At 52.6% G+C, this 57,671-nt stretch carries 54 protein-coding genes and 1 other annotated feature (1 of these 55 running past the window's edge); of the genes, 34 read left to right on the forward strand and 20 right to left on the reverse strand.

Annotated features, from left to right (window positions below; all coding sequences use genetic code 11):
• The first annotated feature begins 303 nt into the window (after positions 1-303).
• The 5 genes from dnaA to yidA all read left to right on the forward strand — a co-directional run bounded on the left by dnaA (position 304) and on the right by yidA (position 7,271).
• Positions 304-1,707 carry a chromosomal replication initiator protein DnaA gene (gene dnaA, locus GPJ68_RS00005; protein WP_016155069.1) on the forward strand — a complete coding sequence of 468 codons (1,404 nt, stop codon included), beginning with the start codon at positions 304-306 and terminating at the stop codon, positions 1,705-1,707.
• Positions 1,708-1,711: 4 nt separating this feature from the next.
• Complete coding sequence (dnaN, locus tag GPJ68_RS00010; RefSeq protein ID WP_016155068.1) at positions 1,712-2,812, forward strand: DNA polymerase III subunit beta; 1,101 nt, start codon at positions 1,712-1,714, stop codon at positions 2,810-2,812.
• On the forward strand, positions 2,812-3,885 hold the full coding sequence (gene recF, locus GPJ68_RS00015) for a DNA replication/repair protein RecF (protein ID WP_016155067.1): 1,074 nt from the start codon (positions 2,812-2,814) through the stop codon (positions 3,883-3,885). Before dnaN ends, recF begins: the two co-directional genes overlap by 1 nt.
• Before the next feature lie 28 nt (positions 3,886-3,913).
• A complete protein-coding gene (gene gyrB, locus GPJ68_RS00020; RefSeq protein WP_180837057.1) occupies positions 3,914-6,328 on the forward strand; it encodes a DNA topoisomerase (ATP-hydrolyzing) subunit B in 2,415 nt (804 codons plus the stop codon).
• Positions 6,329-6,458: 130 nt separating this feature from the next.
• Complete coding sequence (gene yidA / locus GPJ68_RS00025; protein ID WP_016155065.1) at positions 6,459-7,271, forward strand: sugar-phosphatase; 813 nt, start codon at positions 6,459-6,461, stop codon at positions 7,269-7,271.
• 4 nt (positions 7,272-7,275) lie between these two features.
• Here yidA and cbrA read toward each other — a convergent pair whose 3' ends face one another.
• Positions 7,276-8,394, reverse strand: a complete 1,119-nt coding sequence (gene cbrA, locus GPJ68_RS00030; protein ID WP_049271669.1) for a colicin M resistance lipid reductase CbrA — start codon at positions 8,392-8,394, stop codon at positions 7,276-7,278.
• 99 nt (positions 8,395-8,493) lie between these two features.
• Here cbrA and GPJ68_RS00035 point away from each other — a divergent pair, with 99 nt between their 5' ends.
• Positions 8,494-9,720 (forward strand): DUF3748 domain-containing protein, encoded by a 1,227-nt coding sequence (locus GPJ68_RS00035; protein ID WP_016157814.1) that lies wholly within the window; start codon positions 8,494-8,496, stop codon positions 9,718-9,720.
• A 1-nt stretch (position 9,721) separates the two neighbouring features.
• On the opposite strand, the gene GPJ68_RS00040 is transcribed toward GPJ68_RS00035, so the two are convergent.
• Positions 9,722-10,057 (reverse strand): YceK/YidQ family lipoprotein, encoded by a 336-nt coding sequence (locus tag GPJ68_RS00040; RefSeq protein WP_016157813.1) that lies wholly within the window; start codon positions 10,055-10,057, stop codon positions 9,722-9,724.
• Between the two features lie 236 nt (positions 10,058-10,293).
• Positions 10,294-10,366, forward strand: a sequence feature (ROSE (Repression Of Heat Shock gene Expression) occurs in the 5'-region of heat shock genes and acts as an RNA thermometer to modulate expression.).
• Between GPJ68_RS00040 and ibpA the strand changes: the two genes are divergently transcribed.
• Positions 10,360-10,773, forward strand: a complete 414-nt coding sequence (gene ibpA, locus GPJ68_RS00045) for a small heat shock chaperone IbpA (protein ID WP_003023882.1) — start codon at positions 10,360-10,362, stop codon at positions 10,771-10,773. It overlaps the preceding feature by 7 nt.
• Before the next feature lie 92 nt (positions 10,774-10,865).
• Entirely contained in the window at positions 10,866-11,294 is a 429-nt protein-coding gene (gene ibpB / locus GPJ68_RS00050) for a small heat shock chaperone IbpB (protein ID WP_003827096.1), read from the forward strand.
• Here ibpB and GPJ68_RS00055 read toward each other — a convergent pair.
• Positions 11,283-11,504 carry a hypothetical protein gene (locus tag GPJ68_RS00055; RefSeq protein ID WP_139081527.1) on the reverse strand — a complete coding sequence of 74 codons (222 nt, stop codon included), beginning with the start codon at positions 11,502-11,504 and terminating at the stop codon, positions 11,283-11,285. The two genes, ibpB and GPJ68_RS00055, sit on opposite strands and share 12 nt — an antisense overlap.
• A 71-nt stretch (positions 11,505-11,575) precedes the next feature.
• Here GPJ68_RS00055 and GPJ68_RS00060 point away from each other — a divergent pair, with 71 nt between their 5' ends.
• Entirely contained in the window at positions 11,576-13,237 is a 1,662-nt protein-coding gene (locus GPJ68_RS00060) for a putative transporter (RefSeq protein WP_016155061.1), read from the forward strand.
• On the opposite strand, the gene GPJ68_RS00065 is transcribed toward GPJ68_RS00060, so the two are convergent.
• Entirely contained in the window at positions 13,238-13,954 is a 717-nt protein-coding gene (locus tag GPJ68_RS00065; RefSeq protein ID WP_046276201.1) for a GntR family transcriptional regulator, read from the reverse strand.
• 223 nt (positions 13,955-14,177) lie between these two features.
• On the opposite strand from GPJ68_RS00065, the gene GPJ68_RS00070 reads away from it, so the two are divergent.
• Positions 14,178-15,797 (forward strand): alpha-glucoside-specific PTS transporter subunit IIBC, encoded by a 1,620-nt coding sequence (locus GPJ68_RS00070; RefSeq protein WP_049271676.1) that lies wholly within the window; start codon positions 14,178-14,180, stop codon positions 15,795-15,797.
• Positions 15,794-17,116 carry a 6-phospho-alpha-glucosidase gene (locus GPJ68_RS00075; RefSeq protein ID WP_180837059.1) on the forward strand — a complete coding sequence of 441 codons (1,323 nt, stop codon included), beginning with the start codon at positions 15,794-15,796 and terminating at the stop codon, positions 17,114-17,116. The genes GPJ68_RS00070 and GPJ68_RS00075 overlap by 4 nt, the downstream gene beginning before the upstream one ends.
• Here the strand turns inward: GPJ68_RS00075 and GPJ68_RS00080 are convergent.
• Positions 17,113-18,006: an AraC family transcriptional regulator gene (locus GPJ68_RS00080; protein WP_049271679.1), complete on the reverse strand. Its 894-nt coding sequence runs from the start codon at positions 18,004-18,006 to the stop codon at positions 17,113-17,115. The genes GPJ68_RS00075 and GPJ68_RS00080 overlap by 4 nt on opposite strands.
• Positions 18,007-18,172: 166 nt before the next feature.
• Between GPJ68_RS00080 and GPJ68_RS00085 the strand changes: the two genes are divergently transcribed.
• From GPJ68_RS00085 to GPJ68_RS00105, 5 genes are all read left to right on the forward strand, one after another.
• On the forward strand, positions 18,173-19,888 hold the full coding sequence (locus GPJ68_RS00085) for a solute:sodium symporter family transporter (protein WP_046276207.1): 1,716 nt from the start codon (positions 18,173-18,175) through the stop codon (positions 19,886-19,888).
• Positions 19,885-21,378 (forward strand): sulfatase-like hydrolase/transferase, encoded by a 1,494-nt coding sequence (locus tag GPJ68_RS00090; protein ID WP_049042660.1) that lies wholly within the window; start codon positions 19,885-19,887, stop codon positions 21,376-21,378. The genes GPJ68_RS00085 and GPJ68_RS00090 overlap by 4 nt, the downstream gene beginning before the upstream one ends.
• 98 nt (positions 21,379-21,476) lie before the next feature.
• Positions 21,477-21,824, forward strand: a complete 348-nt coding sequence (locus GPJ68_RS00095; protein ID WP_016157812.1) for a YidH family protein — start codon at positions 21,477-21,479, stop codon at positions 21,822-21,824.
• Complete coding sequence (locus GPJ68_RS00100) at positions 21,814-22,176, forward strand: DUF202 domain-containing protein (RefSeq protein ID WP_016155058.1); 363 nt, start codon at positions 21,814-21,816, stop codon at positions 22,174-22,176. The genes GPJ68_RS00095 and GPJ68_RS00100 overlap by 11 nt, the downstream gene beginning before the upstream one ends.
• The gene (locus tag GPJ68_RS00105; protein ID WP_158655794.1) at positions 22,173-23,285 is read left to right on the forward strand and encodes an anaerobic sulfatase maturase; all 1,113 of its coding nucleotides are present in this window, start codon (positions 22,173-22,175) and stop codon (positions 23,283-23,285) included. Before GPJ68_RS00100 ends, GPJ68_RS00105 begins: the two co-directional genes overlap by 4 nt.
• A 12-nt stretch (positions 23,286-23,297) precedes the next feature.
• Here the strand turns inward: GPJ68_RS00105 and dsdA are convergent, their stop codons facing one another.
• Both dsdA and dsdX read right to left on the reverse strand, forming a co-directional pair.
• Entirely contained in the window at positions 23,298-24,620 is a 1,323-nt protein-coding gene (gene dsdA, locus GPJ68_RS00110; protein WP_104651918.1) for a D-serine ammonia-lyase, read from the reverse strand.
• 17 nt (positions 24,621-24,637) lie between these two features.
• The gene (gene dsdX / locus GPJ68_RS00115; protein ID WP_016157809.1) at positions 24,638-25,975 is read right to left on the reverse strand and encodes a D-serine transporter DsdX; all 1,338 of its coding nucleotides are present in this window, start codon (positions 25,973-25,975) and stop codon (positions 24,638-24,640) included.
• A 229-nt stretch (positions 25,976-26,204) separates the two neighbouring features.
• On the opposite strand from dsdX, the gene dsdC reads away from it, so the two are divergent.
• Positions 26,205-27,131, forward strand: a complete 927-nt coding sequence (gene dsdC, locus GPJ68_RS00120; RefSeq protein ID WP_016155054.1) for a DNA-binding transcriptional regulator DsdC — start codon at positions 26,205-26,207, stop codon at positions 27,129-27,131.
• A gap of 78 nt (positions 27,132-27,209) precedes the next feature.
• The gene (locus GPJ68_RS00125) at positions 27,210-28,292 is read left to right on the forward strand and encodes a cellulase family glycosylhydrolase (protein WP_085055756.1); all 1,083 of its coding nucleotides are present in this window, start codon (positions 27,210-27,212) and stop codon (positions 28,290-28,292) included.
• Here GPJ68_RS00125 and emrD read toward each other — a convergent pair.
• The 3 genes from emrD to tisB form a co-directional block, all read right to left on the reverse strand.
• A complete protein-coding gene (gene emrD, locus GPJ68_RS00130) occupies positions 28,219-29,403 on the reverse strand; it encodes a multidrug efflux MFS transporter EmrD (protein ID WP_075848952.1) in 1,185 nt (394 codons plus the stop codon). The two genes, GPJ68_RS00125 and emrD, sit on opposite strands and share 74 nt — an antisense overlap.
• Before the next feature lie 193 nt (positions 29,404-29,596).
• The gene (locus GPJ68_RS00135; RefSeq protein ID WP_016155051.1) at positions 29,597-30,430 is read right to left on the reverse strand and encodes a DMT family transporter; all 834 of its coding nucleotides are present in this window, start codon (positions 30,428-30,430) and stop codon (positions 29,597-29,599) included.
• 123 nt (positions 30,431-30,553) lie between these two features.
• On the reverse strand, positions 30,554-30,643 hold the full coding sequence (gene tisB / locus GPJ68_RS00140; RefSeq protein ID WP_003023909.1) for a type I toxin-antitoxin system toxin TisB: 90 nt from the start codon (positions 30,641-30,643) through the stop codon (positions 30,554-30,556).
• Between the two features lie 522 nt (positions 30,644-31,165).
• Between tisB and ivbL the strand changes: the two genes are divergently transcribed.
• The 3 genes from ivbL to ilvN all read left to right on the forward strand — a co-directional run bounded on the left by ivbL (position 31,166) and on the right by ilvN (position 33,354).
• Positions 31,166-31,264: an ilvB operon leader peptide IvbL gene (gene ivbL / locus GPJ68_RS00145; RefSeq protein ID WP_003827118.1), complete on the forward strand. Its 99-nt coding sequence runs from the start codon at positions 31,166-31,168 to the stop codon at positions 31,262-31,264.
• A 107-nt stretch (positions 31,265-31,371) separates the two neighbouring features.
• Complete coding sequence (gene ilvB / locus GPJ68_RS00150) at positions 31,372-33,060, forward strand: acetolactate synthase large subunit (protein WP_104651917.1); 1,689 nt, start codon at positions 31,372-31,374, stop codon at positions 33,058-33,060.
• A 3-nt stretch (positions 33,061-33,063) separates the two neighbouring features.
• Positions 33,064-33,354 carry an acetolactate synthase small subunit gene (gene ilvN / locus GPJ68_RS00155; RefSeq protein WP_003023914.1) on the forward strand — a complete coding sequence of 97 codons (291 nt, stop codon included), beginning with the start codon at positions 33,064-33,066 and terminating at the stop codon, positions 33,352-33,354.
• Between the two features lies 1 nt (position 33,355).
• On the opposite strand, the gene GPJ68_RS00160 is transcribed toward ilvN, so the two are convergent.
• Positions 33,356-34,141 (reverse strand): DeoR family transcriptional regulator, encoded by a 786-nt coding sequence (locus GPJ68_RS00160; RefSeq protein WP_019078017.1) that lies wholly within the window; start codon positions 34,139-34,141, stop codon positions 33,356-33,358.
• Between the two features lie 325 nt (positions 34,142-34,466).
• On the opposite strand from GPJ68_RS00160, the gene rbsK reads away from it, so the two are divergent.
• The 9 genes from rbsK to nepI all read left to right on the forward strand — a co-directional run bounded on the left by rbsK (position 34,467) and on the right by nepI (position 44,870).
• Positions 34,467-35,387, forward strand: a complete 921-nt coding sequence (gene rbsK, locus GPJ68_RS00165; RefSeq protein ID WP_003827124.1) for a ribokinase — start codon at positions 34,467-34,469, stop codon at positions 35,385-35,387.
• 27 nt (positions 35,388-35,414) lie between these two features.
• Positions 35,415-36,731: an L-fucose:H+ symporter permease gene (gene fucP, locus GPJ68_RS00170; RefSeq protein ID WP_104651916.1), complete on the forward strand. Its 1,317-nt coding sequence runs from the start codon at positions 35,415-35,417 to the stop codon at positions 36,729-36,731.
• Positions 36,732-36,742: 11 nt separating this feature from the next.
• Positions 36,743-37,756 (forward strand): aldose 1-epimerase family protein, encoded by a 1,014-nt coding sequence (locus GPJ68_RS00175; RefSeq protein ID WP_104651915.1) that lies wholly within the window; start codon positions 36,743-36,745, stop codon positions 37,754-37,756.
• Positions 37,757-37,951: 195 nt separating this feature from the next.
• Positions 37,952-38,545 carry a transcriptional regulator UhpA gene (gene uhpA / locus GPJ68_RS00180; RefSeq protein ID WP_016155044.1) on the forward strand — a complete coding sequence of 198 codons (594 nt, stop codon included), beginning with the start codon at positions 37,952-37,954 and terminating at the stop codon, positions 38,543-38,545.
• Positions 38,542-40,044 (forward strand): signal transduction histidine-protein kinase/phosphatase UhpB, encoded by a 1,503-nt coding sequence (gene uhpB, locus GPJ68_RS00185; RefSeq protein WP_104651914.1) that lies wholly within the window; start codon positions 38,542-38,544, stop codon positions 40,042-40,044. Before uhpA ends, uhpB begins: the two co-directional genes overlap by 4 nt.
• A 9-nt stretch (positions 40,045-40,053) precedes the next feature.
• Positions 40,054-41,382: an MFS transporter gene (locus tag GPJ68_RS00190; protein ID WP_094168875.1), complete on the forward strand. Its 1,329-nt coding sequence runs from the start codon at positions 40,054-40,056 to the stop codon at positions 41,380-41,382.
• Between the two features lie 142 nt (positions 41,383-41,524).
• Entirely contained in the window at positions 41,525-42,916 is a 1,392-nt protein-coding gene (gene uhpT, locus GPJ68_RS00195; RefSeq protein ID WP_003023929.1) for a hexose-6-phosphate:phosphate antiporter, read from the forward strand.
• Between the two features lie 148 nt (positions 42,917-43,064).
• Positions 43,065-43,517, forward strand: a complete 453-nt coding sequence (locus GPJ68_RS00200) for a DUF1198 family protein (RefSeq protein ID WP_016157801.1) — start codon at positions 43,065-43,067, stop codon at positions 43,515-43,517.
• A gap of 168 nt (positions 43,518-43,685) precedes the next feature.
• Positions 43,686-44,870 (forward strand): purine ribonucleoside efflux pump NepI, encoded by a 1,185-nt coding sequence (gene nepI / locus GPJ68_RS00205; protein WP_016155040.1) that lies wholly within the window; start codon positions 43,686-43,688, stop codon positions 44,868-44,870.
• 55 nt (positions 44,871-44,925) lie between these two features.
• Here the strand turns inward: nepI and GPJ68_RS00210 are convergent, their stop codons facing one another.
• Together GPJ68_RS00210 and GPJ68_RS00215 are read right to left on the reverse strand one after the other, a co-directional pair.
• Complete coding sequence (locus GPJ68_RS00210) at positions 44,926-46,308, reverse strand: glycoside hydrolase family 1 protein (protein WP_016157797.1); 1,383 nt, start codon at positions 46,306-46,308, stop codon at positions 44,926-44,928.
• Positions 46,309-46,400: 92 nt separating this feature from the next.
• Positions 46,401-46,694 carry a YicS family protein gene (locus tag GPJ68_RS00215; protein ID WP_047498766.1) on the reverse strand — a complete coding sequence of 98 codons (294 nt, stop codon included), beginning with the start codon at positions 46,692-46,694 and terminating at the stop codon, positions 46,401-46,403.
• A 130-nt stretch (positions 46,695-46,824) separates the two neighbouring features.
• Between GPJ68_RS00215 and GPJ68_RS00220 the strand changes: the two genes are divergently transcribed.
• Entirely contained in the window at positions 46,825-47,241 is a 417-nt protein-coding gene (locus GPJ68_RS00220; protein WP_016155037.1) for a GNAT family N-acetyltransferase, read from the forward strand.
• Positions 47,242-47,412: 171 nt separating this feature from the next.
• Complete coding sequence (gene nlpA / locus GPJ68_RS00225) at positions 47,413-48,231, forward strand: lipoprotein NlpA (protein WP_016157795.1); 819 nt, start codon at positions 47,413-47,415, stop codon at positions 48,229-48,231.
• A 28-nt stretch (positions 48,232-48,259) separates the two neighbouring features.
• Here nlpA and GPJ68_RS00230 read toward each other — a convergent pair whose 3' ends face one another.
• The 3 genes from GPJ68_RS00230 to GPJ68_RS00240 all read right to left on the reverse strand — a co-directional run bounded on the left by GPJ68_RS00230 (position 48,260) and on the right by GPJ68_RS00240 (position 50,595).
• Positions 48,260-49,162, reverse strand: a complete 903-nt coding sequence (locus GPJ68_RS00230) for a carboxylate/amino acid/amine transporter (RefSeq protein WP_047415725.1) — start codon at positions 49,160-49,162, stop codon at positions 48,260-48,262.
• A gap of 118 nt (positions 49,163-49,280) precedes the next feature.
• Complete coding sequence (locus tag GPJ68_RS00235; RefSeq protein ID WP_046276186.1) at positions 49,281-49,586, reverse strand: putative quinol monooxygenase; 306 nt, start codon at positions 49,584-49,586, stop codon at positions 49,281-49,283.
• A gap of 1 nt (position 49,587) precedes the next feature.
• Positions 49,588-50,595, reverse strand: coding sequence for a zinc-binding alcohol dehydrogenase family protein (locus tag GPJ68_RS00240; protein WP_016155033.1), 1,008 nt, complete (start codon positions 50,593-50,595; stop codon positions 49,588-49,590).
• 110 nt (positions 50,596-50,705) lie between these two features.
• Here GPJ68_RS00240 and GPJ68_RS00245 point away from each other — a divergent pair, with 110 nt between their 5' ends.
• Together GPJ68_RS00245 and GPJ68_RS00250 are read left to right on the forward strand one after the other, a co-directional pair.
• Positions 50,706-51,611 carry a LysR family transcriptional regulator gene (locus GPJ68_RS00245; protein ID WP_049282835.1) on the forward strand — a complete coding sequence of 302 codons (906 nt, stop codon included), beginning with the start codon at positions 50,706-50,708 and terminating at the stop codon, positions 51,609-51,611.
• A 355-nt stretch (positions 51,612-51,966) separates the two neighbouring features.
• Positions 51,967-52,803 carry a helix-turn-helix domain-containing protein gene (locus GPJ68_RS00250; protein WP_104651912.1) on the forward strand — a complete coding sequence of 279 codons (837 nt, stop codon included), beginning with the start codon at positions 51,967-51,969 and terminating at the stop codon, positions 52,801-52,803.
• Positions 52,804-52,863: 60 nt separating this feature from the next.
• Here the strand turns inward: GPJ68_RS00250 and GPJ68_RS00255 are convergent, their stop codons facing one another.
• From GPJ68_RS00255 to GPJ68_RS00270, 4 genes are all read right to left on the reverse strand, one after another.
• A complete protein-coding gene (locus tag GPJ68_RS00255; RefSeq protein WP_104651911.1) occupies positions 52,864-53,811 on the reverse strand; it encodes a fimbrial protein in 948 nt (315 codons plus the stop codon).
• Positions 53,802-56,255, reverse strand: coding sequence for a fimbria/pilus outer membrane usher protein (locus GPJ68_RS00260; RefSeq protein ID WP_180837061.1), 2,454 nt, complete (start codon positions 56,253-56,255; stop codon positions 53,802-53,804). The genes GPJ68_RS00255 and GPJ68_RS00260 overlap by 10 nt, the downstream gene beginning before the upstream one ends.
• A gap of 26 nt (positions 56,256-56,281) precedes the next feature.
• Positions 56,282-56,614 carry a hypothetical protein gene (locus GPJ68_RS00265; RefSeq protein ID WP_370461226.1) on the reverse strand — a complete coding sequence of 111 codons (333 nt, stop codon included), beginning with the start codon at positions 56,612-56,614 and terminating at the stop codon, positions 56,282-56,284.
• Positions 56,615-56,698: 84 nt separating this feature from the next.
• Positions 56,699-57,671 carry the 3' portion of an IS5-like element ISKpn26 family transposase gene (locus tag GPJ68_RS00270; RefSeq protein WP_000019445.1) on the reverse strand. Its footprint extends 8 nt past the window's final position, so 973 of the gene's 981 nt are visible here — the last part of the coding sequence; its start codon lies beyond the right edge, outside the window — the gene reads right to left on this strand; it ends in the stop codon at positions 56,699-56,701.

Consider the following 57,671-nt stretch of genomic DNA (forward strand, 5'->3'; position numbering starts at 1 on the left):
ACTCATTAATTTTTTCAATATGCGCGCTAAAACCTGCAGCACTTCTCCAGGATCGTTTACACTTAGCCGATTCTGGATCATCCTGTGGATAAATCGGGAAGAATCTGTGAGAAACAGAAGATCTCTTTCTCAGTTTACGCTATGATCCGCGGTCCTGATCGTTTCAATGGATCCTGATCGGGTAAAAATTGCAGATAGCAATTCGCACGTCACCCTTTGCATAGGGTCTTGTCGATGTGCGTCAACAATCATGAATGTTTCAGCCTTTGTCATTTATCGACTTTTGTTCGAGTGGAGTCCGCCGTGTCACTTTCGCTTTGGCAGCAGTGTCTTGCCCGATTGCAGGATGAGTTACCAGCCACAGAGTTCAGTATGTGGATACGCCCGTTGCAGGCGGAACTGAGCGATAACACGCTGGCTTTGTATGCGCCAAACCGTTTCGTGCTTGATTGGGTAAGGGATAAATACCTTAATAATATTAATGGATTACTCAATAACTTCTGTGGAGCGGATGCCCCGCAGCTGCGCTTTGAAGTCGGTACTAAACCCGTCACGCAAACGCTGAAAACGCCGGTGAACAACGTTGTTGCGCCCGCCTACGTGGCTCAGCAAGTGCAACCGCAACGTGCCGCTCCGGCGGCGCGCTCAGGCTGGGATAACGTCCCGGCACCGGCAGAACCTACCTATCGTTCTAACGTCAACGTCAAACACACGTTTGATAACTTCGTTGAAGGTAAATCTAACCAACTGGCGCGCGCGGCGGCACGTCAGGTGGCGGACAATCCTGGCGGTGCCTACAATCCGTTATTTCTTTATGGCGGTACGGGTCTGGGTAAAACCCACCTGCTGCACGCTGTCGGTAACGGTATTATGGCGCGTAAGCCAAACGCGAAAGTGGTGTATATGCACTCCGAACGTTTTGTGCAGGACATGGTTAAGGCCCTGCAAAACAACGCGATCGAAGAGTTTAAACGCTACTACCGTTCCGTGGATGCGTTGCTGATTGACGATATCCAATTCTTCGCGAATAAAGAACGATCGCAGGAAGAGTTTTTCCACACCTTTAACGCCCTGCTGGAAGGCAATCAGCAGATCATCCTGACTTCGGATCGCTATCCGAAAGAGATCAACGGCGTTGAAGATCGTCTGAAATCCCGCTTCGGCTGGGGACTGACTGTTGCGATCGAGCCGCCTGAGCTGGAAACGCGCGTCGCGATCCTGATGAAAAAAGCCGACGAAAACGACATTCGTCTGCCGGGTGAAGTGGCGTTCTTTATAGCCAAGCGTCTACGCTCTAACGTACGTGAGCTGGAAGGCGCACTGAACCGTGTGATCGCCAACGCTAATTTTACCGGCCGGGCGATTACCATCGATTTCGTGCGCGAAGCGTTGCGCGATCTGCTGGCTTTGCAGGAAAAGCTGGTCACCATCGACAATATTCAGAAGACGGTGGCGGAGTATTACAAAATCAAAATTGCGGATCTGCTTTCTAAGCGTCGATCTCGCTCGGTAGCTCGTCCGCGCCAGATGGCGATGGCGCTGGCAAAAGAGCTCACTAACCACAGTCTGCCGGAAATTGGCGACGCGTTTGGTGGGCGTGACCATACTACCGTGCTTCATGCCTGTCGCAAGATTGAGCAGTTGCGTGAAGAAAGCCATGATATTAAAGAAGATTTCTCCAATTTAATCAGAACATTATCTTCGTGACGCTATGAAATTTACCGTTGAACGTGAACATTTATTAAAACCGCTTCAGCAGGTCAGCGGCCCGCTGGGTGGACGTCCTACACTGCCTATTCTCGGAAATCTGCTGCTGCAGGTTGCTGACGGTGCGCTTTCTCTGACCGGTACCGATCTCGAAATGGAGATGGTGGCGCGCGTGGCGCTGATCCAGCCTCATGAACCTGGTGCGACCACCGTTCCGGCGCGTAAATTCTTCGATATTTGCCGTGGGTTGCCGGAAGGCGCGGAAATTGCCGTTCAACTGGAAGGCGATCGCATGCTGGTGCGGTCTGGCCGCAGCCGTTTCTCGCTGTCTACGCTGCCTGCCGCCGACTTCCCGAATCTGGACGACTGGCAGAGCGAAGTCGAATTCACTCTGCCGCAGGCCACGATGAAGCGCCTGATTGAAGCCACGCAGTTTTCGATGGCGCATCAGGACGTGCGTTACTACTTAAACGGCATGCTGTTTGAAACCGAAGGGGAAGAGCTGCGTACCGTGGCGACCGACGGTCACCGCCTGGCGGTCTGTTCAATGCCTGTCGGTCAGCAGTTACCCAGCCATTCGGTGATCGTTCCGCGTAAAGGCGTGATTGAACTGATGCGTATGCTCGACGGCGGCGACAACCCGCTGCGCGTGCAGATTGGCAGCAACAACATTCGTGCGCACGTGGGTGACTTCATCTTTACCTCCAAGCTGGTTGATGGCCGTTTCCCGGATTATCGCCGCGTATTGCCGAAGAATCCGGACAAACATCTGGAAGCCGGTTGCGATATCCTCAAACAGGCATTTGCTCGTGCGGCGATCCTCTCTAACGAGAAATTCCGCGGCGTGCGTCTGTATGTCAGTGAAAACCAGCTGAAAATCACCGCCAACAACCCGGAGCAGGAAGAAGCGGAAGAAATTCTGGATGTCTCCTATCCTGGTACTGAACTGGAAATCGGTTTTAACGTTAGCTACGTACTGGACGTACTAAACGCGCTGAAGTGCGAGAACGTTCGTATTCTGCTGACCGATTCCGTATCGAGCGTACAGATTGAAGATGCTGCCAGCCAGAGCGCGGCTTATGTTGTTATGCCAATGAGACTGTAATGTCGCTCACCCGTCTGTTGATCCGCGACTTTCGCAATATCGAAAGCGCGGATCTCGCTTTATCCCCTGGCTTTAACTTCCTGGTTGGCGCGAACGGCAGCGGCAAAACCAGCGTGCTGGAAGCCATCTATACGCTCGGCCACGGTCGGGCGTTTCGCAGTTTGCAGATTGGCCGCGTAATTCGCCACGAGCAGGAGTCGTTTGTTTTACACGGGCGTTTGCAGGGGGAAGAGCGTGAGACATCGATTGGCCTGACGAAAGACAAACTGGGCGACAGCAAAGTGCGCATTGACGGCACTGACGGGCACAAGGTCGCGGAACTGGCGCACCTGATGCCAATGCAGCTGATCACGCCAGAGGGGTTTACTTTACTCAATGGCGGCCCCAAATACAGAAGAGCATTCCTTGACTGGGGATGCTTTCACAATGAAGCCGGATTTTTCACCGCCTGGAGCAATCTGAAGCGACTGCTCAAGCAGCGCAACGCAGCTCTGCGCCAGGTGAGTCGTTATGAGCAACTGCGCCCGTGGGATAAAGAACTGATCCCGCTGGCGGAACAAATCAGCACCTGGCGCGCGGAGTACAGCGCCGGTATCGCGCAGGATATGGCGGATACCTGTCAGCAGTTTCTACCCGAGTTTTCTCTCTCCTTCTCATTCCAGCGCGGCTGGGAGAAAGAGACCGATTATGCCGAAGTGCTGGAACGCAGTTTTGAACGCGATCGCATGTTGACCTACACCGCGCACGGTCCGCACAAAGCGGATTTTCGCATTCGCGCTGACGGTGCGCCGGTGGAAGACACGTTGTCGCGTGGGCAGCTAAAGCTGCTGATGTGCGCCTTACGTCTGGCGCAAGGGGAGTTCCTCACCCGCGAAAGTGGGCGGCGGTGTCTCTACCTGATAGATGATTTTGCCTCTGAACTTGATGATGCCCGTCGTGGGCTGTTAGCCAGCCGCTTAAAAGCGACGCAATCTCAGGTCTTTGTCAGCGCAATCAGCGCTGAACACGTTCTGGACATGTCGGACAAAAATTCGAAGATGTTCACCGTGGAAAAGGGTAAAATAACGGATTAACCCAAGTTTAAATGAGCGAGAAACGTTGATGTCGAATTCTTATGACTCCTCCAGTATCAAAGTCCTGAAAGGACTGGATGCGGTGCGTAAGCGCCCGGGTATGTATATCGGCGACACGGATGACGGCACCGGTCTGCACCACATGGTATTCGAGGTGGTAGATAACGCTATCGACGAAGCGCTCGCGGGTCACTGTAAAGATATCGTTGTAACGATTCACGCTGACAACTCCGTGTCCGTTACCGATGATGGCCGTGGTATCCCAACCGGTATTCACCCGGAAGAGGGCGTTTCGGCGGCGGAAGTTATCATGACCGTTCTGCACGCAGGCGGTAAATTCGATGATAACTCCTATAAAGTTTCCGGTGGTCTGCACGGCGTGGGTGTTTCCGTAGTTAACGCCCTGTCACAGAAACTGGAGCTGGTGATTCGTCGTGAAGGCAAAGTGCATCAGCAAACTTACGTGCACGGTGTGCCGCAGGCGCCGCTGGCGGTAACCGGCGAAACAGAAGCGACGGGTACTCAGGTACGTTTCTGGCCAAGCCACGAAACCTTTACCAATGTCGTTGAGTTTGAATACGAGATTCTGGCTAAGCGTCTGCGCGAGCTGTCGTTCCTGAACTCCGGCGTCTCTATCCGTCTGCGCGACAAGCGCGATGGTAAAGAAGACCATTTCCACTACGAAGGCGGCATCAAGGCGTTTGTTGAATACCTCAACAAAAACAAAACGCCGATCCACCCGAATATCTTCTACTTCTCCACCGAAAAAGACGGTATCGGCGTTGAAGTTGCGCTGCAGTGGAACGATGGTTTCCAGGAAAACATCTACTGCTTCACCAACAACATTCCGCAGCGTGACGGCGGTACTCACCTTGCAGGCTTCCGTGCGGCGATGACCCGTACCCTGAACGCCTACATGGACAAAGAAGGCTACAGCAAAAAAGCCAAAGTCAGCGCCACCGGTGATGATGCCCGTGAAGGCTTGATTGCCGTTGTTTCCGTGAAAGTACCGGATCCGAAGTTCTCCTCACAGACCAAAGACAAGCTGGTCTCCTCTGAGGTGAAATCGGCGGTAGAACAGCAGATGAACGAACTGCTGAGCGAATACCTGCTGGAAAACCCGTCTGACGCGAAAATCGTCGTTGGCAAAATTATTGATGCTGCACGTGCCCGTGAAGCGGCACGTCGCGCGCGTGAAATGACCCGTCGTAAAGGCGCGCTGGACTTAGCGGGCCTGCCGGGCAAGCTGGCGGACTGTCAGGAACGCGACCCGGCGCTGTCCGAACTGTACCTTGTGGAAGGGGACTCCGCGGGCGGTTCTGCGAAGCAGGGCCGTAACCGTAAAAACCAGGCGATTCTGCCGCTGAAGGGTAAAATCCTCAACGTCGAGAAAGCGCGCTTTGATAAAATGCTCTCTTCTCAGGACGTGGCAACGCTGATCACCGCGCTCGGCTGTGGCATCGGTCGTGACGAGTACAACCCGGACAAACTGCGTTATCACAGCATCATCATCATGACCGATGCGGACGTCGACGGCTCGCATATTCGTACGCTGCTGTTGACCTTCTTCTATCGTCAGATGCCGGAAATCGTGGAACGCGGACACGTTTACATTGCACAGCCACCGCTGTACAAAGTGAAAAAAGGTAAGCAGGAACAGTATATTAAAGATGACGAAGCGATGGATCAGTACCAAATTTCTATCGCTCTGGATGGTGCAACGCTGCACACTAATGCCAGCGCACCTGCTCTTTCAGGTGAGTCGTTAGAAAAACTGGTTTCTGAATACAACGCGACGCAGAAAATGATTGGCCGTATGGAACGTCGTTTCCCGAAAGCGCTGCTGAAAGAACTGGTTTATCAACCGACGCTGCCGGAAGCTGATTTGGCGAACGAGCAGACCGTTACCCGCTGGGTTAATTCGTTGATTACCGAGCTGAACGAAAAAGAACAGCACGGCAGCCTGTGGAAGTTTGATATCCACCACAACGCAGAGCAGAACCTGTTTGAGCCGATTGTGCGCGTCCGTACTCACGGTGTGGATACCGACTATATTCTGGATCACGAGTTTGTGACCGGTGGCGAATACCGTCGTATTTGTACGCTCGGTGAGAAGCTGCGCGGGCTGATCGAAGACGATGCGTTTATCGAACGTGGCGAGCGCCGCCAGCCGGTTGCCAGCTTTGAGCAGGCGCTGGAATGGCTGCAGAAAGAGTCACGTCGCGGCCTCGCTATCCAGCGTTATAAAGGTCTGGGCGAGATGAACCCGGATCAGCTGTGGGAAACCACCATGGATCCGGAAAGCCGTCGTATGCTGCGCGTTACCGTGAAGGATGCGATTGCCGCCGACCAGCTCTTCACTACGCTGATGGGCGATGCCGTTGAACCGCGTCGCGCGTTTATCGAAGAAAACGCCCTGAAAGCGGCGAACATCGATATCTAACTTGCACCCAGGTCTACAACCGTCCTGCAAAAGGGGAATCTCGATTCCCCTTTCTATCCCCCTTTTCGTAGCTGTTTTTTGAGCGGAATCGCGTTAGCATGAGGACGGACTCATTTAATCCGGGGAACTCATGGCTATCAAACTTATTGCTATCGACATGGATGGCACACTTCTGCTGCCCGATCACACCATTTCACCCGCGGTCAAAACGGCGATTGCCGCAGCGCGCGCGCGTGGCGTAAATGTGGTGCTGACCACGGGGCGCCCGTATGCCGGCGTCCACAGCTATCTGAAAGAATTGCATATGGAAGAACCCGGTGACTACTGCATTACCTACAATGGCGCGCTAGTGCAGAAAGCAGGGGATGGCAGTACTGTCGCGCAAACCGCGCTGAGCTATGATGATTATCGTTATCTGGAGCAGCTCTCCCGGGACGTTGGCTCGCATTTCCACGCACTCGATCGCAACACGCTGTATACCGCGAACCGTGATATCAGCTACTACACGGTGCATGAATCGTTTGTTGCGACGATTCCGCTGGTGTTCTGTGAAGCCGAGAAAATGGATCCCGCAACCCAGTTCCTGAAAGTGATGATGATTGACGAGCCGGAGATCCTCGATAAAGCTATCTCACGCATACCTGCGGAAGTAAAAGAGAAGTACACCGTGCTGAAAAGTGCACCGTATTTCCTCGAAATCCTCGATAAACGCGTCAATAAAGGGACTGGCGTGAAATCGCTGGCCGATGCGTTGGGTATAAAAGCTGAAGAGGTGATGGCGATTGGCGATCAGGAAAACGACATCGCGATGATTGAATACGCAGGCGTGGGCGTTGCCATGGACAACGCTATTGGGTCAGTCAAAGAAATCGCCAACTTTGTGACGAAATCTAACCTTGAAGATGGCGTCGCGTATGCCATTGAGAAGTTTGCGCTGAAATAAGATGTTATGGGCAAATGCCTTGGCGCATTTGCCCTGTTTCAGCAATTAGTTGTGATACTGAGTGGTCACCTTGAGGAATATGCGCCACGCCGCTGCGCATTATCCATTTACGGGAAAACGCCGACGTCAGGGCCCGACTTTTCAGGATCTTGCCAAACAGTTTGAGACGTAACTTGCGGGTGGCTTTGCGGTAAGCGTGATTCATATCTGGTGCATCCCGCAACAATACAGATTTGAGCGCCTCCGCGCTGTCCAGCGCATAGCTAATCCCCTCCAGTGAGCTGGCGCTGATAAAACCGGCCGCTTCGCCAATCAAAAATGCGTTGTCCTTGCCACAGACGAAGTCTTTCCAGCGTGAAGGAAACAGCACCGTACATTTTTCGCTTTTCACCGGTTTGCCGAACTGAAATTGGAACGCTTCCATTTTCGCTTTCAGCGCGTCAAAGCGCGCCTGGCCGTCCTTCATCGGGTAGGCGCCGCCAAAGATAAAATAGCCATCTTTGCTGATACTCCAGGAATAACAGTCGGTTGCGTCGTTATCAAAAATGCAGGAATAGAACGGGACGGGATGTTTTTCCGCAAACCATTGTTGAATAGCAACATATTTACGGATCTGGTGCCGGGGATAGAGATGACGGCGTACCAGTGAGTTCGCGCCGTCGGCTCCCACCAGATAACGCGCGGTGATCTGCTGCTCCCAACCGTCGGCGCGGAAGATAACATGCCATTTATCGCCCTCGCGCCAGATTTTCCGACACAGGCTGTCGTGGTACACCTGTACATCATCAGGAATGAGAGATTTAAGCCATAAATCAAAAGCATGGCGGTTGATATTAATGTAGCTACGCTGATAGTTACGCGTCAAAGAGGCTGCAACATCAACCGTTTTAACGCTAAATATTTGTGGGTTAGCGATGACATCAACGGGTAAGGTTATCCCGTCGCGGATAAACGAACGCTGGGCATCCGGGGCTAACAGACCGCCGCAGGGTTTGGTGAAACCTTCGTTGCCGCACTGGTGTTTTTTATCCAACGCGATCACGCGCATTTTTCCACTCAACTGCCGCGCCAGCGCTGCGCCTGCCGGGCCTAACCCGATAATGGCTACGTCAAAATGTTCCATCTTTCTGTCCGCAAAAATGAAGATGGCGATACGCTAAAGCCTGAAAGTGAAGTGCTTGTGAAGTATGATTGCTGAAATCGTCTTGTATCAGGGCATTCCATGAAGCAAATCACCTTTACGCCGCGTAATCATCAGCTTACCAATATCAATACCTGGACACCGGACAGCCAGTGGCTGGTCTTTGATGTGCGCCCTTCCGGTGCCTCTTTTACCGGCGACACAATTGAGCGTGTCAATATTCATACTGGCGAGCTGGAGGTGATTTATCGGGCCATGCAGGGATCGCACGTTGGCGTAGTGACCGTTCATCCAAAGTTGGAAAAATATGTGTTTATTCATGGGCCTGAAAATCCTGATGAAACATGGCATTACGACTTCCATCATCGGCGTGGGGTGATAGCTACGCAGGCAAAAGTGGAGAATCTGGATGCGATGGATATTACCGCCCCATATACGCCGGGTGCGCTGCGCGGTGGTAGCCATGTGCATGTATTTAGCCCGAGCGGCGAGTTTGTCAGTTTCACCTATAACGACCATGTGTTGCATGAGCGCTCACCGGCGCTGGATCTACGCAATGTCGGTGTGGCTGCGCCCTATGGTCCGGTGACGGTCTCCGCGCAGCATCCCCGTGAGTACAGCGGGAGCCATTGGTGCGTGCTGGTAACCCAGACGACACCCACGCCTAAACCGGGTAGCGATGAGATTAACCGCGCCTATGAAGAGGGCTGGGTAGGGGAAAACAAACTGGCGTTTATCGGTGATACGTTATCAGTCACGGGCGAGAAAGTGCCGGAGTTATTTATTGTTGATTTACCACAGGATGAAAGCGGCTGGAAACAGCCGGGCGACGCTCCGCTGGAGGGCACTGAGGCGACAATGCCTGCGCCGCCATTCGGTATTAATCAACGCCGCCTGACGTTTACTCATGCGCGCGCCTTTCCCGGTCTGGTAAATCAGCCGCGCCATTGGGTGCGCAGTAATCCAAAGGCATCTGAGATTGCATTTTTAATGCGTGATGACGTCGGCATTGTGCAACTGTGGCTGATTTCCCCACAAGGAGGAGAACCGCGTCAGCTTACCCGCTGCGCCACGGATATTCAGTCAGCATTCAACTGGCATCCGTCAGGGAAATGGCTGGGGTTTGTACTGGATAACAAAATTGCTTGTTGTGATGCTCAGACGGGAGAGGTTGATTTTCTAACGGACCGTCACGGCAACCCACTATCGGGCGATGCGATCATCTTCTCTCCTGATGGTCGACAGGTTGCGTGGATGGAAGACGTCGAGGGTTTCCGCCAGCTGTGGGTAACAGAGACTGGGCGTTAACTTAAGGAGCAGGCATTTCAGCCGGAGGGATAACGGCGTTCGCGGCCTGCGTTCTCTCCTCGCTTTTTTCTACACGGGATCTCACCGAGTTATCTTTGCGAAAGAGATCCCACGGAAGTAATACTGTATCCAGTACTGCGGTAAACGGCATATCCAGAATCGCCAGTGACTTGGTTCCCCAGTTTGTATCACTTTCGCTAATCATTGTGGCGCTGGCGCGCGTGCCAGGATACGTCCCTTCTTTGCCTCCGGTATGCGACATAATGCTGGAACAGCCGCTCACAAACACCATCCCGCTGCACATTGTCAGTGTTACCAACATTTTTTTTATCATCATTTTTTTCATCTGTATTTATTGTGTTTGCATGGTGAGTTAAAGCGATCCGTTGCGAAAATAACATCACCATTTCGTCACACTGTGGCGGCTATCGCGATTTAACGATAACAACTGCTCCCACCAGTGTATGCAATAGACAACAAACTGCAAAAAAAGTCAGATGAATACGCTTGAAAAGTTTGTATTAAGACCCATTTTTAGAGTGTAGACAAATGAAGGGCATGCCTGATGGGTGTCCTGGCTACCTGACCTGTCCATGATGGAAGGTCTATTATTCTCGCTGATTTCAGGAGCTATTGATTATGCGTAACTTTGATTTATCCCCGCTGTACCGTTCTGCTATTGGTTTTGATCGCCTGTTTAACCTGCTGGAAAACAATCAGGGCCAGAGCAATGGCGGCTACCCTCCGTATAACGTTGAGCTGGTAGACGAAAACCATTACCGAATTGCGATTGCCGTTGCTGGTTTTGCTGAAAGCGAACTGGAAATTACTGCCCAGGACAATCTGCTGGTGGTGAAAGGCGCCCATGCGGACGATCAAAAAGAACGTACTTACCTGTATCAGGGGATTGCCGAGCGCAACTTCGAACGTAAGTTCCAGTTAGCGGAGAACATTCATGTTCGCGGCGCGAACCTGGTGAATGGTCTGCTGTATATCGATCTCGAACGCGTGATTCCCGAGGCGAATAAGCCGCGCCGCATCGAAATCAACTAATTCTGTGGGCCGCTTCAGGCGGCCCTGCTAAGCAATCGGCTTGCCGTCAGGGAGCCAAAAGGTACTTACTCGCTTCTTAGAAGGAGATTATTATGCGTAACTACGATTTATCCCCACTGCTGCGTCAATGGATCGGTTTTGACAAACTGGCCAATGCCTTGCAAAACACGGGCGAAAGCCAGAGCTTCCCGCCTTATAACATCGAAAAGAGCGATGATAACCACTACCGCATTACCCTTGCGTTAGCCGGTTTCCGCCAGGAAGATCTGGATATTCAACTGGAAGGCACGCGCCTGACCGTGAAAGGTACGCCGCAGCAGCCGGAAAAAGAGACCAAATGGTTGCATCAGGGGCTGGTCACTCAGCCGTTCAGCCTGAGCTTTACGCTGGCTGAAAATATGGAAGTCTCCGGAGCAAGCTTCACTAACGGCTTGCTGCATATCGATTTGACCCGGAATGAACCTGAAACCATCGCTCCACAACGTATCGCCATCAGCGAGCGTCCCGCATTAGACAGTTAAATAGCTCCATGCCTTTGCCCCGCCAGAAATGACGGGGCTTTTTTGTGCGTCAGCCCATATGAAACTATGATCTGGGAGGGCAGGATGCCGGAAGCGCTGCCATTGCCAGAAAAAAGCATTCAGCAATTTCAAATCGATGTGAAGAAAAACAGTAAAGAACGCTCTTCTTAAGCGCTCCTGGGCGCTCTGTAGCATGATAATGTGCGCCACTCTGCATTCATGCCTGAACGGTTCAGTCATAATCTTCGTTAAATAAAATGTTATTCACAGGGAACAGGAAAATGAGTGATATAGCATTGACGGTCAGCGTTCTGGCAATGGTGGCAGTTGTCGGATTATGGATCGGCAACATAAAAATACGTGGTGTTGGTTTTGGCATCGGAGGCGTGCTGTTCGGCGGTATTATTGTCGGGCATTTTGTCGATCAGGCAGGGATGACCCTGAGCGGTGACATGCTGCATTTTATTCAGGAATTTGGCCTGATTCTTTTCGTCTACACCATCGGTATTCAGGTGGGGCCGGGCTTTTTTGCGTCACTGCGCGTTTCGGGCCTGCGGCTGAATCTGTTTGCCGTGCTGATTGTTATCATGGGTGGCCTGGTCACCGCGATCCTGCATAAGATTTTTGCCATTCCCCTTCCCGTGGTGCTGGGCATTTTTTCCGGTGCGGTCACCAATACTCCGGCGTTAGGCGCGGGGCAGCAGATTCTGCGCGATCTGGGTACTCCTGTTGATGTGGTGGATCAGATGGGGATGAGCTATGCCATGGCTTATCCTTTTGGTATCTGCGGTATTTTGCTCACTATGTGGCTGATGCGCCTAATTTTTCGCGTTAACGTCGATGCCGAAGCCCATCAGCATGAATCCACGCTGACCAACGGACACGCGCTGATTCAGACGATGAATATCCGTGTGGAAAACCCGAACCTCAACAATATGGCGATTCAGGATGTCCCAATCCTGAACAGCGACAAAATCATCTGCTCACGTTTAAAACGTGAAGAAACATTGATGGTGCCGTCGCCGGGGACGATTATTCAGATGGGCGACCTGCTACACCTGGTTGGTCAGCCTGCTGATCTGCACAACGCGCAGGTGGTGATTGGGCAGGAGGTGGACACATCTCTGTCGACGCGAGGCACCGATTTACGCGTTGAGCGCGTGGTGGTGACCAACGAACAGGTGCTGGGGAAACGAATCCGTGACCTGCATTTCAAAGAACGTTACGACGTGGTTATCTCCCGTCTGAACCGTGCGGGGGTTGAGCTGGTAGCCAGCAGCGACGCCAGCCTGCAGTTTGGCGACATCCTCAATCTGGTCGGTCGACCTTCCTCGATTGATGCTGTTGCCAATGTGGTAGGTAACGCGCAGCAAAAACTGCAGCAGGTGCAGATGCTGCCGGTATTTATCGGGATCGGGCTGGGTGTTCTGCTGGGTTCAATCCCGCTGTTCATTCCGGGGTTCCCGGTGGCGCTAAAACTGGGGTTGGCCGGTGGGCCGCTGATTATGGCGTTGATCCTGGGGCGTATTGGCAGCATCGGTAAGCTGTATTGGTTTATGCCCCCCAGCGCTAACCTGGCGCTGCGAGAGTTGGGTATCGTGCTGTTTCTCGCAGTGGTTGGTCTGAAGTCAGGCGGTGATTTTGTTCATACCCTGACGCAGGGGGATGGCCTGAGCTGGGTGGGCTACGGTATTTTCATCACCGCGATTCCGCTGATTACCGTGGGGCTGCTGGCGAGGATTTTCGTCAAAATGAACTACCTCACGCTGTGCGGCATGCTGGCTGGCTCAATGACCGATCCGCCTGCACTGGCATTTGCTAACAACCTGCATGCCACCAGCGGGGCAGCGGCGCTGTCGTATGCGACCGTTTATCCGCTGGTGATGTTCCTGCGAATTATCACGCCGCAACTGCTGGCGGTGATTTTTTGGGGGATGGGTTAGTCAGGCTGAGTCTGGGTGGACGCGCCGTAAGTGGTAGTCCACCTGGTACTCGCTGGCGTTTCTGAACATCACCGAATAATTCAAAAACTCCCCGCTATCGCTGTAGGACAGTGAGGTAATCCGCAGCAATGGCGTCTGTTCAGGTACGTTCATCTGCGCGGAAAGCTGCTTATCGGCAAGAACGGGAGTCAGACTTTCATAGTTGCCGCTGATAGTTATTCCGCACTCTTTCTCGATGTAATCGAATTTTGACCCTTCCAGATGCGCCAGCGATAAATTACGGAATAATTTTACCGGCATGTAGCTGTCTTCAAGCATCAGCGGCTTGCCGTCCACATAGCGAACGCGACGTGAGAAGTAGATGCGTTCATTAATCTGGATACGCAGTTGGCTGGCAATTGCTGGTGGTGCGGGCATCACTTCAAATACCAGTACTTCACTGGTGACCTCTTTCCCTTGTCGCTTCAGTACTTCCGCCAGTCCGGTAAGGTTTGTGGTTTCATGATGGACATCTTTGCGCGCCACATAAGTTCCACTCCCATGACGGCGTACGACCAATCCCCAGCCAATCAACATATCAATTGCTTTACGGATCGTCATTCGTGAAACCGCGAACTCTTGGGCAAGCTTTTTTTCACCAGGCAACGGGCTACCGATGTTGTAATCAGACGAATTCAGGCGAATTCGTAGTCGTTCCGCAATTGATTTGTAGATCACTACCAGACCTCTTTTTTCTTTTAATTACTGCACCATAAACCTTTTGATGTCTAACTTTTACGTAAAAAGTAGACCTCATTGCCGAAATTAAAACCATGAAAGCGATCACGAATCGCAGCGGCACGCCATGTCTGAAGGATCGCAACTTTCTATTCTCGTATCAGGCCAGCAATCACTACAAAAAAGGCCTCTCCCCTACTGGTTGTTATATGAGGATGTGAAAATGCTCAGTCAAATACAACGCTTTGGCGGCGCGATGTTCACCCCGGTGCTGCTGTTTCCCTTTGCCGGTATCGTCGTCGGTATCGCTATTATGCTGCGCAACCCGCTGTTTGTGGGTGAAGCGCTTACCGATCCCAACAGTTTGTTCGCACAAATCGTTCATATCATCGAAGAAGGTGGCTGGACGGTATTTCGCAATATGCCGCTGATTTTCGCCGTTGGTCTGCCGATCGGTCTGGCGAAACAGGCTCAGGGGCGCGCTTGTCTGGCGGTACTGGTCAGCTTTCTTACGTGGAATTACTTCATCAATGCCATGGGCATGACCTGGGGAGATTTCTTCGGCGTGGATTTTAGCGCAGACCCGACGGCAGGTAGCGGCTTAACGATGATGGCCGGGATTAAAACACTAGATACCAGCATCATCGGCGCCATTGTCATTTCCGGTATTGTTACTGCCTTGCATAACCGTTATTTCGACAAACCCTTGCCAGTATTTCTCGGTATTTTTCAGGGAACATCGTTTGTGGTGATCATTGCCTTCCTGGTGATGATTCCCTGTGCCTGGCTGACGCTGCTGGGTTGGCCAAAGGTGCAGATGGGGATTGAATCTCTGCAAGCTTTTCTGCGTTCTGCGGGTGCGCTGGGGGTATGGGTTTATACCTTCCTTGAGCGTATTTTGATTCCGACCGGGCTGCATCACTTCGTCTATGGTCCATTTATCTTCGGCCCTGCGGCGGTGGAAGGCGGCATCCAGGTCTACTGGGCGCAGCACTTGCAGGAATTCAGCCAAAGCACAGAGTCGCTGAAAACGCTGTTCCCGGAAGGGGGTTTTGCTCTGCACGGCAATTCGAAAATCTTTGGTTCATTAGGTATTGCTCTGGCGCTTTACTTCACTGCCTCTCCGGAAAACCGGGTGAAGGTGGCGGGATTATTGATCCCCGCTACGCTAACGGCTGTGTTGGTTGGGATTACCGAACCGCTGGAGTTCACCTTCCTGTTTATCTCACCCTTGCTGTTTGCTGTACACGCCGTGCTGGCGGCCTCCATGGCGACGGTAATGTATCTCTGCGGCGTGGTAGGCAATATGGGTGGCGGCCTGCTTGACCAGTTCTTACCGCAAAACTGGATCCCAATGTTCCACAACCATGCCGGAATGATGTTCACCCAGATAGCGATTGGCCTGGCCTTTACCACGATCTATTTCACCATCTTCCGCGCGCTGATCCTGCGCTTCAACCTGAAAACGCCGGGCCGGGAAGACAGCGAAATCAAACTCTACACCAAAGCTGACTATAAAGCCGCGCGTGGGCAAACCACCGCCGCTACGCCAGACACCAAACTGGGACAGGCGGCCGGTTTTCTGCAAGCGTTAGGCGGCGCAGGCAATATCGAAAGTATTAATAACTGCGCCACTCGCCTGCGGATTGCGCTTCACGACATGGCGAAAACGCAAAGCGATGACGTCTTCAAAGCGCTGGGTGCACACGGTGTTGTGCGTCGCGGCAATGGTATTCAGGTCATTGTTGGTTTACACGTCCCTCAGGTACGCGACCAGCTCGAAACGCTAATGAAATCTACTTTATCAAACGAACAGATCCCCATGACGGAGGCAGTATCATGAAAAAATTCTCAGTGGTTATCGCAGGTGGTGGTAGTACCTTTACGCCGGGCATCGTGCTGATGTTGCTGGCAAATCAGGACCGTTTCCCGCTTCGTGCGCTGAAATTTTATGACAACGATGGCGCGCGTCAGGAGGTGATTGCCGAGGCGTGTAAAATCATCCTCAAAGAGCAGGCGCCGGAGATAGAGTTTAGTTACACCACCGATCCCAAAACTGCGTTTACCGATGTTGATTTTGTGATGGCACATATCCGCGTGGGTAAATACCCAATGCGTGAACAAGACGAGAAAATCCCATTACGTCACGGGGTGTTAGGCCAGGAAACCTGTGGGCCGGGCGGGATTGCCTACGGCATGCGATCTATTGGCGGTGTGCTGGAACTGGTGGATTATATGGAAAAATATTCACCAAACGCCTGGATGCTTAACTACTCTAACCCGGCGGCAATTGTGGCTGAAGCCACGCGTAGACTGCGTCCAAATGCGAAAATCCTCAATATTTGCGATATGCCCATCGGTATTGAAGGACGGATGGCGCAGATCGTCGGCCTTAAAGATCGTAAACAGATGCGCGTGCGCTACTACGGGCTGAACCACTTTGGCTGGTGGACATCAATTGAAGATCTCCAGGGTAACGATTTGATGCCGAAGCTGCGTGAATACGTGGCGAAGCATGGTTATGTGCCGCCATCGAACGACCCGCATACGGAGGCGAGCTGGAACGATACCTTCGCTAAGGCGAAGGATGTGCAGGCGCTGGATCCGGACACCATGCCAAATACCTACCTGAAATACTATCTGTTCCCGGATTACGTGGTCCAGCACTCCAATCCGCAGCGTACCCGTGCCAACGAGGTTATGGATCACCGCGAAAAACAGGTGTTCGGTTCCTGCCGGGCCATTATTGAGGCGGGCCATTCTGCGGCCGGTGAACTGGAGATTGACGAACATGCTTCCTACATTGTCGATCTGGCGGCGGCCATCGCCTTTAACACTAAGGAGCGGATGCTGCTGATTGTGCCAAATAATGGTGCGATTCATAACTTTGATGATGAAGCGATGGTCGAGATCCCATGCCTGGTGGGGCATAACGGCCCGGAGCCGCTGACGGTGGGGGATATCCCGCAGTTCCAGAAAGGGTTGATGAGCCAGCAGGTGGCGGTTGAGAAGTTGGTGGTCGATGCCTGGGAGCACCGCTCTTACCAGCGTTTGTGGCAGGCTATCACCCTGTCGAAAACCGTGCCGAGTGCGTCTGTAGCTAAAGCGATTCTGGATGATTTGATCGACGCTAACAAAGAGTACTGGCCGGAACTGCGCTAACCCAGTTGACCGGCATCCTCTGGGTGCCGGTCCGCATGTTTCAATACCGCCGACGGCGCATAGCCAAATTTGTGTTTAAACGCCTTGCTGAAATGAAACGAGTCAAAGAAGTTAAGTATATCAGCGACCTGCCCGACCGTATTTCCCTCCTGCTTTAGCAGCGATAACGCCAGTTCCAGCCGCGCATCCAGATAGTATTCTTTCGGTGTTTTTCCGGTATAGCGTAAAAAAAGACGACGTAGCCAGGCTTCGCTACAGGGGATAGTGGCTGCCATATCCGCCACGCTCCACCGTTTTTGTAGACTGGCATGTAGAGTGGCAATCAGTTTTTCAATCTGTATTCGCTGTGGGTCTTTTTTACCTTCGGCGTAAATAAGACAAATCCATTGATAAATTATTTTTGTGAGAAAGGCGACTGCCAGATTATTTTTTATTGAATCTGGGGATGTAATTAATCGCGAAACTTCGGTCAGCTCATGATTATAAATATCACCATTATAAATAATGCTTTGTTGTCGTAGCGGAATATCCATTACGCTGGTTGGTGTGAATTCCATCCAGTATTGTTCCCATACCAACCCTTCACAGTGATAAGACTGTATATCGGTTGGTTTTAAAAAGATTATACAGTTTCCGGTAAGCGTGATTTGTTCACCGCCTTTAAGAAGGATTTTTCCACAGCCCTGGATGGTGTAGACCGCAACCCATGAATTAGCAATCAGCGGTTTTTTCTTATCACGTGGCCAAATAACCCGATAATGTTCGTCGGCATAGGTGTGCCACAGCGAGATCAATGAAATCCCGCTGGAGATCACACTTTCATGAATCAACAGGGGAATATTGTACGTAGTTTCGTTTTTTACATGCGAACTTTGCATCTTTCCATTCATTTTAATTTCCCACCGGAGAATTATGCCCACAACCTGAACTTAACAGAAAAAATCTGTTCAGGGATATGACGTTTTTATTTTAAGAAATCTGACTGCCTGACCCGGCGCACATTACCTTGCATTCCCCTACAGCTGCCGGGACATAATGAAAAATAAGGGCTATGAGATGAATACGCTACAAATTCTGAGCTTTGTGGGCTTTACGCTGCTGGTGGCGCTAATCACCTGGTGGAAGGTACGTAAAACGGATACCGGATCGCAACAAGGGTATTTTCTTGCCGGGCGTTCATTGAAAGCGCCGGTGATTGCCGCGTCATTGATGTTAACTAACCTTTCAACCGAACAGTTGGTTGGTCTGTCTGGTCAGGCTTACAAAAGCGGAATGTCGGTTATGGGTTGGGAAGTCACCTCTGCGGTGACGCTTATCTTTCTGGCGCTGATTTTTCTACCTCGCTATCTGCAACGTGGTATCGCTACGATCCCAGATTTTCTGGAAGAGCGTTACGATAAAACCACGCGAATCATTATCGACTTTTGCTTTCTTATTGCCACTGGCGTCTGCTTCCTGCCGATTGTGCTTTATTCAGGGGCGCTGGCGCTGAATAGCCTTTTTCACATCGGTGAATCGCTGAATATTTCTCAGGGTACAGCAATCTGGTTACTGGTTATTTTGCTGGGCCTTGCCGGGATTATTTATGCGGTGATCGGCGGTTTACGTGCGATGGCGGTGGCCGATTCTATCAATGGTATAGGGCTGGTGATTGGTGGATTGATGGTCCCCGTGTTCGGCCTGATTGCGATGGGAAAAGGCAGTTTTTTACAAGGTGTTGAGCAACTGACCACCGTACATGCGGAGAAATTAAACTCAATTGGTGGAGCGAACGATCCGCTGCCGATAGGTGCAGCCTTTACCGGTTTGATTCTGGTGAATACCTTCTACTGGTGTACTAATCAGGGCATCGTACAACGTACGCTGGCTTCCAAAAGCCTCGCCGAAGGGCAGAAAGGAGCATTGCTCACAGCGGTATTGAAAATGCTCGATCCACTGGTACTGGTATTACCAGGTTTAATTGCTTTTCATCTATACCAGGATCTGCCAAAGGCGGATATGGCATATCCGACACTGGTAAATAACGTGCTTCCTGTCCCTTTGGTGGGGTTTTTCGGTGCCGTTTTATTCGGCGCGGTAATCAGTACATTCAATGGATTTTTAAACAGCGCCAGTACCTTATTTAGCATGGGAATATATCGGCGGATTATTAATCAACACGCCCAACCGGAACAGCTGGTTCGGGTTGGGCGTAAGTTCGGATTCTTTATCGCGGTAATTTCCGTGCTGGTAGCACCGTGGATCGCTAATGCACCGGAAGGACTCTACAGCTGGATGAAACAGCTCAACGGTATTTATAACGTGCCGTTGGTGACCATCATCATCATGGGATTCTTTTTCCCGCGCATCCCTGCGCTGGCAGCGAAAGTCGCTATGGGACTCGGTATCGTCAGCTACATCACCATTAATTATCTGGTGAAGTTCGACTTTCACTTCCTTTACGTACTGGCCTGTACCTTCTGCATCAACGTGGTGGTGATGCTGGTTATCGGCATTATCAAGCCGCGTGCGACGCCGTTTAAATTCCATGATGCTTTTGCGGTAGACATGAAGCCGTGGAAAAACGCCAAACTTGCCTCTGTCGGTATCCTGACCGCGATGCTCGGCGTCTATGCTGGACTGGCGCAGTTTGGAGGGTACAACACCCAATGGCTGACGATTCTCTGCTACTCAATTACGGCGGCAGTGATGATGTATTTAATTTACAGCACCTGGCAGACGCGTCGTTTGGCCACTGCACTTTCTGTCTCTGACGCTAAGGATAAAGCATGACCCGCCCTAATTTCCTGTTCATTATGACTGATACTCAGGCGACCAATATGGTCGGCTGTTATAGTGGTAAGTCGCTGAATACCAATAACATTGATAGCCTGGCGGCGGAAGGTATTCGCTTCAATTCTGCTTATACCTGCTCACCGGTGTGCACTCCGGCCCGCGCTGGGCTGTTTACCGGGATTTATGCCAACCAGTCCGGCCCGTGGACCAATAACGTCGCGCCGGGGAAAAATATCTCCACCATGGGACGCTATTTTAAGGATGCGGGCTATCACACCTGCTACATCGGCAAGTGGCATCTCGACGGGCACGATTACTTTGGTACCGGCGAGTGCCCGCCCGAATGGGATGCTGACTACTGGTATGACGGGGCAAATTACCTCGCGGAACTGACGGACAAAGAGATCGGTTTGTGGCGTAACGGTCTGAACAGCGTGGAGGATTTGCTGGATAACAATATCAATGAAACCTTTACCTGGGCGCACCGCATCAGTAACCGGGCGATTGATTTCCTCCGCCACCCTGCACGTGATGAAGAACCCTTCCTGATGGTAGTTTCCTACGACGAGCCGCATCACCCGTTTACCTGTCCCGTGGAGTATCTGCAGAAATATCAGGATTTTTATTATGACCTGGGGATGAAGGCGCACGACTCTTTGAGTAACAAACCTGAACATCATCGTCTTTGGTCTGAAGCGATGCCTTCGCCGGTAGGTGATGATGGGCGCTATCACCATCCGCTCTATTTTGCCTGCAACGACTTTGTCGATGACCAGATTGGCCGGGTTATTAATAGCTTAACGCCCATGCAGCGGGACAACACCTGGGTCATTTACACCTCCGATCATGGCGAGATGATGGGGGCGCATAAGCTCATCAGTAAGGGGGCAGCGATGTATGACGACATCACGCGAATTCCGCTGATTATGCGCTCGCCTCAGGGAGAATCCATGCAGGTAGACACGCCGGTAAGCCATATCGATCTGCTGCCGACGATGATGGCGCTGGCGGGTATTGAGAAGCCACAAATCCTGCCGGGTGAAAACATCCTTACCGTTGAAAAACCACGCGGTGTGATGGTGGAGTTCAATCGTTATGAGATTGAACATGACAGTTTTGGCGGATTTATACCGGTACGTTGCTGGGTGACGGATGACTGGAAGCTGGTGCTGAACCTGTTTACCAGTGATGAGCTTTACGACAGACGAAACGATCCCGATGAGCTACACAACCAGATAGATTCTCCGCAATTAGCCGATGTTCGCTGCCAGATGCACGACGCGCTGCTGGACTATATGGATAAAATCCGCGATCCATTCCGCACCTATCAGTGGAGTTTGCGTCCCTGGCGTCCTGACGCCGTACCGCGCTGGATGGGCGCTTTTCGCCCGCGCCCGCAAGACGGCTATTCTCCCGTGGTACGCGATTACGACACCGGTTTACCAACCCAGGGCGTAAAAGTGGAGGAGAAAAAGCAGAAGTTCTGACTACAATGCCAATTGGCGCAGATACTCATATTTGCACTTATCTGTCGGCCGGATAAGGCATTAGCCGCCATCCGGCAATGACAGCCAGAGGAGTTTGAATGAAAATTTCCCGCCTTGGAGAAGCCCCGGATTACCGCTTCTCACTGGCAAATGAGCGTACCTTTCTGGCGTGGATCCGTACCGCGCTGGGATTTCTGGCGGCGGGCGTTGGTCTCGACCAACTGGCCCCGGATTTTGCCACGCCGGTAATTCGTGAGCTTTTGGCGCTGTTGCTATGCCTGTTTGCCGGTGGTCTGGCGATTTATGGCTACCTGCGCTGGCTGCGTAATGAGAGGGCGATGCGCCTGAAAGAGGATTTGCCCTATACCCATAGCCTGTTAATCATCAGTCTGATTTTGTTTATTGTCGCGGTGATTGTCATGGGACTGGTGCTGTATGCCGGATAGCCGTAAGTCGCGACGTATCGCTGATCCGGGGTTACAACCGGAGCGAACATCGCTGGCCTGGTTTCGTACGCTTCTGGGTTATGGCGCGCTAATGGCGTTGGCGCTGAAGCACAACTGGCATCAGGCGGGCTTCCTGTTTTGGGTTTCAATTGTGGTGCTGGCGCTGGTGGCAATCGTTCTGTGGCGCTATACCCGCAGCCGTAATCTGATGGATGTTACGCATAGCGATTTTTCTGAATCTCGCGCGGTGCGTGACAAATTTATGATCTCCCTCGCGGTGTTATCCCTCGCAATACTGTTTGCTGTAACGCATGTCCGCCAACTTATTGCGTTTATCGGGAATTTAGCATGACAGGATGTCAGGTCATGGCCAAACCAGCCAGCTCTCGTTGTAACCTGGATTGTCGTTACTGTTTTTACATCGATAAACCCACTCAACCCGAAATGGATGACGCCACCTTAGAGACGTTTATTCGTCAGCATATCACCGCACAGCCGGGGGCTGACGTGATGTTCGCTTGGCAGGGCGGAGAGCCAACCCTCTGTGGCATCGACTTTTTTCGCCGCGTAGTGACGTTGCAAAAACAGTACGGGGAAGGGAAGAAAATCCATAACGCGTTCCAGACCAACGGGATTTTGCTCAACGACGAATGGTGTCAGTTTTTGCACGATAACGGCTGGCTGGTGGGGATTTCGTTGGATGGCCCCGCCGAGTTGCACGATGCTTATCGTGTTAACCGCAGCGGAAAACCGACTCACCATAAGGTGGTGGACGCCATTGCCAGGCTCCGTAAGCATCAGGTGGAGTTCAATCTGCTGGTAGTGGTTAATTCTCTGAACAGCCAGCAACCTGAGTTGATGTATCGCTACCTTCGCCAGCTTGGCACACCTTTTTTGCAGTTCATTCCGCTGGTTGAATATGATGACGAAGGCGAGCTTACCGCCGAATCCGTCCCGCCTCAGGCGTGGGGAACCTTCCTGAATTCCGTCTTTGATATCTGGGTCAGAGAAGATATTGGCCGCGTATTCGTCCAGTTATTTGATTCAACTCTGGGCGTATGGTGCGGACACCCGGCGCAGATGTGTTCGCTAAGCTCCACCTGCGGACATGCTTTTGCTCTGGAAGCGAATGGCGATTTGTATCAGTGCGATCACTATGTTCACCCTGATTTTCGCCTGGGTAATATTCATCGCACGTCGTTGAGTGAGCTCAACGCCAGCCCGAGGGCAGCGGCGTTTGGTCAGTCCAAGAGAACCACGCTGAGCGCGGAATGCCAGGCGTGTTCGCTATTACGCTTTTGCCATGGTGATTGCCCAAAGCATCGCGACAGCAGTGGAAAGAGTGCGATTTGCGGCGGATACAGCGCTTTCTTCAATCATACCGCGCCGCATATGCGCGTGATGCGTGACCTTCTGAAGCAACATCGCTCACCGATGGAACTGATGGCGATGCTGCGTTAAGTTCAGCGGCGTTTAACGTCCTTTGGTCAGATACTGCGCCATTTCGGCTTCCGGCACCATGCCGCCGCCGGTCGCCCACACCAGGTGGGTGGCGTTATTGAGCTGCTCCGCGCTGAAGCCGTGCATTTGCTGATAGTCAGCAGAAGCGCAAACGTGCTGCGGACCGGCCATCCCGGCCAGCGCCGACGGCTCAAGGCGAATGCCTTCTTCCTGCGCCAGCCAGCCCAGCATGTCGTACATAGTCTGATCGTCCAGGGTGTACAGACCGTCGAGCAGACGTTCCATTGCCCGGCCAACAAAGCCGGACGCGCGGCCCACCGCCAGCCCATCTGCCGCTGTCAGGTTATCGATGCCAATGTCCTGCACAGAAATTGTATCGTGCAGTCCGGTATAAATCCCCAGCAGCATGCACGGTGAATGGGTAGGTTCTGCGAAGAAGCAGTGCACGTTATCGCCGAATGCCAGCTTCAGGCCAAACGCCACCCCGCCAGGCCCACCGCCGACGCCGCACGGCAGGTAAACAAACAGCGGATGGTCGGCATCCACCACGCGCCCCTGCTGCGCGAACTGCGCCTTCAGACGCTCGCCGGCTACCGCATAACCTAAAAACAGCGTGCGGGAATTTTCATCATCGATAAAGAAACAGTTCGGATCGGACTGTGCCGCTTTACGGCCCTGCTCAACCGCCACGCCATAATCTTCTTCATACTCCACGACCGTCACGCCGTGGCTGCGCAGTTTGGCTTTTTTCCATGCGCGAGCGTCGGCAGACATATGAACCGTCACCTTAAAGCCGATACGGGCGCTCATAATGCCGATCGACATCCCAAGGTTGCCAGTGGAGCCTACGGCGATGCTGTACTGACTGAAGAACTGTTTAAACTCAGGCGAAAGCAGAATGCTGTAATCGTCTTGTGTGGTCAGCAGACCGGCTTCCAGCGCCAGTTTTTCCGCGTGGGTTAGCACTTCATAAATACCGCCACGCGCTTTAATTGAGCCGGAAATCGGTAGATGGCTGTCTTTCTTCAGCAGAATTTCGCCGTTGATGCGCTGCCCATACTCTTTTTCCAGCCGCTTTTGCATCGCCGGGATCACGGCCAGTTCAGATTCGATAATGCCGCCGGTGGCTGCGGTTTCCGGGAATGCCTGCGCCAGATACGGCGCGAAGCGCGTCAGACGAGCGTGGGCATCCTGAACATCGTGCTCTGTCAGGCCAACATACGGTAAACCTTCCGCAAGAGAGGTAGTGCCAGGGTTAAACCAGGTCGTCTCCTTGAGAGCGACCAGATCTTCCACTAAAGGATGCTGGGCGATAAGTGTTTGAATGTTTTCCATAGTCAGTCTCTTTGCGCTTAGATAATAAAGGAAAGCAGGAATGTGCAAACCAGTGCAATAACGGACGCGATAAATGTCGCGGTCGTATAATATTTGAACGTCTCATTTAGGGTGGCGCCGCAGTACTGCTTCACCAGCCAGAAGAGGGAATCGGTGACGATCGTGCAGCCAATCGCGCCGGAACCGATGGCAATGGCGATGATCTCCGGGCTAACGTTGGGGTAGAGCGGCAGCATCGGGGCCACGATTGCCGTCGCGCCCATCATCGCCACCGTGGCAGAGCCCACCGCAGCATGCAGGATTAACGCCACCAGCCAAGCCAGCAGAATCGGGTGCATATGCATGTTCGAGAGGATCAGCGCGAGGGTATCCGCCAGTCCGCTGCTCTTGAGGATAGCGTTGAATGCGCCGCCTGCGCCGATAATCAGCAAAATGTTAGCAATGGAGCCAAAACCGTTTTCGGTGTGGGTCAGCAGCGCCCCCATGCCAATGTGCTGACGCAGGCCGAGAATGTAATAGGCCACGAAAACGGCAATAAACATCGCGGTGATCGGGTTACCAATAAACTCCAACAGCGTATAAACCGTGCTGCCTTTCGCCATGTTCAGCTCAGCGACGGTTTTTACCAGCATCAGGCCAATCGGCAGCAGTACGGTAAACAGCGTAGCGCCCAGCGATGGCAGCGTACTTTCGTCGCGCACCTTGAGGTCGGAAAACTCAGCCGGAACCGGTTTAAACGGCAGACGGTTACCGAGGAATTTCAGATACAGCGGACCGCCGATCAGCGAGGCCATTAAGCCCACCAGTAAGCCGTAGACAATCACGGTGCCAATGTCCGCGCCCAGCTTGTTCGCCACGAACAGGGCGGCTGGATGCGGCGGCACGACGCAGTGTACCGCCATCAGCGCTGTACATAACGGAATCGCCAGCTTCAGTAGCGAGGTATTGGTTTTTTTGGCAATTGAAAAGGCCAGAGGAATCAACAGCACTACGCCGACTTCAACAAACAGCGTGATCCCGCAAATCAGTCCGACCAGTACCATAATGACGTCAGCGGAAAGCCAGCGACAGCGCTGTAGCGTCAGGCCGATACGTTCGGCCGCGCCGGACACTTCCATCATTTTGCCAAGAATGGTCCCAAGACCGATAACCGCGGCGAGGAAGCCCAGCGTACCGCCGATGCCACTCTCAATGGCATTGACCATATCCAGCGGCCCCATACCCATCATCGTACCCACGAAGAAGCTGGCTAACAGCAGCGCCAGAAACGGGTGGAATTTGAACTTCACGATGGTCAAAACGATTAACACGATGCTTATCAGCAGCGTGCTCACAACCCAGATTTGAGAGTGCATAACTCACCTTGCCCTGTGATTAATATAGGGTTATTGGACAAAAATAAGGCATGGTCTGACAAACGATATAAATCCCCTTTCACATGAGACAGATTGCATCAAGTAGGTGATTTACGTCTAATTACGCTTTGTTTATGCGATATGGTTCACCTTGATTCATCTTTGTGCTGATTTTTGCAGCGAACTTTTTTACACTCCGGCGAATGAATCAGGAGGACAGGAGGTGAACATGGATCCCTTACGCGAGGTCAGAAATCGGCTGCTCAACGGCTGGCAGTTGTCAAAGCTGTATACCTTTGAAGTGGCGGCCCGGCACCAGTCGTTTGCGCTGGCGGCAGATGAGCTGTCACTAAGCCCCAGCGCTGTCAGCCATCGCATTAATCAGCTGGAAGATGAGCTGGGTATTCAGCTGTTTGTTCGTTCGCATCGTAAAGTGGAACTCACCCACGAGGGCAAGCGCGTGTTCTGGGCGCTGAAATCATCGCTGGATACGCTGAATCAGGAAATCCTTGATATTAAAAATCAGGAGTTGTCCGGGACCCTCACCGTGTACTCACGGCCTTCTATCGCTCAGTGCTGGCTGGTTCCGGCGCTCGGCGACTTTACCCGTCGCTATCCGTCGATTTCGCTGACCATGCTGACCGGGAACGACAACGTCAATCTGCAGCGTGCCGGGGTCGATCTGGCCATCTATTTTGACGACGCGCCCTCCGCGCAGCTCACGCACCACTTCCTGATGGATGAAGAGATCCTGCCGGTATGCAGCCCGGACTACGCTCGCCGCCATGACCTTACCGGTTCGCTGGTGAATTTACCGCACTGTACGTTGCTGCATGACAGACAGGCGTGGAGTAACGACTCCGGGACCGATGAATGGCACAGTTGGGCGCAGCATTTTTCGGTGAATCTGCCGACATCGTCGGGAATTGGCTTCGATCGTTCTGATTTGGCGGTGATTGCGGCGATGAATCATATCGGCGTGGCGATGGGCCGAAAGCGGCTGGTGCAAAAACGCCTCGACAGCGGAGAGCTGGTTGCGCCTTTTGGCGATATGGCGCTGAAATGCCATCAGCACTACTACATCACTACCCTTCCTGGCAGACAGTGGCCGAAAATCGAGGCGTTTATTCGCTGGCTTCAGGAACAGGTTAAATAAGCGGGCCGCGAATATTTTTTACGCTTTCTCGCTACACGCAAAGTGAAAAAGCATGCTAAATACGTGATATCACTCCTGATGATTTGCGTAAGGACGACCGTGTTAAAGCCGATAGTTTCCCTTTTACTGTTAGCCAGCGCCACCGTGTGTGCCGCGCAACCTGTGCTGACCGCGGCGCAGTATGCGCAGCAGCTTGGCGTTGGGATGGACGTAGACTGGGCGCGCACCGATCGGGGTATTCGTGAATTCGATCCGCTGGTGGTGCGGGATTACAAGGCGAAAGGGTTAACCCACGTGCGCATTCGCGTGGCGGGAGAGCCTACGGAGGCGCGGCTTATACATCTGCGCAAGCTGGTGGAAGCCTGCGAGCAGTATGGCGTGATCCCGATAATTGCCTATCAGGCTGACGAATATAAAAAAGATCCCAGTACCGGTAACGAAAAAGAGGTGGTTAACTGGTGGGTGGCGGTGGCGCATTACTTTGGTCAAAGCTCGCCGTTGCTGGGTTTCGACCTGATATACGAACCCTCTGATAAGCTCAACCATAATCAGGTATCGCTCAATCGGGTGTATGACAAAACCATTCGTACTGTCCATGCCATCGACCCGCAGCGGATGATTTTTATCGCGCCGCGACTACGCGCCGCGCCGGAAGATTTGCCTGACCTGAAACTGCCGCCGCAAAGTCAGAATACCGTGCTGGCTCAATGGCATATTTTTCCGTGGGGGCCGCTGAAAAATAATGGTAAATATCCGTGGACCTCAGGCACAGCGGCAGAAAAGGCCGCTATTCGCGCCCGTATCAATACCGCCATTCACTGGCAGCAGAAAACGGGTCATGTCAGTTGGGTGGGAGGCTGGTCGCCAGGAGAAACCATCAGGAACGCGCCTTCTGCCTCGCAAATGGCGTTTGCCCGCTTTATGGCGTGCGAACTGAAAAAAGCGAAAATTCCCTATGCTATCAATGCGGATACGCAGTTTTATGATGGCGAGGAAGGCGCCTGGCGTCCGGCGCTGGAGCCGTTACTGACGACGATGATCGCGCCTGAATGCGAAAAGCCCGGCGATAAGCCGGGCCATCATACGCTTAAACCGCCTGCCCCTGATGCGACACGCGTGACGCCAGCGGAAGCCAGCAAACAAAAATCAACAGTCCCATAAGGGTCATCAGCAGGCCCAGACTGGCTTGCCCGGTCTGCGGCAGCATTGCAGAGAACCACGCCAGCACGCCGGAACCAATATTCTGTAATCCCCCAACCAGCGCACCGGCAGTGCCTGCCAGGAATGGGAAAGGCTCCATTGCGCCACTGGTTGCCAGCGGAAACAGCATCCCGGCACCGAAGAAAAACAGTGCGGCGGGAACCAGCAGCGTCCAGACGTTCATCACGTCAAACAGGCCCGGGATCCACATCATTAAACCGGCTACCAGACAGCAGATAACCGACTGCCACATCAGCGTCGAGAAACGCTTATTCGGGCGACCGGCGAACCAGGCGCCGAAAAATGCCGCCGGGATGGGCAGAATAAACAGGATACTGACCACCATGCTGCTTAAACCGAGCCTTGCGCCCAACAATACCCCGGAGCAGGCCTCGAAGACCGCAACGCCCGCCAGGCCGCCGATCAGCATCAGCACGTAACAGGTGAAAGAACTGTTACCAAACAGCGTTTTATAGCTGGCGATAAGGCGTGGACGCGGTGCGCCCGCAGGACGCGTTTCCGGCATCCAGCGCGCCATGCTAAACGTGACGCCCGCGCACAGAACCAGCAGGAAAATGTAACAGGCGCGCCAGTTCCACAAGGTATCCAGCATGCCGCCAATCAGCGGGGCCAGCAGCGGACTCACCAGAATCCCCATGTTTAACAAACTATTCGCGTGGCGCAGCTGCGTGCCTTCGTACAGATCGCGCGGTAAGGTTCGCGCCATTACACCGCCGACGCCTGTTCCCATGCCCTGGATTGCACTGGCGATAATCAGTACCGTCAGGCTGTGGGTGGTAATCGCGACCAGCGTGGCCAGCATAAAAATAGACATTCCGGCGAGGATCACCGGACGGCGGCCAACGCGATCGGAAAGTGGGCCGTAAAACAGTTGTGACAGGCCGTAGGTCAGCAGGTAGGCGGCCATTACGCTTTGCACCGCTCCTTCGCGAACGTTCAGTTCACGCGCCATATCAGCAATCGCGGGGATATAAATGGTTTGCGCCATCTGACCTACCGCCACCAGTAATACCAACATCAACAACAAATTGACGCTTCTATGCCTTTTCATTTCGCTGATTACTTTTAAAAAAGAGAAAAAAGAAGAATAAGGTGCTGTACTTTCCCGTAAATGCGCGTGGAATCTACCACAACAGAAAAAGAAGGCCAGATAGTGGGCTGGAATGTTTACGCGATGAACGGCAGGAAATGTAAACAAAAAGCGGCAACAAATGTTGCCGGATTGCATCGGCTTTACGGCGCGATCATGACAAGCGAAGTAAGACAGCGCCTACGGCAATACCGGCGGCCGCGACAAGGCGTATTCCGGCAACCTTTTCTTTCAGCAGTAGCCAGGCGAGCAGAGCGCCAAACAGAATGGAGGTTTCACGCAGCGCTGCGACCACCGCCAACGGAGCCTGGGTCATGGCCCACAGCGCCAGACCGTAAGAACCCATCGTACCAATTCCACCCAGAATACCTTTCTTCCACTGTTGTACCAGATAGCGTGACGCTTCCCGGCGCCGGGCGATCATCGCCCAGCCCAGCAGACAGGAACCGTTCAGAAAGAAGGTCCACAGCGTATAACCGAGCGCGGTTTCTGATAAGCGTACGCCGGTGCCATCAACCAGCGTGTAACCAGCGATAAAGCAGGCGTTAATGAGCGCCAGTACGATCCCGCGTTGTGAGCTGCTGCGTCCGTTAAATGCCATGCCGAGAATGGCCAGACAGATCGTAGCAATCCCCACCCAGGCAAACACAGACAGGCTATCGCCAAGGAACAAGACGCTGATAATCGCAACCAGCAGCGGTGCTGTCCCACGCATCAGAGGATAGGTCTGGCTCATATCCGAAACCTGATAGGTTTTGGCGACCAGGACCGTATACACCACTTGCAACGCGGTTGAGACGGCCAAAAACGGCAGGCTGGCGGTGGAAGGCTGAGGCGCGAAGGGTAAGCAGATCAATGCCATAATCGCCGCGGAGCCGCTGACGCCAATCGCCGAGTACAGTTTATCGTTTCCAGCTTTAACAATGGCATTCCAACTGGCATGCAGCAGCGCGGCAAACAGCAAAATGCAGAAAACAGAAAGCGTCATGGTGGCGTTCTTCCCTGAGAATGTCATAAAAACGTAACATATTGGCGCGAGACAAGCACCAGGGAGAAGGTGAAAGGGGAGCGGAGTGTTACCCGCTCCCCTTAGGTGCGACTTGAATCCGAATTACTTAACGTATTTCAGAACGGCATCAAGTAGTTGCAGTGCTGCAACAATGAGTTTGAGGATAAGAATAGCGATATCCACGAGGCTCATACGCTCTCCTTTTGGTACAAGGAGCACGGTGCTGACGTACCTCGCCGCTGCCTGTTGCCAGCACCTTTGTTGACATAACACAGTGTGCTCACACGGGGGTTAAGGCGCTGACGGCACCACCCGTTTCAGCCAGGACTTTGATGCGCCGGTTTACGATGCGGCCCCCGCATAACACATTGCGTACCGAGACATTATAGATAAACACTGTATAAATTAACAGTATTTTGTAGACATTGTGCCATTCATGTTCCATACTCAAAACCATCAAAATTCGTGCCGAAATTGCGTGTTCTTCGCAGAACGCGTATACTTTTTCCGTTGACATAACACAGTGTGTTCGGCGGCTACCAACCGCACAGCGCTGAAAAAAACCTCGCTCCGGCGGGGTTTTTTGTTTTCCGACTCTGCACAGCGAAATGTGATCGTTGACGCATTTTTATGCAGATGAAAAATTTTCCATTGTCACGCTGAAAAACCTGTGTTTGTATAAATCCAGTTAATCAACAAACAGACAGGTCCCTAATGAACCCTTCCATGCTGACTGCGACCCTACTAAAAACTGCGCCATCTCGCGCAGCGGTCGTCGTGCGTGTGGTGGTGGTCGTCGGCAATGCGCCGTAGGGTCCGGATCAACACACGATTCCAAAACCCCGCCGGCGCAAACCGGGCGGGGTTTTTCGTTTAAGAGACCTGCCCGAAGCAAAGGCCCAGAATAAAAGGACTGGAGCATGGCAAGTTCGGGCATAACATCCAAGCGTACGCGTTTTACGGGCGCAGAATTCATCGTTCATTTCATGGAACGCCAGGGGATTCAGGTGGTCACCGGTATTCCTGGCGGATCGATTCTTCCCGTCTATGACGCTTTAAGCCAAAGCACGCAAATCCGTCATATCCTGGCGCGCCACGAGCAGGGCGCGGGGTTTATCGCGCAGGGGATGGCGAGAACCGATGGTAAACCCGCCGTCTGTATGGCCTGTAGCGGACCGGGCGCGACCAACCTGGTGACCGCCATTGCCGACGCGCGGCTGGATTCCATCCCGCTGGTGTGTATCACCGGGCAGGTTCCGGCCTCAATGATCGGGACCGACGCCTTCCAGGAAGTCGACACCTACGGCATCTCTATCCCCATCACCAAGCACAACTATCTGGTCCGCCATATCAGTGAATTACCGCAGGTCATGAGCGATGCGTTCCGCATTGCGCAGTCCGGCCGTCCGGGCCCGGTGTGGATAGACATTCCTAAGGATATTCAAACCGCCGTTTTTGAGATTGAAGAGATGCCGGAGCCCGCGCAGAAAATGGCGGCACCGGCGTTCAGCCAGGACAGCATTCGCGATGCTGCAGCCATGATTAACTCCGCACAGCGTCCGGTGCTGTATCTCGGCGGCGGCGTGATTAACGCGCCTGAGCGGGTTCGTGATCTGGCAGAAAAAGCCATGCTGCCCACCACCATGACCTTAATGGCGCTCGGTATGTTGCCGAAAGCGCATCCGCTGTCGTTAGGCATGTTAGGTATGCACGGCGCGCGCAGCACTAACTTTATTCTGCAAGAAGCGGACTTATTGATTGTTCTGGGCGCACGTTTTGATGACCGGGCGATTGGTAAAACCGAGCAGTTCTGTCCGAACGCCAAAATCATCCACGTGGACATCGACCGCGCGGAGCTGGGTAAAATCAAACAGCCACACGTGGCGATTCAGGCGGATGTCGATGAGGTTCTGGCGCAACTGATCCCATTAATTGACGCGCAGCCGCGAGAGTCGTGGCATCAAATGGTGGCCGATTTACAACGCGAATTCCCCTGCAGCATTCCGCAGGAAAGCGACCCGCTCAGCCACTATGGGCTGATCAACGCCGTAGCGGCCTGCGTGGATGACAATGCCATTATCACCACCGACGTAGGCCAGCATCAGATGTGGGCCGCACAGGCTTACCCGCTGAACCGTCCGCGTCAGTGGCTGACCTCCGGCGGTCTGGGAACCATGGGCTTTGGCCTGCCGGCGGCAATTGGCGCAGCGCTGGTCAACCCGGACAAAAAGGTGCTGTGCTTCTCCGGCGACGGTAGCCTGATGATGAATATTCAGGAAATGGCGACGGCCAGCGAAAATCAACTGGATATTAAAATCATCCTGATGAATAACGAAGCGTTGGGTCTGGTGTATCAGCAGCAGAGTTTGTTCTATAAGCAGGGCGTTTTTGCGGCGACATATCCGGGGATGATTAACTTTATGCAGATAGCCGCCGGGTTTGGCCTCGAAACCTGCGATTTGAATAACGAAGCGGATCCACAGGCAGCGTTGCAGGAGATTATTAATCGCCCTGGACCTGCGCTGATCCACGTGCGCATCGATGCCGAAGAAAAAGTGTACCCGATGGTGCCGCCGGGTGCGGCAAACACAGAAATGGTGGGGGAATAAGCCATGCAACAGCAGACTCATGACAACGTAATCCTGGAACTCACCGTACGCAACCATCCGGGCGTAATGACCCACGTCTGCGGGCTGTTTGCCCGCCGCGCGTTCAACGTGGAAGGCATTCTCTGTCTACCGATTCAGGACAGCGACAAGAGCCGCATCTGGCTACTGGTCAACGACGATCAGCGTCTTGAGCAGATGATAAGCCAGATCGACAAGCTGGAAGATGTGGTGAAAGTGGCCCGCAACCAGTCCGACCCGTCGATGTTTAACAAAATCACGGTTTTCTTTGAGTGAGTTAGTCGCCGTCTGAATCCGGGGTGATGACTTTGACAGAGCCGTTCCGGCAGTGGGTTGCGTAATCTGCCGGCAACGGGCGATCGCTTATCAGTACGTCAAAAGTGGAGAGCGGACCAATGCTGGCGGGGGCAACCTCATCAAACAGGGCGTGGCGCGTCAGCAGAATTTTGCGCAATCCGCGTTCCATCGCTTTGCGTTTGGTGGCCAGATCGTCCGGATTGAACCAGCTAACGCCGAAATGCTCATGGACTCCGCTGGCAGAGATAAACACTTTTCGTGGGTTGAGCGCATCCAGCGGAGAGGGATTGTTGGTGTCGTAAAAGGCATCACTTTTCGCCCGATAGGTGCCCCCGCAAAGAATCACCGTGGCGTTGGGTTTTTCATTTAGCGCCACGAATACCCGGTGTGAGTAGCAAATTCCGGTAAAGGTAATATCGTCCGGGATCATGCTGACGACTAATGGCATTTCGGCACCATTATCAAAAAAGACCAGATCGTTTTCACTGACCAGTCCCGCGGCCAGAATGGCAACCGGTAAATCATCGCGATGATACTGCTTTTGCACGGGGAGCGGAGCGTTAACGAGGGTGGCGGGCTTGTTCACCATCACGATGTAACCACCGAGTAGCGTAAGCGGCAATGGTTCGTCATCCTGGCTGAGATCCCGACGGATGGTCATCACGGAAACCTCCAGCATGCGCGCCGCCTCTTTCAGATGGATTCTGTCGGTCTTCTTCAACAATTCCATCAGACGTCGAATACGTTCTTTTTGCTTGGTTTCCATGCACACTCTCCACGAATCATGTTTTCATGTTCCTTCAGTAACATTTATGTGTTTCTGGGAACATGACATTGCTGCATTACTATACGTCTGACCATTGGGAAATAAAAGCGTGTTTTTACACGTTTTATTGATTATAAGCAGCGAGTTTTCAGTCAATTGTAAGCAAGTTAATCATTTTGAGTGTGATAGAGATGCAACATTTAGCATAATAAATAAACAATAAAATGATCCTCCAATCGCGATCCTAGTCACAAATGATACGGAAGTAACATGATAATGTTATTTTAATATCATTGTTGTGTGATTGTTTCTGAGAGGTAGTAAAATGGATATCGCGGTTATTGGCTCCAACATGGTGGATCTCATCACCTACATCAACCAGATGCCCAAAGAAGGGGAAACGCTGGAAGCACCCGCCTTTAAAATTGGTTGTGGCGGTAAAGGGGCAAATCAGGCCGTTGCGGCTGCTAAGCTCAACTCCAAAGTGCTGATGCTGACGAAAGTCGGTGATGATATTTTTGCGGATAACACCATTCGTAATCTCGAATCCTGGGGGATTAATACGACCTATGTCGAAAAGGTACCCTGCACCAGCAGCGGCGTTGCACCGATCTTTGTTAATGCAAACTCCAGCAACAGCATTCTGATTATTAAAGGCGCCAACAAGTTTCTCTCCCCGGAAGATATCGATCGCGCGGCGGAAGATCTGAAAAAGTGTCAACTTATTGTCCTGCAGCTGGAAGTACAGTTGGAAACGGTTTATCACGCGATTGAATTCGGTAAAAAACACGGTATTGAAGTGTTATTAAATCCCGCCCCTGCATTACGGGAATTAGATATGTCTTATGCCTGTAAATGCGATTTCTTCGTGCCAAATGAAACCGAGCTCGAAATATTAACCGGTATGCCGGTGGATACCTATGACCATATTCGCGCCGCGGCACGTTCTTTGGTCGATAAAGGTCTGAACAATATTATCGTCACCATGGGGGAGAAAGGTGCTCTGTGGATGACGCGTGACCAGGAAGTCCATGTCCCGGCGTTTAAAGTGAACGCTGTCGATACCAGTGGCGCAGGTGACGCTTTCATCGGTTGTTTTGCCCACTATTACGTTCAAAGCGGTGATGTCGAAGCCGCCATGAAAAAAGCCGCTCTCTTCGCTGCATTCAGCGTTACCGGGAAAGGCACTCAATCATCTTATCCAAGCATCGAACAATTTAATGAGTTTCTTACCTTAAACGAATAATACTCCTGCATTGTAAAAGGTAGCACTATGAACGATAAAAACATCATTCAGATGCCCGACGGCTATCTGAATAAGACGCCTCTGTTCCAGTTTATTTTGTTATCCTGTTTATTCCCTTTATGGGGATGCGCAGCCGCATTAAATGATATTCTGATTACGCAATTCAAAAGCGTATTTTCACTCAGCAACTTTGCTTCGGCATTAGTTCAGAGTGCCTTTTATGGCGGTTATTTTTTAATTGCGATTCCGGCATCTTTGGTGATTAAAAAGACCAGTTATAAAATCGCCATCTTAATGGGACTGACCCTTTATATTGTTGGCTGTACGCTCTTTTTCCCGGCATCGCACATGGCCACCTACACCATGTTCCTCGCGGCAATTTTTGCGATTGCGATTGGCCTGAGCTTCCTGGAAACTGCAGCCAACACCTACAGCTCCATGATTGGCCCAAAAGCGTATGCCACCCTGCGCCTGAACATCAGCCAGACCTTTTACCCCATTGGCGCAGCCGCCGGTATTCTGCTGGGTAAATATCTGGTCTTCTCTGAAGGCGAGAGTCTGGAAAAACAGATGGCTGGGATGAACGCGGAGCAGATCCACAACTTTAAAGTGTTGATGCTGGAAAATACCCTTGAGCCTTACAAGTACATGATTATGGTGCTGGTTGTGGTGATGGTGTTGTTCCTGCTGACCCGCTTCCCGATCTGTAAAGTCGCGCAAACGGCGAGTCATAAACGTCCGTCAGCGATGGATACGCTGCGTTATCTGGCCAGCAATGCCCGTTTCCGCCGTGGGATTGTGGCGCAGTTCCTGTACGTGGGGATGCAGGTCGCGGTGTGGTCATTTACCATCCGTCTGGCGCTGGAATTGGGTGATATCAACGAGCGCGACGCCTCAACCTTCATGGTCTATAGCTTTGCCTGCTTCTTTATCGGCAAGTTTATCGCCAACATCTTGATGACACGCTTCAATCCGGAAAAAGTGCTGATCCTCTACTCCATCATTGGCGCACTGTTTCTGGTCTATGTTGCGCTGGCGCCAAGCTTCAGCGCCGTGTACGTTGCCGTACTGGTGAGCGTCCTGTTTGGACCCTGCTGGGCGACAATCTATGCCGGTACGCTGGATACCGTGGATAACGAACATACTGAAATGGCGGGAGCAGTCATTGTCATGGCGATTGTTGGTGCAGCGGTGGTTCCGGCAATTCAGGGCTATGTGGCCGATATGTTCCACTCGCTACAACTCTCGTTCCTGGTCTCCATGTTGTGCTTCGTGTACGTCGGTATCTACTTCTGGCGTGAAAGCAAAGTGCGCAATAACCTGGCTGAAGCGACTGTTTCCTGAGGAGAGCGATCATGACAACACGTATCACGCTGTGGCGGGAACTCTTTGCAGAGCATCCGCGAATCTTACTGAAGAATAGCGACTTCACGGTTACCGTATTTCGTTACGCCAGCGGTGTGGAAGGGCTGAAGGTAGAAAACAGTCGTGGACATCTGGTTATTCTGCCCTGGATGGGGCAGATGATCTGGGATGCTCAGTTTGACGGGCATGAACTGACCATGCGCAACATGTTCAGTCAGCCGAAACCGGCTGCGGAAGTGGTAGCGACTTACGGCTGCTTTGCTTTCCACTCGGGTATATTGGCTAATGGCTGCCCTTCGCCGGAAGATTCTCACCCGTTGCATGGCGAAATGGCCTGTGCCGCGATGGATGAGGCCTGGCTGGAGCTGGAGGGAGAGAATTTGCGCGTGAGCGGACGCTACGAGTATGTGATGGGATTCGGTCATCATTATCAGGCGCATCCTGCGGTGATTATGCGCAAAGCGAGTGCGCTGTTTGATATTCAGATGGCGGTCACCAACCTCGCCTCAGTGGCAATGCCTTTACAGTATATGTGCCATATGAACTATGCCTACGTACCGGAAGCGACCTTCAGCCAGAATATCCCGGATGAAGCCATGAAGCTGCGTGAGTCGGTACCCGCGCATGTTAAGCCTACCGAGCAGTGGCTGGCGTTTAATCAGCGGATCATTCAGGGCGAGACCTCGCTGGGGCGCCTCAACGAGCCCGATTTTTACGATCCGGAAATCGTTTTCTTCGCTGACCAACTGGACCGATACACGGATAAGCCTGAATTTCGCATGATCGCACCTGATGGCACCACGTTCGTGACGCGTTTCTCCAGCGCGGAGCTGAATTATGTCACCCGTTGGATCCTCTATAACGGCGATCAGCAGGTGGCAGCCTTTGCCCTACCTGCGACCTGTCGCCCTGAAGGCTTCCTGGCGGCGCAGCGAAAAGGCACGTTGATTCAGCTAGAACCGCAGCACACCCGCACATTTACCGTCACAACTGGCATCGCCTGATCGCTCAAGGCTTAAACAGCAGCGCGTCGGAACACAAAATCCTTCAAGCTGCATAAGGCGGCAAGTCTGCTCACCTCAGAAGCTTACTCAAGTCAGTGACTGGGGTGAGCAGACCAAGCCAACGCAGAGGCTGCTTGAAGGATAAAGTGTATATCGTTAAGGTAAGCACGTTTTTTATCCCCCAGGACAGAACCCATGATCACCGTTGCCCTTATCGACGACCACACTATCGTCCGCTCCGGCTTTGCCCAGTTGCTGGGGCTGGAACCTGATTTGCAGGTTGTGGCTGAGTTCGGCTCAGGCAGTGAGGCGCTGGCGGGATTACCGGGACGTGGCGTGCAGGTATGTATCTGTGATATCTCGATGCCTGATATCTCCGGTCTTGAACTGTTAAGCCAGTTGCCAAAAGGGATGGCGATTATCATGCTCTCCGTCCACGACAGCCCGGCGCTGGTGGAGCAGGCGCTCAACGCGGGCGCGCGTGGTTTCCTTTCTAAACGCTGTAGCCCTGATGAGCTGATCGCGGCGGTGCATACCGTGGCGACCGGCGGCTGCTATTTGACGCCGGATATCGCCGTCAAACTGGCGGCTGGTCGTCAGGATCCGCTGACCAAACGCGAACGTCAGGTGGCGGAGAAACTGGCGCAAGGCATGGCGGTAAAAGAGATTGCCGCCGAACTGGGCCTGTCGCCGAAAACGGTGCACGTGCATCGCGCTAACCTGATGGAAAAACTGGGCGTTAGCAACGATGTCGAACTGGCCCGCCGGATGTTTGACGGCTGGCAATGAACACGCTCTGTTCCCGGTTAATCACCGTTGTTGCCTGCTTCTTTATCTTCTCTGCCGCGTGGTTCTGCTTGTGGAGTATCAGCCTGCACCTGGTTGAGCGCCCGGAGCTGGCGGTACTGCTGTTTCCGTTTGGCCTGCGTCTGGGGCTGATGCTGCAATGTCCACGCGGCTACTGGCCGGTGCTGCTGGGTGCGGAATGGCTGCTTCTTTTCTGGCTGGCGCAGGAAGTGGCGCTGGCTCACTTGCCACTTTTGATGATCGGGAGCTTCCTCACGTTACTCCCGGTGATGCTGATTTCGCGCTACCGCCATCAGCGCGACTGGCGCACGCTGCTGTTACAGGGCGCGGCGCTGACGGCAGCGGCGTTGCTGCAATCGCTGCCCTGGCTTGGGCAAGGCGAAGAGGCGTGGAATGCCCTACTGCTGACGCTCACTGGTGGATTAACGCTGGCTCCGATCTGTCTGGTTTTCTGGCACTATCTTACCAGCACCACCTGGTTGCCGCTGGGCCCGGCGGTGGTGTCTCAGCCGGTGAACTGGCGCGGGCGGCATCTGGTCTGGTATCTGCTGCTGTTTAGCGTCAGCCTGTGGTTGCAGCTTGGCCTGCCCGATGAACTGTCGCGCTTCACGCCGTTTTGCCTCGCACTGCCGATCATTGCGCTCGCCTGGCACTACGGCTGGCAGGGGGCGCTGATTGCCACGTTAATGAACGCCATTGCGCTGATTGCCAGCCAGACCTGGCACGATCATCCCGTCGACCTGTTGCTCTCCCTGCTGGTGCAAAGCCTGACCGGGCTGCTGCTCGGCGCGGGGATCCAGCGTCTGCGCGAGCTTAACCAGTCGCTGCAAAATGAATTAGCGCGCAACCACCGTCTGGCTGAACGCCTGCTGGAGACCGAAGAGAGCGTGCGCCGGGATGTGGCGCGCGAACTGCACGATGATATCGGTCAGACCATCACCGCCATTCGCACCCAGGCGGGCATTGTCCAGCGGCTGGCGCCGGAAAACGCAGGGGTGAAGCACAGCGGGGCGCATATCGAACAACTTTCTCTTGGCGTATACGATTCTGTGCGTCGTCTGTTGGGTCGTCTGCGTCCGCGCCAGTTGGATGATCTCACGCTGGAACAAGCCATCCGCTCATTGATGCGTGAAATGGAGCTGGAAAGCCGCGGCATCGTCAGCCACCTTGACTGGCGAATTGACGAATCTGCACTCAGCGAAAGTCAGCGGGTGACGCTGTTTCGCGTCTGTCAGGAAGGGCTGAACAACATCGTTAAGCACGCCAACGCCAGCGCGGTGACGCTTCAGGGCTGGCAGCAGGATGAACGGCTGATGCTGGTGATTGAGGACGACGGCAGCGGCCTGCCGCCGGGGTCGAATCAGCAGGGATTTGGCCTCACCGGGATGCGTGAACGTATTACCGCCCTCGGGGGATCGCTCTCGATTTCCTGTACGCACGGCACGCGGGTCAGCGTGTCGTTACCCCAGCGTTATGTGTAAGGAGCGGTCATGTTTTCGTTTTTAAAATCCCCAGTCAGCGCGCCGCTCATCACCGATAAGCGTGAAGTGGATGCCCTCTACCGCTACTGGCGGCGGCATATTCTGACCACTATCTGGCTCGGCTACGCGCTGTTCTATTTCACACGCAAGAGCTTCAACGCCGCCGTACCGGATATCCTCACCAGCGGCGTGCTGACCCGCAGCGACATTGGGCTGCTGGCGACGCTGTTTTACATCACCTACGGCCTGTCGAAGTTTGTTTCCGGTATCGTCAGTGACCGTTCCAACGCCCGTTATTTTATGGGGTTTGGGCTTATCGCCACCGGCGTGGTGAACATTCTGTTTGGTTTTTCCACCTCGCTCTGGGCTTTTGCGGTGCTCTGGGCGCTGAACGCCTTTTTCCAGGGCTGGGGGTCGCCGGTCTGCGCGCGTTTATTGACTGCGTGGTATTCGCGTACCGAACGCGGCGGCTGGTGGGCGCTGTGGAATACTGCGCACAATGTTGGCGGGGCGCTGATCCCTATCGTGATGGCGGCGACGGCGCTGCACTACGGCTGGCGTGCCGGGATGATGATCGCCGGGCTGCTGGCGATTGTGGTGGGGGTTTTTCTCTGCTGGCGGCTGCGCGACAGGCCGCAGGCGATTGGTCTGCCGCCGATTGGCGACTGGCGCCATGATGAGCTGGAAATCGCCCAGCAGCAGGAAGGCGCAGGGCTGAGCCGTAAAGAGATCCTCACCCGCTATGTATTGCTGAATCCCTATATCTGGCTGCTGTCGCTGTGTTACGTGCTGGTGTACGTCGTCCGCGCCGCCATCAACGACTGGGGCAATCTGTATATGTCGGAGACGCTCGGCGTGGATCTGGTGACCGCCAATACCGCCGTGACCATGTTCGAATTGGGCGGATTTATCGGCGCGCTGGTCGCAGGCTGGGGCTCGGACAAACTGTTTAACGGCAACCGCGGTCCAATGAACCTGATTTTTGCTGCCGGAATTTTGCTCTCCGTGGGCTCGTTGTGGCTGATGCCGTTCGCCAGTTACGTGATGCAGGCGGCGTGCTTCTTCACCACCGGATTCTTCGTCTTCGGCCCGCAAATGCTGATCGGCATGGCGGCGGCGGAGTGCTCGCACAAAGAGGCAGCGGGCGCGGCAACCGGATTTGTCGGGCTGTTTGCCTATCTGGGGGCATCGCTTTCCGGCTGGCCGCTGGCGAAGGTGATGGAGGTCTGGCACTGGACCGGATTCTTTGTGGTGATCGCCATTGCGGCGGGAATTTCCGCGCTGCTGCTGCTGCCGTTTTTGAACGCCCAGGCTCCACGCGAACTCAACGAAGCGTGATGCACCTCACCTTTTTGCCCTGAGTAGGGCAAAACTAAGAAATTTTCCCGGTTTCACCTGGACGCTGTCTCAGGCGCGTCCCCCGGCTGATTTTTACAATGCCTGCCATTCGCAGGTATAAAAATTAGCTCGGGAGTGTCAAATGCTGGCCTTTCTAAACCAGGTACGCAAGCCGACCCTGGATCTGCCGCTCGATGTGCGGCGCAAAATGTGGTTCAAACCGTTCATGCAGTCCTATCTGGTGGTCTTTATTGGCTACCTGACCATGTATCTGATCCGCAAAAACTTCAACATCGCGCAGAACGACATGATCTCCACCTACGGGCTGAGCATGACGCAGCTGGGAATGATTGGCCTGGGCTTCTCCATCACCTACGGCGTGGGTAAAACGCTGGTTTCCTACTACGCAGACGGCAAAAATACCAAGCAGTTCCTGCCGTTTATGCTGATCCTCTCCGCCATCTGTATGCTCGGCTTCAGCGCCAGCATGGGGGCGGGTTCAACCAGCCTGTTCCTGATGATCGCCTTCTACGCGCTGAGCGGTTTTTTCCAGAGTACTGGCGGCTCGTGTAGCTATTCCACCATCACCAAATGGACGCCGCGTCGCAAGCGGGGTTCTTACCTCGGCATGTGGAATATCTCCCATAACCTCGGTGGTGCGGGTGCGGCTGGCGTGGCGCTGTTTGGCGCCAACTATCTGTTCGACGGTCACGTCATTGGTATGTTTATCTTCCCGTCAATTATCGCCCTGATTGTCGGCTTTATCGGCCTGCGCTACGGCAGCGACTCCCCGGAGTCTTATGGCCTCGGTAAAGCTGAAGAGCTGTTCGGCGAGGAGATAAGTGAAGAGGACAAAGAGACTGAAGAAAATGAGATGACCAAATGGCAGATCTTTGTTGAGTACGTGCTGAAAAACAAAGTGATCTGGCTGCTGTGCTTCTCCAACATTTTCCTGTACGTGGTGCGCATCGGTATCGACCAGTGGTCCACTGTCTATGCTTTCCAGGAGCTGAAGCTCTCCAAAGAGGTGGCGATTCAGGGCTTTACCCTGTTTGAAGTGGGCGCGTTGGTCGGCACGTTACTGTGGGGTTGGCTCTCTGACCTGGCTAACGGTCGTCGTGCGCTGGTAGCCTGCGTGGCGCTGGCGTTGATTATCGCGACCCTGGGCGTTTATCAGCACGCCAGCAACCAGTATGTCTATCTGGCTTCGCTGTTTGCGCTGGGCTTCCTGGTGTTTGGTCCTCAGCTGTTAATCGGCGTTGCAGCCGTCGGATTCGTACCGAAAAAAGCGATCGGCGCAGCCGACGGGATTAAAGGCACCTTCGCATATCTGATTGGTGACAGCTTCGCCAAGCTGGGTCTGGGGATGATTGCCGACGGCACGCCGATCTTTGGTCTGACCGGCTGGGCGGGCACGTTCGCCGCGCTGGATACCGCCGCCATCGGTTGTATCTGCCTGATGGCCATCGTGGCCGTGTTTGAAGAACGTAAAATTCGCCGCGAGAAAAAAATTCAACAATTGAAAGTCGCTTAAGTTAAGTGTGCATTGGTAACTTTTGCCCGCCTGAATGGCGGGCTTTTTTATGTCGCGGAACCATCCTGAATCGTGTTGATACGTTCAGTCGTCGACAGAGAGGAATTTGCCGTTATGATGGGCATCCTGTCTGGTAATGGATGTGCGCATGATTTGGATAATGCTGGCCACATTGGTCGTTGTTTTTGTAGTGGGTTTTCGGGTGTTGACGTCCGGATCTCGACGGGCAATTCGCCGTCTGAGCGAGCGACTGAATATTGATGTTGTGCCGGTAGAGTCGATGATCGATCAGATGGGAAAAGTACAGGGTGAGGCTTTTTTACAGTACCTCCACCGCCCAGATGAATCGCATCTGCAAAATGCTGCCCAGGTGTTGTTGATCTGGCAAATCGTCATTGTCGACGGCAGTGAGTCGAATCTGCTGCAATGGCACCGTTGGCTGCAAAAAGCCCGATTGGCCACGCCGATTACTGACGCACAGGTGCGTCTGGCGCTCGGTTTTCTGCGCGAAATAGAGCCGGATATGCAGGAGTTTAATGCGTTTCAGATGCGCTATAACGCCTTTTTCCAGCCCGAAGATGGCGTGCACTGGCTGCACTGACAGTCATGCCTGTTGGCGTTACGTGACTCAGGCCGACAAAGGGACCCTGCCGCTGGTCGAATAAGACACGTCGACATTCAGCGGTAAAGTTGCCAAAACGTTAAATACGTCACAAATTTAATGTTACACTGCGTAACTTTTCTGCAATAACCCCACGCAGGTAACAAAATGAGTGAAGCTGTTGAACAAAAATCCCGCGCTGAGGCAAATGCCCGACCGAACTGGTCGGCGGTATTCGCCGTGGCGTTCTGCGTTGCCTGCCTGATAACCGTTGAGTTTCTGCCCGTTAGCCTGTTAACGCCGATGGCGCAGGATCTGGGGATTTCTGAAGGTGTTGCCGGACAATCGGTGACTGTGACGGCATTTGTTGCCATGTTCGCCAGCCTGTTTGTGACGCAAATTATCCAGGCGACCGATCGTCGCTACGTGGTGATCGTGTTTTCGGTGCTGCTGACGCTCTCCTGCCTGCTGGTTTCCTTTGCCAACTCTTTTTCACTGCTGCTCATTGGCCGCGCCTGTCTCGGTCTGGCGCTTGGCGGATTCTGGGCGATGTCAGCGTCGCTGACCATGCGTCTGGTTCCCGCCCGTACGGTACCGAAAGCGCTGTCGGTGATTTTTGGTGCGGTCTCTGTCGCGCTGGTGATTGCCGCGCCGCTGGGGAGTTTTTTGGGCGGTATTATCGGCTGGCGCAACGTGTTTAATGCGGCGGCGGTAATGGGCGTGCTGTGCACGATTTGGGTGGTGAGAGCGCTGCCGTCGTTGCCAGGTGAACCTTCGCATCAGAAACAAAATATGTTCAGCCTGTTGCAGCGCCCAGGGGTGATGGCCGGGATGATTGCCATCTTTATGTCCTTTGCCGGACAGTTCGCATTCTTTACCTATATTCGCCCGATCTATATGAATCTGGCAGGCTTTGAAGTTGATGGCCTGACGCTGGTGCTGCTGAGTTTTGGTATCGCCAGCTTTGTCGGGACGTCGCTCTCCTCGGTGGTTCTGAAGCGCTCGGTCAAACTGGCCTTAGCCGGTGCGCCGCTGGTGCTGGCGCTTAGCGCGCTGGTCCTGATCCTGTGGGGTAGCGACAAAGTTGTGGCGGCAGGTATTGCGATTATCTGGGGCCTGGCGTTTGCGTTGGTTCCGGTCGGCTGGTCGACGTGGATCACCCGATCGCTTGCCGATCAGGCAGAAAAAGCCGGATCCGTCCAGGTCGCCGTGATTCAGCTTGCCAATACCTGCGGGGCAGCGGTGGGAGGCTATGCGCTCGATAACCTCGGACTGCTTTCGCCCCTGATGCTTTCCGGCAGCCTGATGCTGCTGACGGCGCTTCTGGTCACGATGAAGGTCAGAATACAGTGAGATTGTTGCCTGATGGCGCGCAGCTTTCAGGCAACATCGTTATCTGACGACTGAATCAATCAAAACCATTGTTTTCGGCGGTATGGGCAAACCATTCGCCGCTTTTCTTCACCGTACGTTTTTGCGTATCTAAATCTAACTGGACAAAACCGTAGCGGTTTTTATATCCGTTGAGCCAGGACCAGTTATCAATAAAGGTCCACATATGGTAGCCAAGACAATTACACCCTTCGCTAATGCCTTTATGTAGCCATTTAAGATGCGCAGAAACAAATTCAATACGGTAGCTGTCGTTGATTTGGTCCTGCTGAATAAAACGTTGCTCATTTTCGACTCCCATGCCGTTTTCAGAAATAAAACAGCGCGGGTTGCCGTAGTTATCACGCAGATTAGTAATAATATCGTATATACCTGGCTCGTAAATTTCCCAGCCACGGTAAGGGTTCATTTTACGCCCCGGCATTTCGTAATAATCAAACAGCCACTCCGGCATAAACGGCGCGTCAGGATTGACGGCAGTATCACGACATTTCACGCGGCGCGGCTGATAATAATTAATACCGAGCAGGTCGATTTTGCCATCGGCGATGAGCTGACTGTCGCCTGGCTGACATGCTGGGAGTTGATCGTACTCTTTTAGCAGCTCTATCAGATCCGCCGGATATTCACCTTTTAGCACCGGGTCAAGGAAGCTGCGGTTAAACAGCAGATCCGCATGGTGCGCAGCTTTTACATCCGCTGGGTGTTGTGAGCGCGGATAAGAGGGCGTTAAATTCAGGATCACACCGATTTCACCGTCATAACTTCCGGCGTGGTACGCGCGTACCGCCGTGGAATGCGCCAGTACGGTGTGATACGCCACGGTGGCCGCGCGTTTGAAATCCACCACGTTAGGGTAATGGAAGTCATACAGATAGCCGCCTTCTACCGGGACAATCGGTTCGTTAAAGGTGAACCAGTGCTTCACCCGATTGCCGAACAAGGTAAAACAGGTTTGTGCGTAGCGACCAAACGCCTCAACCACATCACGGTTTTCCCAGCCACCTTTCTCCTGCATCACCATCGGCATATCGAAGTGGAACAGGGTGATAAATGGCGTAATGCCTTGCGCCAGCAGCTCATCGATGACGTTGTTATAGAAATCAACTGCCTGCGGGTTGACGTCGCCAGTACCGTCCGGGATCAGTCGTGACCAACTGATTGAAGTGCGGAAGCTGTTGTGCTTCAGCTGTTTGAGCAGTGCGATGTCCTGTTTCCAGTGCTGATAAAAGGTCGAGGTGTTCGCCGGGCCAACCCCCTGATGGAAACGCCCAGGCTGGCGGTCGAACCACACGTCCCATGTCGTCTGGCTTTTGCCGCCGTTCAGACTATCCCCTTCGGTTTGCAGCGCCGAGCAGGCACTGCCCCACCAAAAGTTTTCGGGAAAACGGTATCGCATTATCTTGCTCCTTGATGTGTTTCATTTCCCTACACAATAGGCGATTTTTCAAAACAGAAACCGGTTACAGCACTCGTTTTTCAATGCGATAGTTACAAATCCGGGCACTCAACTTTGCCCAGCGCTTCCCAGTAGTTGTTCTGATTGTTTCTTTGTATTGCCAGAATGGCTTCGCGGATGTGTTGCTGATTACGGGAATCAGCCATAATCGTTTTTTCCCACACCTCATCCGATGGCGACCCCTGCGGGGTACAAATCTTGCGTAAATCCTTCAATACGGTGTTTTTTTCATGAACGGACTGTAGAGAGCCATAAGCCGAATCGGCCTGCGCCAAACCCGGCAGCATGAAAAGAATGGCAATAAGCGGTAAAACGGCTTGTTTCATGATAATAATCCTTGTTGTCGATGCGCATCATCTCAAGAGTAAGTGTAGACGGCATGCGCCTCACTCATCAGCCTGTGTTAATTTCTAAAAAGAAAATCAGCCAGAAGTTTTAGTTTTTCAGGAGGATAGGATGCAAATACAGATTACAGATACCATTACTGAAGACGATCAAAATGCTCTGCTTGTTGGATTGCGCGCCTACAATCGCCAGTTCCTGAGGACCACCAATTTTGGCGACCTGGCGGTGTACTGGCGCGATGAGCACAATGAAATACTGGGCGGGCTGATCGGTAAAATCAAAGGCGAATGGCTGTGCATTGATTTCCTGTGGATGCATGACTCGCTGCGTAAAGGCGGTTACGGCACAAAGTTGATGCAAGCCGCTGAACAGACGGCGCGTGAGAGAGGATGCCTGCATGCGCTGGTGGACACTATGAGTTTCCAGGCGCTGCCGTTTTATCAGAAAAACGGCTATCAGTTGCAAATGACCCTCGATAACTTTCCAGAAACCGGTTCCGCGCGCCATTATTTGTCGAAAACGTTTTGATGACCGGAAGGACTGCAAAAGGGATGAGCTAACGGCACATTCCGACTAATTTTCCTTTTCGCATTATGCTTTTTTCTTCTTGCTGATGCTTTTTCGTTTTTTAAACCGCAGCGGCCTTCCCGCTATAGTCATTTCATTACTCATCAGGCGGTTATTGCAAAAGGAAAAAACGTGAAACTGAAGATACCTTATTTCGGGGCTGGGGCGGCGTTATTACTGGCGGGATTATTGCTGGCAGGATGCGATCAGCAGAACAATGATGCAAAGCATATTAAAGTGGGCGTGATTAACGGCGCGGAGCAGGATGTGGCGGAAGTCGCGAAGAAAGTCGCTAAAGAAAAATATGGCCTGGAGGTGGAATTGGTGGGGTTTAGCGGTTCTCTGCTGCCCAACGATGCCACTAATCATGGTGAGCTGGATGCCAATGTCTTCCAGCATCGTCCGTTCCTTGAACAAGATAATAAAGCGCACGGCTATAAGCTGGTAGCGGTGGGCAATACCTTTGTGTTCCCGATGGCGGGTTATTCGAAGAAAATCAAAACCGTTGCTGAACTAAAAGACGGTGCGACGATTGCGATACCTAACGATCCGACCAACCTTGGGCGGGCGCTGTTGCTGCTACAAAAAGAGAAGTTAATCACTCTGAAAGCGGATACCGGCCTGCTGCCAACGGCGCTGGATATTACGGATAATCCGCGACATCTGAAAATTATGGAACTGGAAGGGGCGCAGCTACCGCGTGTGCTGGACGATCAAAAAGTGGATGTGGCGATTATCAGTACCACCTACATCCAGCAAACCGGGCTTTCTCCGGTACATGACAGCGTATTTATCGAAGACAAAAATTCACCGTACGTGAACATTCTCGTGGCGCGAGAAGACAATAAAGATGCCGAGAATGTGAAAGAATTCCTGCAATCTTATCAGTCACCGGAAGTGGCGAAGGCCGCTGAAACTATCTTTAACGGCGGCGCAGTTCCGGGCTGGTAATCGTCACCCGTTGCCGCGTCGGTTGGGGTTAAACCGCTCTGGCGCGGCGACGTGAGTCCATTGAGATAAGCACTACCGATGAGAGGATCAAAAGCGTACCCAGCCAGTCTGGAAGGGTAAAGGTGATGCCTAACAGCAGCAGGGACAGCAACGCACTGCTCAACGGTTCCGCGCAGCTTAAAATGCTCGCTTTCGGTCCGCCAATCATCTGCGCGCCTTTCAGGTACAGGCTAAACGTGAGTGACGTGCCGATGACCACCAGATAGAAAAACGCCAGAATTAAACTGCCATTCACCACGAAATGAGTTCCCTGCCCGGCATAGAACGGCAGTAGGATCATTCCACCGATTAACATACTCCAGCCGACGACCGGCAACGTGCCGTAGCGCGCGATGAGCGTTGAGGGGTAGGTGGTATAGAACGCGGCGGCAAACGCCGAGGCTATTCCCCAAAACAGCGCGGCAGCTGAGATAGATAACGACGTCGGATTACCGTGGGTGACCAGTAAGAAGGTACCGATGAGCGAGGTGAAGATCGCCGTCAGCACTAAAATCCCCGGCCGCGCTTTGCGCACCATGGAGAACCACGCCACGATAATGGTCGGTGACAAAAATTGCAGCACCGTCGCGGTGGCGGCGTTGGATTTTTCGATGGTCAGCAGGAAGGTTAGCTGTACGGTGAGTGCCCCAACCACGGAAAAAATCAGCAGGCTGATGGCGTCCTTGCGGTTTTTGATAATGGAGAACACGTTGTCGCCATGAACGAAAGAGAGCATCAGCAGAATGAGCCCCGCGAAAATCAGGCGCGTCATGGTCAGAAACTGCGACGACATCTGGCTTTGTTCCATGATGTACTGCGCGCAAACGCCTGAACTTCCCCATAATACGGCGGCAATCAGGACGTTCATCATCCCTCTTCTGGTGGAACTCATCTTTCCCTCTGCATGTTGTTTTGTTTTATTTGTGTGCAGGCATCATAGCAGAGATAGCGAAGCGAGTGAGACATGACGGGCACAGCCCCCCACACCGCAGGGGGCTTCGGCAGTCATCTTACGGCGCAATCGGCGTCAGATAATCCAGTCGTAGCGGTTCGGCCAGCAGCTCGTTCATTTGCAGAATAAACGCCTGGAAATGGGGCAGGGCGATATGCTCGTCCAGACCGGCCTGACCGCGCCAGGATTCACGAACGTAGAAGACATCCGGTGTGTCGCGCAACTGGAACAGGGCATACTCAATATTGCCCGGCTCCTGGCGCGTGGGCAGCAGCAGAGCCTGCAGCGCCTGTTTTAGTGCGTCGATTTTCCCCGGTCTGGCTTTCAGTACCGCAATAATTGAAATCACCTCTGAATCAGACATGTTAAAACCCCTCCAGCACAATCTTGCCGACTGAACGACCGGTTTCAATTTGCGCGTGCGCTTTTTGCAGATTCGCCGCGTTGATTGCGCCAAAATGCTCGCCCAGCGTGGTGCGAATGGTGTTGTCATCGATCAACTGTGCCACGCGGGTTAATAGCTGATGCTGCGCAATGATGTCGTGGGTGGTAAACATCGAACGGGTAAACATAAATTCCCAGTGCAGCGAAATGCTTTTGGCCTTCAGTGGACGTGCATCGAGGGTTTGCGGATCGTCAATCAGCGCCAGTTTGCCCTGCGGCGCCAGGGCGGCAATAATTTGCGGGTAGTGCTGCTCGGTATTGTTCAGGCTGGCAACGTGCGTCACCTCTTTAATGCCTATCCGAGCCAGCTCTTCCATCAGCGGCTTGCTGTGGTCAATCACATGATGAGCGCCTGCTTCACGTACCCATTTCTGGCTCTGTGGACGTGAAGCGGTACCGATGACAGTCATTTTGGTCAGCTTACTGGCCAGTTGCGTCAGGATAGAACCGACACCGCCAGCAGCGCCAACAATCAATAACACATCATTTTCATTGCCATTTTCCTCAACGCCCAGGCGGTCGAACAGCATTTCCCAGGCGGTGATGGCGGTCAGCGGCAGTGCCGCAGCAGAAGCGTTGTCCAGCGATTGCGGCTTCAGCGCGGTAATACGTTCATCGACCAGCTGAAATTCACTGTTACTGCCAGCGCGACCCAGCGCACCGGCATACCAGACTTCATCGCCAGGAGCGAACAGGGTGACTGCTTCACCCACGGACTTCACTACGCCAACGGCGTCCCAACCCAGCACGCGGGGCACATCAGCGTTAAAACCTTCGCGGACCTTGGTATCAACGGGGTTGACGGAAATGGCCTTCACTTCAACCAGCAGATCGTGCCCGGAGGCGACGGGCATGGGCAGGTCAATCTCTTGTAAAAATTCAATGTTACTGCCGTCGGTTGCGGCGCGGGTAATAGCGATGGCTTTCATAATCTCTCCGGTTCATAAACCTTCTATCTGTTGAATAATTCGATGGTAAACCGGTAGCAGAACGGGAAAAATAGCCCTTCGGCGACAGGACTTATACTCGGGGAGTGAAAATGTTCCGGCTTGAAGATCTCACGTTGTTTGTCCGCGCCGCGGCGCTAAATAGTTTTAGCGATGCCGCACGCGAAGTCGGCGTTCAGCCTGCTCAGGTCAGTTCTGCTATTAAGCGCCTGGAATCTACGCTGGCTATCCGCTTGTTCGCCCGCTCCACGCGCAGTCTGCGCCTGACGCCTGAAGGTGAGGTCTGGCTACCCTATGCCCGCCAGATGCTGGACGTGATGCATGCCGGGCTGCAAAAAATTCAGACCCCGGAAGATGAAGTTTCAGGCACGCTGCAAATCGCCGTACCTTCCGATCTCGGTCGGAACCTACTGCTGCCGGTCTTTCAGTCGTTTCGACGCCGCTATCCCGCGCTGCGCCTGCGGATTTTTTTCTCCGACCAGGTGACGGATGTCTTTAAAGACCCCGTCGATGTAGCGTTTCGCTATGGCAACACCGAAGACGCATCTTACATTGCGCTGCCTGTCGCACCGGGTAACCGACGCGTGCTGGTGGCATCACCGGAATGGGTTGTGCAAAACGGCGCGCCGCAAACTCCGGATGATTTAACACAGCTCAACGCCATGACCTTCGTCTTACGCGGACGCCTGCACGATCGCTGGACGTTTACGCATAACGGCGAGGTTAGCAGTGTGCAGGTTAACGGCACCATTATGAGCGACGATGCTGAAGTAATCCGACGGCTGGCGATTGCCGGAGAAGGCATCGCGTACAAGTCGTGGCTGGATGTCAGCGAGGATGTGCGTGATGGACGATTGCAGCTACTGATGCCTGATTACCTGGGCGAGAAAGCCCCGCTGAATATGATTTGCCCACATCGTAAGCAGCTTTCAACGGCTGTCCGTCTGCTGCATGACGCCGTGAAGGCGCGGTGTGACACGTTGGGCGTTTCCCCGTGAGGTGTTCAATCGCAGGAATATTATTCGATAGCCATACGCATAAATAATAGCTAATCTCTGTTGCTGGCATTAATCTGATCGGAACGCCGATCAGTTAGTGATAATTGTTTCATTGAGTATAGTTTCTTCGATAAATATTATTTCTTAAATTAATGCAGTGTTTATAATATTTATTTTAAGAATTTTTTGGTCGATGATTTAATGACTTGTATATTTATTAAAAGGTATTTGACGAGATACCTTCCGCTACGATATAAAAAATAATAGCCCCGATACATACCTATTTCTTTGCCTGATTGTTAAACGCATTGATGCTTTTTGTTATTACGTTATTTATTGGGGTAGGAGAGGGCCATTGAAGTCAAAGACTATAAATGATGTATTGTATTATATAGAAGATAATTTTGTTTCAGGCATTGGTATTGATGACATTTCACAGTTTTCCGGATACAGTCGCAGACATATACAGAATATTTTAAAGCAGCGAATAAATATGCCTGTGGGGCTTTATATTCGTAGGCGACGGATAACCAAAGCAGCAAGCTTGTTACGCCTTACTCATATGGATATTATCGATATTTCAGTGCGGGTAGGATTCGATTCTCAGCAATCTTTCTGCCGTGAATTTAAAAAACTAACCGGTTATACCCCCACAGAATACCGTAAAAATCCCAGTTGGGATCTTTCGCCGTTAATGTCGTTTGTACTGCGCGGTGATATTGTTGTCGGCGAATTGCAACTACGTACCTTACCTGCTGATATCGTGCATGGATTTCAGTACAACTATGACACACCAATCCCGCCTGCCAGTGACTCGCATCTGCATCGATTAAATCTAATATTTGAGCAACTTACCAGTTCAAAACAAAATGTGTGGGCATTAACCGATTTCTCGTCTAATCCAAACTCAATGATGCGGTTGAAAGTTAAAAGCATCATTGGTAACAAAAGTCATCATTCGCCCAATGCCTATAATCGTTATGAGTGTCCTTCGGGAACGTATGCCTGTTTTTCATTCAGATTCAAGAAAGAGGACTATCCACTCTATTCAAGATATATTTATTTTAAGATGTTGCCGGAGAGTAAATTAAAAAGGAAGGCAGGCTATGATATTGAAATATTCCATTATAACCAAGAGGATCTTAAAAATAAAATAATCACCTGTGAACATTACATTCCGATAGATGTGTAATGTAAAAAAGCTCCACTTGCGTGGAGCAAAGACCTCGCAGTACACCTAGATTAGGATTGATTATTGGTACTCAGCATTGAAATACAAAACTGAACGTACAATGCCGGGACTGACATTGTTAGCTGTTTGATAATACTGAGCATAAAACGGGATGGAATGATTACCTTTATCTTGAGGCGCTAAATAGACATATGAAGGTGTATTGAATTTAACAGGCTGTTGTTGTTGATCTAACACCTGAATGCCGATGCCAGCAGCGCCTTTGAGGTGGATATTCTTTAGTACACCGATAATACTTTGGTGACCATTCTCTGTGTCGCTCCAGCTTAGAATAACCCGGGAAGGCGTGGTAAAATCACTTTTACAGAGAAGGTCGATAGTAAATGGTTTTCTTCCCGCAGTGCTTCCATAGCCTCTGAATTGCTCAAGTGCTATATCGGGCAGTTTGACGTTGATCGAGCGGTTGCCTTTGATTGCGCATGACCGGTTGAGCATCGTGATATATTTTGCCGGCACAATGATATCCACCACGGGCAACGATTGAGCCTCACTTCTGATTTGCAGGTTGATGGAACCCGCAGCGGCTCCTGCCGCAAGCTGATCATCCAGTTTGATCAGCTCAATCTTTATTTTGCTGTTTCTGAATTCATCTGCCGTCGCTCTGAAAGTTGATGGCCACTGGATCGTTTGTCCGGTTGAGGTTTCCAGGGTGACTTTAATGCCAATCCCACTCACATTGCTGCGTATAATACCGGGTTGTTTCATTGCGGACCGATCGCCAATAATCTGTGCGGAAAAAGGGTGGTTGTCAGTACAGCCTGACGCCTGAATATTCTGTAGCGAAAGCGTGCGCGTCTGAATAACTCCCCCTGACTGGATTGATTGCTTATCGTTAACGATTTCCGGCGATAAAATAAACTTTTGTGTGGTCAGGGTACATGCAGCACTGGCTGCCTGATGAATGCCCAAGGCACAGCCCAGAATTAAAGCGGTACGTATTACCGACATGTGGCCTCCTGGTTTTTTAACACGATCGTGCATTTCCCTGTTTCCAGTGAAACGAACACTTCTGGTGAGGTGGTTTCATCAATATAAAGCGCACCGCCTTGTCCGACGTAGCCGACATGATTATTGGCATTGTCGCGGATGATGGCGCCGAATGGCATTCTCTGCTGACCCTGCAGGCGGGGATAAATAATGTTCTGTTTTCTGAGCGTCGTTTCAAAGGTGACTGGAATGACATTACCTTCGTAAGGCGCAATCTTGGCCTGGGTTTTAGTAAAGTTCAGACCTTCAGTTGAACCTTTTGGATCGATAGTAACGTCATTCACGCGCCACGGACGAAGCCAGGGCAGAATGGCGTAGCCATTTTTATCGAAGCGGGTTCCAGGTACGCCTTCAAGATGAGCGCCATGCGCATCAGGCGCATAGACCAGCGCGACGGTATCTGAGCGCTCTGGTGAAAAGGTTATTCCCCTCGCGTGCCCAACCAGCATGCCACTCATTCCACCGCTTACCTGGTGCCATGAGTTACTCTGACTCCACGTCCCGTTCAGCGAGGTATAAGGCGTACGCACCATGCCGTTTGCTCCCCATTCCACACTACCGCCGCGGGGATAGCCGGTATTGGCTCCCCAAACGATATTGTTTTCCTCATCAGTCGAGGTCGTGAAGCCGAGGCGTGTATTGCTGGCTTTGCCGTTATTGCTGTAGCTATCAGAGGAGATCTGCGTAAAACCGGCGTTATCCCGGGGCAGGAAATAGCTGAATGAGAGCATGGTTTGGTCATCTTTGGTGACCGAACCCTGTTGATCCTCATTCCAGAAACGCTGGGCGGATATACTCCAGGTCAGGTTGCCCCAGGCATTGGTGTATCCCACGGCATACTGGCGATAATTATCCTGCTGATCCCAGAACTTCTTAAGAGAGCCGGATAAATAGAATGAGCCCCAGGTATCGGATAACGGCTGATTAATACTGGCGCTAAACGACTGCTTCTCGCGTGACGAGAAATATTGGCTGACGAATGCCTGTGCATCCAGGGCATCGCGTTGACCGTAAAAGTGATGTGAACTGTATTTTGCTTCCAGCCAGAGCGCGGTTGCCGACCAGGGTAGGGTGCTATTCCATGTCAGACGATACTGTTGTCCTTGTTGACGATTGTCCTCAAGCTTTAGGCGCGATTGGGTGATATCAAGGGCGAATGCGCCGAGTTGGGTGTTCAGACCGCTACCGATGAGGGCTGACTGATAGCGCTCGAATCCAGAGGCCCCGGTATACAACGTTAAATAGTTGTTCAGGCCATACTGCCAGTAGGCCTGGGCTAAAAACGGATCTTCATCATAATTATCTTCATCGACGGTGCCGAGAGTGATGCCATAGCGCGAAATGCCGGGTTTTAGTAGCTGTGGTACCGAAGAGTATGGAACGGTAAAGCGGCGGATACGCCCGTCTGATTCCTGAATCGTGACCAGCAACTCGCCGCCAGTATTCGCGGGCAACACGGAATCAATCGAGAATGGCCCAGCCGGAACCGAGGACTGATGAATGGTTTGACCATCCTGGGTGATGGTAATACGGGCGTTGGTCTCAGCTACGCCGCGAATAATCGGCGCCCAGTTCAGCATGCTATCCGGGCGCATTAAATCCTCAGAAGCCAATCCCACTCCGAGAATAGCCATACTGTCGAACATCTGGCTGTCAGTATAGAACTTGCCAGCGCTTAACATGGATTTCCAACGAGTGATGGGCCGTTTTAGCGTCGTGCGATTATTGGCGTAATGGCTACCTATTTTACTGTCCCAATTTTGGCTACCAAAATGTTCAATTAGCCACCCTCCAGCAGAGCTTCGGATATCCATTCCCACCCAGGCGCTGTCCGTACTTGAACGATCGTTACCACGTTGCTGGCTGCTGTAGTAATCGGCGTTATAGCTGAAATTAATCGCCGGCACTCCTGGTTGCCAGAGTTCAGGTTGGACATAATTGTTTTCGATATTATCAACATAAGCCTGCGGGATGGTGATGCGCAGCTCAAGCTGGCTGGTGTTGAGTCTCTCCGTTGCTTTCCCGCTGGTGTCCCAATCGGCAATGCTGCCGCAGCGTGAAGGGTGAGCTGCCAGCGTTTGATTCATTTTTTCTGGGTTAATGCCCACGCCTTTGAGAAATGCTTCTGAATAACAGCTAACTAAATCGCCGTGATTATCTTTTTTGAATAAGAGTTCACGACGTCCACGCCAGTTATCATTAATATAAATATCTACGATATATGTCCCAGGCAATAAGCCTGCGGCATTAAAGGACTGCAAATCGTTAAGTGAAGCATTGCCCATTAAGATGGCGTTATCGAACTCGTAGCGAGTGCTGTCTTCTGCGTGAGCTCCAACGGAAAATAATGAACCATGAAAAAAAATGAAACAGGGTATGGTGAGGATCCTTTTACATAAACCCATTACTAATTCCTTTTTATCCCTTTTTATTAATTAATGATTGTTTTGTGTTCCACAATTCCGCCGTAATCGCTGATTGCTTGTAAAACAACCGATTCACCCTGGCCGACTTGTTGTTTTGCATTGATAGTCGTTCTGCTTTTCGGGGCGACCATGACCCCTTCGTTTATGAGTCCATGGCCTGATGACGTCACAATATCCGCAACCGTGATGAAGAAGGGGGTGGGGTTTACCAGCGTTATGTCACGTTGGTTAGCAATAATTTTTATCTTATTTTCTGCATTTTGACGGTCACCTAAGGAAGGTGCGAATAAGCAGGTCATTTCTTCCCAAGCTGACTCGCTGATTAAAATTTCGCGGATCTGGGCCGATTTTTTTCCCGCAAACACATCGAATCAGCCTATTTAGGCTATTTTTTCCACCATTTCTGGCGTTATTTCCGGTTTTTACTGAGATCTCTCCCACTGACGTATCATTTGGTCCACCCGAAACAGGTTGGCCAGGGTGAATAACATCGCCAGTTGGTTATCGTTTTTCAGCAGCCCTTTGTATCTGGCTTTCACGAAGCCGAACTGCCGCTTGATGATGCGAAACGGGTGCTCCACCCTGGCACGGATGCTGGCTTTCATGTATTCGATGTTGATGGCCGTTTTGTTCTTGCGCGGATGCTGCTTCAAGGTTTTTACCTTGCCGGGACGCTCGGCGATCAGCCAGTCCACATCCACCTCGGCCAGCTCCTCGCGCTGTGGCGCTCCTTGGTAGCCGGCATCGGCTGAGACAAATTGCTCCTCTCCATGAAGCAGATTACCCAGCTGATTGAGGTCATGCTCGTTGGCCGCGGTGGTGACTAGGCTGTGGGTCAGGCCACTCTTGGCATCGACACCAATGTGGGCCTTCATGCCAAAGTGCCACTGATTGCCTTTCTTGGTCTGATGCATCTCCGGATCGCGTTGCTGCTCTTTGTTCTTGGTAGAGCTGGGGGCCTCAATGATGGTGGCATCCACCAAAGTGCCTTGGGTCATCATGACGCCTGCTTCGGCCAGCCAGCGATTGATGGTCTTGAACAATTGACGTGCCAGTTGATGCTGCTCCAGCAGGTGGCGGAAATTCATGATGGTGGTGCGATCCGGCAGGGCGCTATCCAGGGATAATCGGGCAAACAGGCGCATGGAGGCGATTTCGTACAGGGCATCTTCCATGGCACCGTCGCTCAGGTTGTACCAATGCTGCATGCAGTGAATACGCAGCATGGTCTCCAGCGGATAGGGCCGTCGGCCATTGCCCGCCTTGGGATAAAACGGCTCGATGACAGCGGTCATATTCTGCCATGGCAGAATCTGCTCCATGCGGGAGAGGAAAATCTCTTTTCGGGTCTGACGGCGCTTAGTGCTGAATTCACTATCGGCGAAGGTGAGTTGA

This window comes from Citrobacter sp. 172116965 (genome assembly GCF_013458095.1).
In the GTDB taxonomy this organism is placed as follows: domain Bacteria; phylum Pseudomonadota; class Gammaproteobacteria; order Enterobacterales; family Enterobacteriaceae; genus Citrobacter; species Citrobacter braakii.

Coding starts and splice junctions, on each gene's coding strand:
- dnaN (WP_016155068.1), top strand. CDS start 1,712: ATGAAATTTACCGTTGAACGTGAACATTTATTAAAACCGCTTCAGCAG.
- recF (WP_016155067.1), top strand. CDS start 2,812: ATGTCGCTCACCCGTCTGTTGATCCGCGACTTTCGCAATATCGAAAGC.
- gyrB (WP_180837057.1), top strand. CDS start 3,914: ATGTCGAATTCTTATGACTCCTCCAGTATCAAAGTCCTGAAAGGACTG.
- yidA (WP_016155065.1), top strand. CDS start 6,459: ATGGCTATCAAACTTATTGCTATCGACATGGATGGCACACTTCTGCTG.
- cbrA (WP_049271669.1), bottom strand. CDS start 8,394: ATGGAACATTTTGACGTAGCCATTATCGGGTTAGGCCCGGCAGGCGCA.
- GPJ68_RS00035 (WP_016157814.1), top strand. CDS start 8,494: ATGAAGCAAATCACCTTTACGCCGCGTAATCATCAGCTTACCAATATC.
- GPJ68_RS00040 (WP_016157813.1), bottom strand. CDS start 10,057: ATGATGATAAAAAAAATGTTGGTAACACTGACAATGTGCAGCGGGATG.
- ibpA (WP_003023882.1), top strand. CDS start 10,360: ATGCGTAACTTTGATTTATCCCCGCTGTACCGTTCTGCTATTGGTTTT.
- ibpB (WP_003827096.1), top strand. CDS start 10,866: ATGCGTAACTACGATTTATCCCCACTGCTGCGTCAATGGATCGGTTTT.
- GPJ68_RS00060 (WP_016155061.1), top strand. CDS start 11,576: ATGAGTGATATAGCATTGACGGTCAGCGTTCTGGCAATGGTGGCAGTT.
- GPJ68_RS00070 (WP_049271676.1), top strand. CDS start 14,178: ATGCTCAGTCAAATACAACGCTTTGGCGGCGCGATGTTCACCCCGGTG.
- GPJ68_RS00075 (WP_180837059.1), top strand. CDS start 15,794: ATGAAAAAATTCTCAGTGGTTATCGCAGGTGGTGGTAGTACCTTTACG.
- GPJ68_RS00080 (WP_049271679.1), bottom strand. CDS start 18,006: ATGAATGGAAAGATGCAAAGTTCGCATGTAAAAAACGAAACTACGTAC.
- GPJ68_RS00085 (WP_046276207.1), top strand. CDS start 18,173: ATGAATACGCTACAAATTCTGAGCTTTGTGGGCTTTACGCTGCTGGTG.
- GPJ68_RS00090 (WP_049042660.1), top strand. CDS start 19,885: ATGACCCGCCCTAATTTCCTGTTCATTATGACTGATACTCAGGCGACC.
- GPJ68_RS00095 (WP_016157812.1), top strand. CDS start 21,477: ATGAAAATTTCCCGCCTTGGAGAAGCCCCGGATTACCGCTTCTCACTG.
- GPJ68_RS00100 (WP_016155058.1), top strand. CDS start 21,814: ATGCCGGATAGCCGTAAGTCGCGACGTATCGCTGATCCGGGGTTACAA.
- GPJ68_RS00105 (WP_158655794.1), top strand. CDS start 22,173: ATGACAGGATGTCAGGTCATGGCCAAACCAGCCAGCTCTCGTTGTAAC.
- dsdA (WP_104651918.1), bottom strand. CDS start 24,620: ATGGAAAACATTCAAACACTTATCGCCCAGCATCCTTTAGTGGAAGAT.
- dsdX (WP_016157809.1), bottom strand. CDS start 25,975: ATGCACTCTCAAATCTGGGTTGTGAGCACGCTGCTGATAAGCATCGTG.
- dsdC (WP_016155054.1), top strand. CDS start 26,205: ATGGATCCCTTACGCGAGGTCAGAAATCGGCTGCTCAACGGCTGGCAG.
- GPJ68_RS00125 (WP_085055756.1), top strand. CDS start 27,210: ATGATTTGCGTAAGGACGACCGTGTTAAAGCCGATAGTTTCCCTTTTA.
- emrD (WP_075848952.1), bottom strand. CDS start 29,403: ATGAAAAGGCATAGAAGCGTCAATTTGTTGTTGATGTTGGTATTACTG.
- GPJ68_RS00135 (WP_016155051.1), bottom strand. CDS start 30,430: ATGACGCTTTCTGTTTTCTGCATTTTGCTGTTTGCCGCGCTGCTGCAT.
- tisB (WP_003023909.1), bottom strand. CDS start 30,643: ATGAGCCTCGTGGATATCGCTATTCTTATCCTCAAACTCATTGTTGCA.
- ivbL (WP_003827118.1), top strand. CDS start 31,166: ATGAACCCTTCCATGCTGACTGCGACCCTACTAAAAACTGCGCCATCT.
- ilvB (WP_104651917.1), top strand. CDS start 31,372: ATGGCAAGTTCGGGCATAACATCCAAGCGTACGCGTTTTACGGGCGCA.
- ilvN (WP_003023914.1), top strand. CDS start 33,064: ATGCAACAGCAGACTCATGACAACGTAATCCTGGAACTCACCGTACGC.
- GPJ68_RS00160 (WP_019078017.1), bottom strand. CDS start 34,141: ATGGAAACCAAGCAAAAAGAACGTATTCGACGTCTGATGGAATTGTTG.
- rbsK (WP_003827124.1), top strand. CDS start 34,467: ATGGATATCGCGGTTATTGGCTCCAACATGGTGGATCTCATCACCTAC.
- fucP (WP_104651916.1), top strand. CDS start 35,415: ATGAACGATAAAAACATCATTCAGATGCCCGACGGCTATCTGAATAAG.
- GPJ68_RS00175 (WP_104651915.1), top strand. CDS start 36,743: ATGACAACACGTATCACGCTGTGGCGGGAACTCTTTGCAGAGCATCCG.
- uhpA (WP_016155044.1), top strand. CDS start 37,952: ATGATCACCGTTGCCCTTATCGACGACCACACTATCGTCCGCTCCGGC.
- uhpB (WP_104651914.1), top strand. CDS start 38,542: ATGAACACGCTCTGTTCCCGGTTAATCACCGTTGTTGCCTGCTTCTTT.
- GPJ68_RS00190 (WP_094168875.1), top strand. CDS start 40,054: ATGTTTTCGTTTTTAAAATCCCCAGTCAGCGCGCCGCTCATCACCGAT.
- uhpT (WP_003023929.1), top strand. CDS start 41,525: ATGCTGGCCTTTCTAAACCAGGTACGCAAGCCGACCCTGGATCTGCCG.
- GPJ68_RS00200 (WP_016157801.1), top strand. CDS start 43,065: ATGATTTGGATAATGCTGGCCACATTGGTCGTTGTTTTTGTAGTGGGT.
- nepI (WP_016155040.1), top strand. CDS start 43,686: ATGAGTGAAGCTGTTGAACAAAAATCCCGCGCTGAGGCAAATGCCCGA.
- GPJ68_RS00210 (WP_016157797.1), bottom strand. CDS start 46,308: ATGCGATACCGTTTTCCCGAAAACTTTTGGTGGGGCAGTGCCTGCTCG.
- GPJ68_RS00215 (WP_047498766.1), bottom strand. CDS start 46,694: ATGAAACAAGCCGTTTTACCGCTTATTGCCATTCTTTTCATGCTGCCG.
- GPJ68_RS00220 (WP_016155037.1), top strand. CDS start 46,825: ATGCAAATACAGATTACAGATACCATTACTGAAGACGATCAAAATGCT.
- GPJ68_RS00230 (WP_047415725.1), bottom strand. CDS start 49,162: ATGAGTTCCACCAGAAGAGGGATGATGAACGTCCTGATTGCCGCCGTA.
- GPJ68_RS00235 (WP_046276186.1), bottom strand. CDS start 49,586: ATGTCTGATTCAGAGGTGATTTCAATTATTGCGGTACTGAAAGCCAGA.
- GPJ68_RS00240 (WP_016155033.1), bottom strand. CDS start 50,595: ATGAAAGCCATCGCTATTACCCGCGCCGCAACCGACGGCAGTAACATT.
- GPJ68_RS00245 (WP_049282835.1), top strand. CDS start 50,706: ATGTTCCGGCTTGAAGATCTCACGTTGTTTGTCCGCGCCGCGGCGCTA.
- GPJ68_RS00255 (WP_104651911.1), bottom strand. CDS start 53,811: ATGTCGGTAATACGTACCGCTTTAATTCTGGGCTGTGCCTTGGGCATT.
- GPJ68_RS00260 (WP_180837061.1), bottom strand. CDS start 56,255: ATGGGTTTATGTAAAAGGATCCTCACCATACCCTGTTTCATTTTTTTT.